The sequence below is a fragment of the Bradyrhizobium sp. 521_C7_N1_3 genome (genome assembly GCF_052075975.1).
GTDB classification, from domain to species: domain Bacteria; phylum Pseudomonadota; class Alphaproteobacteria; order Rhizobiales; family Xanthobacteraceae; genus Bradyrhizobium; species Bradyrhizobium japonicum.
This window is the reverse complement of record NZ_CP197232.1, coordinates 4,741,013-4,798,683: the sequence shown is the minus strand read 5'-3', so window position 1 is coordinate 4,798,683 and position 57,671 is coordinate 4,741,013. Positions and strand designations below refer to the sequence as shown.

The following is a 57,671-nucleotide window of genomic DNA, read 5'->3' as shown; positions in this document are numbered from 1 at the left end:
TCTCGGCCGACGCACAGCGCGTCTCCGAGGAGGACTTCGCGGCCCTCGCGCCGCACGGCTTCAGCGACGACGACATCTGGGACATCGCCGCGATCTCCGCCTTCTTCGCGCTGTCCAACCGGCTGGCAAACTTCACCGGCATGAGGCCGAACGAGGAGTTCTACCTGATGGGGCGTTTGCCGAAGAAATGACGGAGCTCGACTGGCCCGAAATCCTTGCTCGTCTCGGTGCTGCGACCGTCGCCGCCGGCGCCATCGGCCTCGACCGCGACCTGCACGGCAAGCCGATCGGGCTGAAGACGCTCGGCATCGTCGGGCTCTCCACGGCGACCGTGGTTCTGCTCGCCCTGCAGCTCGCCGAGCCAACCAAGGTCGCCGATGCCGCGAGCCGCGTCATCCAGGGCATCCTCACCGGCATCGGCTTTCTCGGTGCCGGCGTCATCGTGCATCAGAGCATGGGATTTCGCGTCCGCGGGCTGACCAGCGCCGCCTGTACCTTTCTCGCGGCCTGCATCGGCATCGTCTGCGGCGCCGGACAGTGGAAGATCGTCGCCGTCGCGCTGGCGCTCGCCTTCGTGCTGCTGACGGTGGGCCGCCACATCGAGCGACGGTTGCACCGCGTGCTCGGCGGGAAGGAAGTTGCACACACCGCGGAGACGTCTCCGGACGCGCCGCCGCGGACCTAGCCGGCTGCGCCAGCACTCTCACATCCGTCACGTTTTCCGTCGCTGGCTCCAGAAGCTTCCGACACCGACGATGGCGGTGACGAGCATGATCGTGAAATTCAGGGCATCGCGCGCGACGAACAGCGCGGTGATGGCACCGGCAACGATGAAGAGAATGCGAAAGATTACGCTCACGGTGATGCCTCCGGGTCAGCATGACTCGGAGCCGCCTGCGCCCTCGACATTCAGGCAACACCGGTTCGGCAATCATGCCGACGAACCATAGCGCCCTGCACCGATACGAATTTGCGGTAGGTCAAGGCGCCTGCGCGCCTCAAAGTGTTGGCGACTGATGCAGGTAACGGCCGTCGAAATCGGCAAGTTCCAAGAATTTCCGCTCGTCCAGCACCGTGACGCGGCCGCGGTGCAGCTCGACGATGCCCTCCTGACGCAACTGCTTGATCACGCGGTTGGCGTGCACCGCCGTGATGCCCAAGGCTTCGCCGATCTGCTCCTGGGTCAGCGGCATCTCGAAGCCGTTGCCGTCCAGACGCCCGATGACCCGGAGGCGTTCGCGCAGCTCGATCATGACATGGGCAAGCCTTGCGGGTGCGGGACGCTGGCCGACATTGACGATCCATTCACGGAACATAGCGGAGTCGATCAGCGTGTCTCGCCAGAACAGCTCGGCAACGCTTGGACTGCGCTGGTGCAATTTTCGCAGCGTTTCGTGCCTGATGAATCCAAGAGTGCACGGCGTCAGCGTCGACAGGTCATGGTCCATCACGTGCAGGAACAGGCTCATCAGGTCGGGGATCTCACCGGGGATGTGGATGGAGAGGATCTGACGCTTGCCGCTCGGAATCGTCTTGGAACGCGCGCAGAAACCGTCTGCGATCAGGCAGCAATCGGTTGCGCGCTCGCCATCGCGGACCACGGGCGTCTCCGCCGGGTATTGACGAACGGCGATCGGGAGCTGCTCGATCTCCTTCACGTCGTCGTCCGAGATGCCCGAAGATGTACGCAAACGCCTGACAAGCGCAGCACGGATCGTATCGCTAGGCACGCGAGCTAGCTCCGGTTGGTATGAAGTGGGACCTGTATTGCAATCCCTGGCGCCGAAGCGCCGCTGCAATGGAAAACCCGCGATCCACGCTCCAGGTTCCAACAAAAGTTAAGGACGCCACTCGCGTCCCCATGGTGCGCTTCGCGCCGGAAAGGTTCAGCCATGACCAAGAAGCGCAACCGCACGCGACCGGCCCTGTCACTCCAGCAGCGCCTGAACAAGTTCACGCAGGACGCCCGCGCCGCCGCCAAGAACCTGCCGGCCGGCAGCGAACGCCACACGCTGTTGCAGAAGGCGCGCGACGGCGAGGCAGCCGCCGAGATGGAGCGCCTTCTCTCCTCACCCGGCCCGCAAGACCAGAAGTAATCGTCCGACCGTTGCGTATCTGCGACTGCGAGGCGCTACGTAGCTAGCGCTGCGTCATCAACTCGAGCGCCGGCGCAAAGCGCTCGGAGAATGTCAGCGTCTTGGCGTGGCGAACAGCAGCGAACGATGCCGAGATTCCTGCCGTGGCGACTGCGAGCAAGGCGATTACGAAAACCAGACGGCGCATGTTGGCCTCCTGTGTGAGCTCGACTACCCCGGAGACATGGGGTGGCTCTGTTTCAGGACGGTTTCATCGCTGCGGAAAATGACTTCGCTCAAGCGGCTGTGATCAGGTCCGGCTTCTCGGGCCGCGCGCCGTAACCATCTAAGAGTAACCGTAGTTGTCTTGCGGCGGTCGCGAGCGGTGCCGGGAATTTCGCGCCGGCGACAACGATCATGAATCGCAAGACCGCCGAGCTAAGCCGAATTCGCGGGAATGCGGAGTCATCGAGGATTACTCAAATGAACGTCGTCATCCGGAAGCTCGATGGTCTGTGGCACCTCATCGTCGGCTCGTGCAAGATCCGAACGCCCTTCCTGGAAACCCAGGACCGCGCACTGGTTGTGACTTACGCCCGGCGCGTTTACCCCGGCGCCAAGATCTTCCAACGCGATTGATATGAGCGCCCGCGCCTAATCGTCATCCGCCGGCCCGCACCAACCGGGCAGATAGATCGCATCCTTGCTCTTGGCTGCGGACAGGGCCTTCTCGAGCGCCTTGTCGAAATTGGCATCGACTGCCTTGCGCGACAGTTTCCGGCGCAGAAAGTCGGCCCACAGGAATTCCGAGAACGGGGTGGTGTCCTTCGCAAAGCCGCCCATGCGGCGGAGTTCGCCGGCAAGGCTTCGGAACGGATCGTCCTTGAGATCGGCAATCGATCTCGGCAGATCGCGGAACGGCCGCCGTTCACCCTTGGAATCGTAAGGGTAGACCCAGCGCTTGTTGTCCATCACGCCCCAGAACGCCTCGCGCTCGACCATTCTGAGGTCGCCGACCACGGTCACCAGCACCTCCTTGACGCCCTCGTCATGCAATGCGCGGCCGAGATGGTGATGGTCGATCACGTAGTAGCGCTGGTCCGGTCCGTAGACGACGGGGATCATGTGATTGCCGAGCAGGTCGGCCTGCTTCTTCTTGCCGTGCTCGCGCCAGCGCTTTCGCTTCTCCTTGACCTCGCGCATGCCGACCGTCATCTGCGTCGGCCGGAGCGACAGGATCGGCACCGGATGCACTCTCGGTTCGCGCGCGTTGGTGGTGGTCATGGTCGAAGGCCCCTCACATGGTTGCAACCTGTGGTCCAGTTCCCTTGATTATGCCATGGGCCCCGCGGCGGCAAAATGCGTTCGATCCGGCCGCGGAGATCACAAGCAGATGTTCACGAGAGCCGGCGATGCGCACTTCGGGGTTGTTGTTGCAATGCAACCTCCGCTTCCTGTCACCGACCTGACAGAGGGCGCCGCGTTCGCTCGCGAGCCGTTCCGGAAATATGCCATGCAAGATAGTGCGAAAGCGCAATGCACGTGCGCGTTGAGAAGATTTTCTGCAAGGCATTCACGACGTATGCTATCTAAAAACCGCTGCTTCGGAGTGATCCCCACACCATGAAAACACAGCGGCCCATCAGCTCGGATGATGAGCACCGGGTGCTCCAGTTCAGGCCGCGCAACGCGTCTCCCCCGCCGGTCCAACGGGGCAGCGGTACCGTGCAGCCGCTGCGCGTCGCGCCCGAGCCGCTCGACCTGTCGCGGTACGAGAAGCCCCGCCCGGAACCGGACAATTTCCGCCACCGCATGCTCGCCAATATCGCGGCGCTCGCCTTCACCATCGCGCTGACCGCAATCGGGATCTGGCTCGCGGTGAGCATTGCCGACCTGCGCCGCACCCAGGACTGCGTGCTGATGGGCCGCCGCGACTGCGCCAAGATCACGACGCCCCATATCTAGGTACGCCCCCCCCGACCGAAGGGCCGGCCGGCGGCATCCCCAGCCCTGTCGCCGGGGCCGCCCGGCTCCATTGAACTCAGGGCGGCGCTCCGATATACGGGCTTTCGACCCGGCCAGAGGGGGGTTTGAGGGCGTCATCGGGGCGCGATGCCCAGCCACCGTTCCACTCTGGAACTTCAGACAAATATCAGCAATATATCAAAGGCTTAGTGATGTCCTCCACATTCGATCAGGTCGCTACGATCATCGCTGAAACCTGCGACATCCCGCGCGACACGATCACGCCGGATAGCCACGCCATCGATGACCTCGGCATCGACAGCCTCGATTTCCTGGACATCGCGTTCGCGATCGACAAGCAGTTCGGCATCAAGCTGCCGCTGGAAAAGTGGACCCAGGAGGTCAACGACGGCAAGGCGACCACCGAGCAGTATTTCGTGCTGAAAAATCTGTGCGCCCGCATCGACGAACTGGTTGCGGCCAAGGGCGCGAGCGCCTAAGCGCGCGGTCATGCAACTCGAATACTTCCACATGATCGATCGCGTCGTCGACCTCAACGTCGACGCGAAGACGATTGTCGTCGAAGCCCTGGTCCCCAAGGAGAGCACGATCTTCGAGGGGCACTTCCCGGGCTATCCCCTGATGCCCGGCGTGCTCCTGATCGAATCGATGGCCCAGGCCTCGGGCTGGCTTCAGCTCGGCGTGCTCAAGTTCGAGCGCATGCCGATCCTGGCCGCCGTCAAGGAGGCCAAGGTCCGCGGCTCGGTCTTCCCCGGCGATCTCATGACCATCGAGGCGACCCTGTCGCATCAGGGCTCGGGCTATGCGGTGACCGACGCCAAGATCAGGGTCGGCGGCAAGCTGCGCGCGAATTCGACGCTCACCTTCACGCAGATCCCCTTCCCCAATGCGGATATGCGCAGCTTCATGGACGCGGTCGCCAAACGCGTCGGCTTCCCGCAACAGGTCGGATCGCCATGACTGACACTGCTTCGAAGCCCGGCCAGACGGAAGTCTGGATCACCGGCATTGGCCTCGCCACCTCGCTCGGCGAAGGCCTGGACGCCAATTGGGCCGCGCTTCAGGACAAGCGCATCAATGTCGACGAGAAGGGCTTTGCGCCCTGCATCGTGCATCCCCTGATGCCTGTGACCTTCGACAGCCAGATCCCGAAGAAGGGCGACCAGCGCCAGATGGAAGCCTGGCAGCGCATCGGCACCTATGCCGCGGGCCTTGCGCTCGATTCCGCCGGGATCAAGGGCAACAAGGACATCCTGTCGAAGATCGACATGGTGGTGGCCGCCGGCGGCGGCGAGCGCGACCTCAATGTCGACTCCGGCGTGCTCACGGCCGAGGTCAAGGGCGCCAATGCGCCCGGCTTCCTCAACGAACGGCTGATGAGCGATCTCAGGCCGACCCTGTTCCTGGCCCAGCTCTCGAACCTGCTCGCCGGCAACATCGCCATCGTGCACGGTCTCGGCGGCACCTCGCGCACTTTCATGGGCGAAGAGGTCGCGGGTGCCGATGCGGCGCGCATTGCGCTCGCGCGCATCGCCTCGGGCGAGAGCGACATCGCGCTGATCGGCGGCTCCCACAATGGCGAGCGCAAGGACCTGATGGTCCTCTACGAATTCGGCGACTTCAATCTGAAGGACAAGTTTGCCCCGGTGTGGGCGCGCAAGGATCACGCCGGTTTCGCGCTGGGATCTGCCGGCGCCTTCCTGGTGCTGGAATCGAAGGCGCACGCGGAAGCGCGCGGCGCAAAGCCGTTCGCAAAGCTGTCGAGCGTCGTTGCCGACCTCGCCCGGCGCAAACAACCCGGCGACATGGCCGCGACGCTGGAGAAGCTTTGGGAAAAGCTGCCCAGGCGCGAGGGCAAGGGCGCGATCATATCGGGCGCGACCGGCGCGGAGCCCGCGACGTCAGAGGAGCGCGACTTCCTGAAGGGCCATCCCGACTTCCCGGTGCGTTCGACCGGCACGATGTTCGGCCACACCATGGAAACGCAATTCCCGCTCGGCATCGCACTCGCGGCGCTGTCGATCTCGCGCGGTGCGCTGTTCCCGCCGAACGATTCCACCGGGACCGAGATTGAAATGCAGGGCGCGCCCACCCAGATTGTGGTGGTGGGGGCCGGACACTGGCGCGGCGAGGGCATGGCTCTGGTCGAGGCCGTAAGCTGAAGCGCGTCGCGCTTTGGCGGATGCTCTAGCTCAATCGGGGGATCGACATGACTGCACCACGCGACAAACTCGGGCGTCCCGTCGTCGTCGTCACCGGCATGGGCATCATGACCTCGCTCGGCAACGGCAAGGCCGACAATTGGGCGAAGCTCGTGGCCGGCGAATCCGGCATCCGCACCATCACGCGCTTTCCGGTCGACGGCCTGAGGACGACGATGGCCGGCACGGTCGATTTCGTCAGCGTCGATCCGTTCTCCTCCACCGCCCTGTCCGAGCGGATGGCTGAGCTCGTCACGCAGGAAGCGCTCTCGCAGGCCGGCATCGGCACCAAGGCCGATTTCCCCGGTCCGCTCTTCCTTGCGGTTGCACCGGTCGAGGTCGAGTGGCCGCAGCGCCGTGAGCTCGGCCGCGCCGTCGGCGCGCAGGACATCACCTATGACGATCTGCTGCGCATCTCCGGCGGCGGCAAGTACAGCGCCTATCACCACCGCTTCATGTTCGGCTCGGTCGCCGCATACCTCGCCGAAACCTTCGGCACCAAGGGTTCGCCGATCTCGCTGTCGACGGCCTGCGCCTCGGGCGCGACCTCGATCCAGCTCGGCGTCGAGGCGATCCGCCGCGGCGAGACCGATGCCGCGCTGTGCGTGGCCACCGACGGCACCGTGAACCCCGAAGCTCTCGTGCGGTTCTCGCTGCTCTCGGCGCTGTCGACCCAGAACGATCCGCCGCAGGCGGCCTCCCGCCCCTTCTCCAAGAACCGCGACGGTTTCGTCATGGCTGAGGGCGCCGGCGCGCTCGTCCTGGAGAGCTACGAGGCCGCCACCGCGCGCGGCGCAAAAATCCTCGGCGTGATCGCCGGTTGCGGCGAGCTCACCGATTCCTTCCATCGCACCCGCTCCTCGCCCGATGGCAAGCCGATCATCGGCTGCATGAACAAGACGCTGGCCGATGCCGGCATGACGCCGGACCAGATCGACCACATCAACGCGCACGGCACCGCGACGCCCGAGAACGACAAGATGGAGTTCAACACGACGTCGGCCGTGTTCGGCGATCTCGCGCAGAAGATTCCGGTCACCTCCAACAAGTCGATGGTCGGCCACACCATCTCGGCCGCAGGCGCCGTCGAGGCGATCTTCTCGCTGCTCACCCTCGAGCATCAGCGCATTCCGCCGACGATCAACTACGAGACTCCTGATCCCACGATCCTGTTCGACGTCGTCGGCAACAAGGCCCGCGATGCCCGCGTCACCGCGGTGATGTCGAACTCGTTCGGCTTCGGCGGCCAGAACGCCTCGCTGATCCTGACCCGCGAACCGGCCTGACCGGACGCATGGCGCTACTTCCTGCGAGCACGAAGGCCCGCGCGCGGGAGGCTGCCAAATCGCTCGGCGGCAGCCTGATCGGCGCCGCCACCGTCGGTATGCTGCGCACCACGCGCTATTTCGATCCGGCCAAGACCTCGGACTTCTTCTCCAGCGTCGTGAAGACGATCGGCCCGCGCCTGCGCGAGCACCGCATCGGCCGCGCCAACCTCACCGCGGCATTTCCGGAGAAGTCGCCGGAAGAAATCGAAACCATCCTGATGGGCGTGTGGGACAATCTCGGCCGCGTCGGTGCCGAATTCGCCCATATGGACCAGGTCTGGGATTACGACCGCGATAATCCGGAAAAGAGCCGGATCGAAATACCGCCGCGCAGCATCGAGCTGTTCGATCAGATCCGCGACGACGGCAAGCCGGCGCTGATCTTCGCCTCGCATCTCGCCAATTGGGAACTGCCGGCGCTCGCCGCCGTCGAGCATGGGCTTGATGCCGCGATCCTCTATCGCCGGCCGAACATTGCGTCTGCCGACCGCATCATCCAGGAGATGCGCCAGGTCAACATGGGCACGCTGATCCCGGCGGGGCGCGATGCGCCGCTGCGGCTCGCGCAGGCGCTGAAGGACGGCAAGCACGTCGCCATGCTGATCGACCAGTACCTGACCGGCGGCGTCGAGGTCACCTTCTTCGGCCGCAAGACCCGCGCCAATCCGATGCTGGCCCGCCTGCTCCGCCAGGTCGAATGCCCGATCCACGGCGTCCGCATCATCCGCCTGCCCGGCGGCCGCTTCCGCGGCGAGCTGACGGAAGAAGTCCAGCCGGTGCGCGACGCCGACGGAAGGATCGACATCCAGGGCACGACGCAGGCGATTACGAGCGTGGTCGAAGGCTGGGTGCGCGAGCATCCCGAGCAGTGGCTGTGGCTGCATCGCAGGTGGCGGTAGACGGCACCGCTTTCTCCGTTATGGCCGGGCTTGTCCCGGCCATCCACGCGCCTCCAAACGCGAGATCAAAGACGTGGATGCCCGGGACAAGCCCGGGCATGACGACCGACCACGCGGCCCGCGCGCCGCCCTACTGCTCCGGCAGCCCCGCGTCGACCTCGGCCTGAACGACGCGTTCCCAAGCTGCGACACAAACCGGACTTGCGTTCTTCATCGGCGGCCAGACGCTGAGCCTGGTCGTGCCGGGCCGCAACCTCAACCCTTCCTGCATCGCCACCCTCGCCTCCTCGAACTGGCCCGTTCTCTGATAGGCGGCGGCGAGCAGAAAGTGCGAGCGGCCGGTCCCGGGCGTGATCGCGATCGAGCGTTGCAGCCACGGCAACGCCTCCTCGTAGCGTCCCATCAGGGCATACGTCATGCCCGCGCCGAGCAGCCAGGTCCAGCGAGAGGCCGGCGGCGTGTCGTAACGATCGGCCTGCTGGAACGTCGCGAGCGCATCGTCAAAGCGACCGAGATAGATCTGACCCAGTCCGATCAGATAGAGCGCAGACCCGTTCCACGGATCGAAGTTCAACGCCTTGGCGCAGGTGACGAGACTTTCCACGAAATGATTGGTGGCACTGAGGAAGCGGCAAGTGGCCTCGAGCACCGCAATCGAGTTCGGCTTCGACCGCAGCGCCTGCTCCAGCGTCGCATTGGCCCTCGCTTCGACCGCGGCGGCCTCCTCCGGGCTGAACCAGACCATCTGGATGCCGCGCATCTGCAGCGAGGCAAGCGCGACGGCGAGATCGACATTGTCGGGGTCGTCCGCGAGCGCCTTTTGCAGCATGGCTTGTGCCGCGCCAAAACGCTCGCGCGTGGTCTGGTTGATCGAAGCGAGCGCCTGCTCGACGGCGACCTTGTCGCCGCCGGCCGATGATGTGCGGCGCGCGGAGGACGATGTGCTCGGCTCCAGGATTTCGTTCAGGTGGCGCGCAAGCACATGGCCGGCGCCTGCGGCGAGCCGGGCCTGCGCGAGCTGCGCGTCCGCCTCGTCAGCACTGATCGACACCGCCGCAACCGATTGAACCTCGCCGGTGCCCGCCTTGATGATCCGCGCCCGCAGCGTCCAGGATTGATCGGCGAGCTGTAGCTCGCCGCGCAGTTCGTAGTCCGATGACACGGCCGGCGCGGCCGCGCTCTCGCCGCCCGCGACCGCCGCCAATCGCGGCGCAACTACGCTGATGTTCTGGATCTTCGCAAAACCATCCGTGAGGCGGCCGGTCACTTCCGCAGCCATCGTCGCGCCCCGGGGATCGTTGCTGGCATCAACGATCTTCATCACGGCGATCCGCGGCGGCGTGCGCTTGAACAGGAGATCTGGCTTGAGCACCGGCGCCGCCACAGCGAGCCCGACAACGATCACACAGAGGCCGGCGACCGCGGCGACCATGGCCTGCCGGCTCAAACCGAACATGGTGCGCAATGACCTCACGGGCACCGCGGCGACCGCGGCCGGCAGCTCGGTCGCGACCTCACCGGTCGGAGCCGGCCGGGATGCCTCGGCCTGCAGCGTCACCTCCGGCGCAGCCACCACCTCCGCCGCCAGCAGATAGCCGCCGCCCGAGGCGAGCTTGATCAGCTGCCGCCGCTCGTCGCCGAGCGCGGTACGAAGCTCGCGGATGCACTGGAACAGGCTGTCCTCGCCGACATGGACGTTCGGCCAGACCGCCTCCATCAGCTCCTGCTTGCTCAGCACCCGGCCGCCGCTGGTGGCAAACAACCGCAGCATCTCGAAGGTCTTGGGCCGGAGCTTGATTGCAACGCCTTCGGCCGAACGCAGCTCCGCGCGCTGCTGGTCCAGCTCGAAGCCGGCGAAACGAAGCAATTGATCCCCCACGAAGTTTCTCTGGCCGGCTCATATAGAGGAAGTCTGGCGAAAATGCCCGAAAATCGAGCCTGAAACGCAAATATCAGAAACTTTCAGAAGCTGACCAACCCCTTATCAGGACACCGCTCCCACCCAATGCGATGAATCCAGCCGAGGACTCGCGAATGCGCGCTGGGGGACGTGGTGAGGACGGGGAAAGATTGTTTCAAGACGGCCCGCCGCCTGCGGGCTGCACTGCTGACGTCGTCGGCGCTGGCGCTGGCCTGGGCGCTGCCGGCCGTGCCATCGCGCGCCGCGTCGAATGGCACTTGGCTCGCCTCCCCCGGCAGCAACGATTATGGCACCGGCACCAACTGGGACGGCGGCTTCGTGCCGGTGGGCACGGCCTCCTTCGGCACCTCTAATATCACCAGCCTGGCGATTACGAGCGCCAGCGTCGGCGGCTGGACCTTCAATGCCGGCGCCTCGAACTACGTTTTTGACGTCAGCGGCCAGTTGAACTTCACGGGCGCCGGAATCAGCGTCAACGGCGGCAGCGTCACGATCAACTACAACTACTTCGCCACGACGTCCACGTTCACCGGCTCAAGCACCGCCGGCAATGCCACCCTCAACGTCAACGGTGCCGACCTGGCGTTCTACGGCAACAGCACGCCCGGCAACGCCACCATCAACAACAACGGCCAAATCGAGTTTTTCACGACCGCCCCCCTCACGGCCGGCTCGATCGCGGGCAGCGGGGTATTCGACCTTGGCGGCAACCAACTGACGGTCGGCTCCAACAATCTGTCGACCGTCGTGACTGGCAATATTGTCAACGGCTCGCTGGTCAAGATCGGCACCGGCACGCTGACCCTGTCGGGCGCCAATACCTATTCCGGCGGCACCACGATCAACGGCGGCACGTTGCAGCTCGGCAGCACCGGCGGCGTCGGCACCATTGTGGGGACCGTCAACGTTGGCGCCAGCGGCACGTTCAGCGTCTTCAACGCCGACACCAGCGGCATCACTGGCATCTCCAACGACGGTACCACGACCTTCCAGAACGCAAGCAGCGCCAGCTCCGCCACCATCACCAACAGTGGCACCCTGAAGTTCAACGACACGAGCACCGCAGGATCCGCCACCATCACCAACAGCGGCGCCGGCAACGTCTACTTCAACAATTCGAGTTCGGCGGGCAGCGCGACGATCACCAGCGACAACAACTACCTGTATTTCAACGATACCAGCACTGCGGGCAGCGCAAACATCACCAACAGCGCCAACAGCAGAGCCATTTTCCAGGGAAACGCCACGGCCGGCACCGCAACCATCACCAACGGCGCCTACCTGTATTTCTACGGCGGCAGCACGGCCGGCAACGCCGCTATCACCAACAACAATTGGCTGTCTTTCAACAGCACCAGCACGGCAGGCAGCGCCACTCTCACCAACAATCGCTGGCTATATTTCTACAACACCAGCACGGCTGGCAACGCGACCATCACCAACTCCGATTTGGTCGTGTTCCGCGACAATTCCACGGCCGGCAACGCCTCCATCACCAACAGCAATACCATCAATTTTGTCGTCAGCAGCACCGCCGGCAGCGCCGTGGTCACCAACAATAGCGGCGGCACGACCGCTTTCCAGGACAATGCGACCGCCGGCAATGCGCAGCTGATCAACAACGCGGCCAATGCCGTCTTCGATTTCTCCGGCAGCACCGGCCTGAACGGCGACAACAAGCTCAGCGCCGGCTCGATCGCCGGCAACGGCTCCTTCTCACTCGGCGCCAGCGAACTCACGGTCGGCAGCAACAATCTGTCGACCACCGTCAGCGGCGTGATTGCCGACGGCGGCGCGAGCGGCGGCACCGGCGGTTCGCTGGTCAAGACCGGCACCGGCACGCTGACGCTGACAGGCGCCAACACCTATACCGGCGGCACCACCTTCGCCGGCGGAACGGTCAGCGTCTCCGCGGACGCCAATCTGGGCGATGCGGCGGGCAGCCTGACCTTCAACGGCGGCACTCTGCAGGTCACCGGCACCGCTTTCAACACCACCGCGCGCACCATCACCCTGGGTGCCGGCGCCGGCACATTCGACATTGCGGACGCTGCCAACAATTTCGTCATCAGCCAGAGTCTCAACGGCAGCACGCTGACCAAGTCCGGCGCCGGCAGGCTGACCTTGACCGGCGCGGCAGGATTTTCCGGCGCGACGGTGTCTGCCGGCACGCTGGCATTCCTCAATAGCTCGGCCGGTAGCGCAGATATCACCAACAACGCGCAATTGGCGTTCAACGGCTACTCTACAGCCGGCAGCGCGACCATCCACAACACCGGCAACGTGCTGTTTGACGGCAACTCGACGGCCGGCAACGCGCAGCTCGTCAACACCACCTCCAGCGCCGTCATCGACTTCAACACCCCCGGCCCGGGCAGCGACGGCAAGATCAGCGCCGGCTCGATCGCCGGCGGCGGCCACTTCAACCTCAACGGCGAAGAGCTGACGGTTGGCGGCAACAATCTGTCGACCACTGTCACCGGCGTGCTCACCGGCAACGGAAGCATGACCGGAACGTCGCTGGTCAAGACCGGCACCGGCACGATGATCCTGTCGGGCATCAACACCTACACCGGCGCCACGATTGTGGACGGCGGCACGCTGGCGGTGAACGGCTCGATCGCATCGTCGAACAGCCTCACCGTCAACAGCGGCGGCACGCTCGGCGGCACCGGCACGATCGGCAATACGACAATCGCGAGCGGCGGCACGCTGGCGCCGGGCAATTCCGTGGGCACCCTCACCGTCAGTGGCAACCTCGCCTTCAATGCCGGCAGCTTCTACCGGGTCGAGGTCTCCACGGCCGCCGCCGACCGGACCAACGTCTCGGGCACCGCGACGCTCACCGGCGCCACCGTGCAGGCGGTGGCGATCCCGGGCAGCTTCCGCAGCCAGACCTACACCATTCTCAATGCAACCGGTGGCTTCGGTGGAACGCAGTTCGCCGGGCTGAGCGTCAGCGGCAGCTTCAGCCCCACGCGCAATCCGCATCTCACCTATGATCTGAACAACGTCTATCTCGTGCTCGATCCCGGCACGATCGTGCTGCCGGCAGGCACTGGCGCCAACCAGAGCAATGTGGCCGGCGCCATCAACGGAGCCGTCGCGAGCGGCGGGACGCCGCCGGCCGGGTTCGATGCGCTGCTCAACATGGGCCAGCCGCAGCTCAACGGTGCGCTCGGCCAGGTCTCCGGCCAGCCCGGCGCCGCCGGCACGCAAGCCTCGTTCAACGCGATGCAGCAATTCGTCGGCATGCTCGATCTCTTCGGCGGTGGCGGCACGGATGGCGAGCGCGGCGCGACCGCCGGCGATGGCGGAGCAATGGGCTATGCCTCCACCGACCCGCGCGACGCCAAAGTGCGCGAAGCTTACGCAGCGGTCACACCACGCGACGCCAGCGGCGATCTCATCGATCGGCGCTGGGGCGTGTGGGCTTCCGGCTATGGCGGCGCCAGCACTTTGAACGGCAACACCGCCACAGGATCAAGCACCACCACCAGCCGCATCTACGGCACTGTGGTCGGTGCCGACTATCGCGTCTCGCCGAACACGCTGCTCGGCTTTGCGCTGGGTGGCGCCGGCTATAATTTCTCGCTGTCGGACAGCCTCGGCGGCGGTCGCGCCGATCTGTTCCAGGCCGGCCTCTACGGCCGCCACACATTCGGGCCGGCGTATATCTCCGCCGCCCTCGCCTATGGCTGGCAGGACGTCACGACAGACCGCACCGTGACGGTGTCGGGCACCGACAGGCTGACCGCGAACTTCAAGGCCAGCACCTTCTCAGGCCGCCTGGAAGGCGGTTGGCGCTTTGCACCGATCCCCGGCTCCACTTTCGGCGTCACGCCCTACGCGGCCGCACAGGTCACGACATTCCACCTGCCAGGCTACGGCGAGACCGCGCTCGTCGGCAGCAACCAGTTCGCGCTGTCCTACACCGCGCAGGACACCACCAATGTCCGCACCGAGCTCGGCGCGCGCACCGACCAGCGCTTCCTCGTCAGCGATGGCGTACTGACCCTGCGCGGCCGGCTCGCCTGGGCGCACGACACCAACACCAGCCGCCTCGTCAGCGCCGCCTTCCAGACGCTGCCGGGCGCTGCCTTCACCGTCAACGGCGCGCAACCGGCGGCCGACTCCGCGCTGGTCGGTGGTCGCGCGGAGATGAAATGGCGGAACGGCCTCTCGCTCGCGGGCACCGTCGAAGGCGAGTTCTCGCGCAGCACGCAGACGTACACCGGCAAGGGCACGGTGCGGTATGAGTGGTGAGCGGAAAGATCGCCTCGCGGCGACCCGCCGCCTGCGGGCCGCGCTGCTGACGTCGTCGGCGCTGGCCTTGGCCTGGGCGCTGCCGGTCGCGCCCGCTTGTGCGCAGGATGCGACATGGCGCACCTCTCCCACCACTGCTGCGTATGAAGATGGGATCAACTGGAGCACCGGGAACGTGCCTTCCGGCACGGCCTACTTTGGCACGTCTAACTTCTTATACTTGACTGTTGGCAGCAGCACCTCGGTGGGCGGCTGGACCTTCAATGCGGGCGCCTCGAACCTCCAGATCCAGAACAACAGTTCAGGGCTCACCTTCACGGGCGCCGGCATCACCATCAATGGCGGCAGCCTCTACCTCATCACCGGCACCGGCGCGACAACCACCTTCCAGAATTCGAGCTCTCTCGGCACCGCCAAAAGCAACAATCAGGGCCTGATGGTGTTCGCGAACAGCAGCACCGCCGGCAACGCCACGCTCGGTAATGGAAATATCCTGATCTTCCAGGACACCAGCACCGCAGGCAACGCCGCCATCAGCAACAACAACTCCATGAGCTTCGCCGGCTCGAGCACGGCCGGCAGCGCAGCCATCACGAACTACGCAATACTCAATTTCAACGGCACCAGTACCGCCGGCAACGCGAACCTCACCACCGAGAGCGGCGGATACACCAATTTCAACGATAACAGCACGGCCGGCAATGCAACGCTCACCGTCAACAGCGGAGGACTACTCCGCTTCTACGGCAACAGCACAACCGGCAATGCGACCATCATCAACAATGCCGGGGGCAACATCTATTTTTCGGGGACAGGCCCCGCCGGTGACCGCAAGCTCTCGGTCCAATCGCTCACAGGCGCCGGCACCTCCTACCTCGACTTCATCGAGCTGACGCTCGGCTCCAACAATCAATCAAGCGAGGTGATAGGCACCATCACCGGCACTGGCTCGCTGGTCAAGGCCGGCACGGGCACACTGACGCTTTCGGGCGGGGACAGCTATGTCGGCGGCACGACGATCACTGGCGGAACTCTTCAGCTCGGTACACTTGCCAATACCGGCTCCATCGCGGGCGTGGTCAACGTTCGGGCCGGAACCACGCTCAGCGTCATCAACAGCAATGGCAACGCCATGGCGGTCAACGCAGATGCCGGCGGCACGGTGGATTTCTCGAACTCTGCGGGTCCCGCCGGCGACTACAAGCAGGTCGTCGGCTCGATTGAAGGGGCCGGCAGCTATCTTCTCGGCGCCAACGAACTCACTGTCGGCTCCAAGAATATATCGACCGAGGTGAGCGGCGTCATTTCCGGCACCGGCGGTTCGCTGGTCAAGATCGGCGCAGGAACGCTGACGCTGACCGCGACCAACACGTACACCGGCAGCACCACGATCGCCGAGGGCGAGCTCCAGCTCGGCACCCTCACCAGAACCGGCTCGGTCGCCGGCGCGATCAGCGTCGGCGACCAAGGCACGCTCAGCATCGTGAATGCCGGCGCGATTACCTCCATCACGAACGTCGGGCTCACGTCCTACAGCAATGGAATGTCGGCCGGCAGCACCGCGATCACCAACAGCGGCACACTCGAATTCGTCGACACGACCACGGCCGGCAGCGCCCAGATCACCTCCACCGGCACCGTCAATTTCCGAAACACCAGTTCAGTCGGCAATGCGACGCTGACCATCAACAGCGGCACCGCCAATTTCTACGACACGAGCAACGCCGGCAGCGCGACCATCGCCAATAGCGGCACGCTCAACTTCCGCAACGGCAGCACCGCCGCAAGTGCCACCATCAACAACAGTGGCACACTTAACTTCGGCGCCTTCGCTTCAAGTGACACCAGCACCGCCGCGAATGCCATCATCAACAACAGTGGCTCGCTCAACTTCTTGAGCTACAGCTCTGCCGGAAGCGCCACCATCAACAACAGCGGCACCTTGGGTTTCGGTTTCGCCAGCACGGCCGACAATGCCACCATCACCAACACCAGCGCGACTGCGCTCACTGCGTTTGGCACGGTCGGCCCTGCTGGCGATTCCATCTCCAGCGTCGGGGCGATCGCCGGTGCAGGCACCTTCGCGCTACGCTTTGGGACGCTCAAGGTCGGCGGCAATAATACGTCGACCGTTGTAAGCGGAACTCTCTCCATCGATGGCACCCTGGAAAAGGTCGGCACTGGCACTTTGACCCTGACGGGCACGAACACCTATAACGGCTACACGATCGTCTCCGGCGGCCGGCTGCAGTTCGGTGACGGCGGCGCGGGCGGCAGCAACAATCTGGGCGGCAGCATCGACGTCACGGGCGGCACGCTGGCGATCGAGACGCCGGCGACCCTGAACGTCGCGCAGACCGTGACCTTCGGCAACAACACCACTGTGTCGATCGCGGCGGGCACGAACAGCCCCGCTTTGTCCGCCGACAGCATCTCGATCGGCAGCGGCGTTGCCTTCAATCTCAGTGGCATCAGCAATGCGAGCCAGCTCGACAAGGTGCTGATCGACACCCAGTCAGGCATCAGCGGCGACTTCGCTTCCGTCACCGTCGGCGGCTTCACCGGCACGGTGGACTACCTCACGGTGTTCACCCGCAAATCGACAGACGGCCTGCAATACCTCGCCAGCTACGGCTTGAGCTGGACGGCGGGCAACTCGCTCGCCCACGGCACTTTCACGCTGACCAACGCGACCGACACCTTCACGCTCGGCGTGGCGCTGACCGATCAGGCGGCGAACCCCGCCACCGGCTGGGACGGCAAATCGCTCACCAAGGCCGGCGACGGCACGCTCATCCTGACCGGACAGAATACCTATAGCGGCGGCACGACGATCTCGGGCGGCACGCTCCAGCTCGGCAATAGCGGTCTGGCCGGCTCCGTCCTGGGAACGGTCACCGTCGGCACCGGCGGCACATTCGAAATCGTCAACGCCGACATGAGCGGCATCACCGGCATCGCAAACAGCGGCGCGACGAACTTCCGCAACGCGAACAGCGCTGGCAGCGTCAATATCTCGAACAGCGGCACCCTCGGGTTTTACGACACCAGCACGGCCGGAACGTCCACCATCACCAACAACAACCGAATCAATTTTCGGGACACCAGCACGGCTGGCGCCGCATCGGTCACCAATACCACCGCCAGCAATATCTATTTCTTTGACAATTCGTCGGCCGGCAGCGCCACCATCACCAACAATGGCGGCGGCCTGGTCTTCAACAATTCGAGCACGGCCGGCAGCGCCAACATCGCCAACAACGACTGGTCCGCCATCCTCTTCAACGACACCAGTTCGGCTGGCAGCGCCACGATCAGCAATGCAAGCAGGTCATCGGTGAGCTTCCTGAACAGCAGCACTGCTGGCAGCGCCACCATCACCAACAACGGCGATATGAGCTTCTCGAATGCGAGCACGGCGGGCAGCGCGACCATCAACAACACCAGCGACTACATGCATGCGCAGTACGCTTTTTTGAATTTCTACGGATCGAGCACCGCCGGCAGCGCCACCATCAACAACGCGATATCCTCCACCATCAACTTCCACGACGCCAGCTCGGCCGGCAGCGCCACGATCACGAATGTCAGCCCTGGATTTCTGAACTTCCTGAACAGCAGCACGGCCGGCAACGCCACCATCACCAATTCCGGCTCCATCGATTTCTGGAATTCGAGCTCGGCCGGCAGCGCGGCCATCGACAATTCGGGTTCGATCGCCTTCTTCGATTCCGCGAGCGCGGGAAGCGCCCACATCACCGGCGGCGGAATCGGGTTCCTCAATACGAGCACGGCCGGCAACGCGACCATCATCAACAGCAGCGGTGGACTCTCGTTCGTCAACAGCAGCACCGCCGGCAATGCGACGATCGTCAACTACCTGTACCAGTCCGTCGGATTTCATGACAGCTCGACCGCCGGCAGCGCGTCCATCACCAACAATGGCTCGGTATCGTTCTGGAACCAGGCCACGGGCGGTCATGCGACCATCACCAACGCCAACACCCTCTGGTTCGCCGACACCAGCACCGCAGACAATGCGACAATCGTCAACAACAACTCGACAAGCTTCCACGACACCTCCTCGGCAGGAAGCGCGACCATTACCAACAATCGCTCGCTGACCTTCACGAACCAGGCCACGGCCGGCAGTGCCGCCATCACGAACAGCAGCAATGTGCTGTTCTCTGGCACCTCCAACGCGGGCAACGCGCAGCTGATCAACAGCACCTCCGGCGCCGTCTTCGACTTCTCTTCGACATCAAGCACGAACGGCGACCACAAGATCACCGCCGGCTCGCTTGCCGGGAGCGGAACGTTCTCGCTCGGCGGCAACGAGTTGACGGTCGGCAGCAACGATCTGTCCACTGATGTCACCGGCGTGATCGCCGATGGCGGAACTGCCGGCGGCACCGGCGCCTCGCTGGTGAAGGTCGGCACCGGACGCCTGACACTGTCGGGCGTCAACACCTACACCGGCGCCACCACGGTCGACGGCGGCGCACTCGCGGTGAACGGCGACATCACGGCGTCGAGCGGCATCACCGTGAACAGCGGCGGCATTCTCGGCGGCACCGGCATCGTCGGCGACACGACGATCGCGAGCGGCGGCGCGCTGGCGCCCGGCAATTCCATCGGCACACTCACCGTCAGTGGCAATCTCACCTTCAGTGCCGGCAGCTTCTACACGGTCGAGGTCTCCACCACCGCCGCCGACCGGACCAACGTCTCGGGCACCGCGACGCTCACCGGTGCCACCGTGCAGGCGGTGGCGATCCCCGGCCGGTTCCGAAGCGAGACCTACACCATTCTCACCGCGACCGGCGGCCTGAGCGGCACATTTGCAGGCATCACCGGCAGCACCTTCGCGCCCGGCGCACGCAATCCGCATCTCACCTACGACCTCAACAACGTCTACCTGGTGCTCGATGCCGGTACGATCGACCTGCCGTCAGGCAGCAGCGGCAACCAGATCGGTGTCGCCGGCGGCATCAACAAGGCGGTCGAAGGCGGCGCGACGCCGCCGGCAGGCTTCGATGTGCTGCTCAACATGACCGACGCGCAGCTCGCCCGGGCGCTCAACCAGGTCTCCGGCCAGCCGGGCGCTGCCAGCACACAGGTCGCGTTCAATGCCATGCAGCAGTTCGTGAACGCGCTCGATCCGCTCGGTGCCGGTACGGATGGCGAGCGCGGCATGAGCGGAGGCACTGCGGACGGCGGCACGTTGGGCTATGCCGCCACTTCACAGGGCGACGCCAGAGTGCGTGAGGCGTTTGCCGCGGTGACGCCGCGCGATGCCGGCGGCGAGGCCATCGACCGCCGCTGGGGCGTATGGGCCTCCGGCTATGGCGGCGGCAGCTCGTTGAGCGGCAACGCGGCAGCGGGTTCAAGCTCAACCACCAGCCGCATCTACGGCACCGTGGTCGGCGCCGACTATTGCGTCTCGCCGGACACGCTGGTTGGTTTTGCACTCGGCGGCGCGGGCTTCAACTTCTCGGTCGCGGACGCGCTCGGCGGCGGCCGCGCCGATGTCTTCCAGGCCGGCCTCTATGCCCGCCACAATTTCGGGCCCGCCTATCTCTCAGCGGCGCTGGCCTATGGTTGGCAGGACGTCACCACCGACCGCACCGTAACGGTCTCAGGCACCGACCGGCTGACCGCCAACTTCAAGGCCAGCACTTTTGCAGGCCGCCTCGAAACCGGCTGGCGCTTCGCACCCATCCCCGCCTTCAGCTTCGGCGTCACGCCCTACGCGGCCGTGCAGGCCACGACCTTCCACCTCCCCGGCTACGGCGAGACCGCGCTCGTCGGCACCAACCAGTTCGCACTATCCTACAATGCGCAGGACACGACCAATGTCCGCACCGAGCTCGGCGCCCGCACCGACCAGCGCTTCCTCGTCGAGAACGGTGTGCTCACCTTGCGCAGCCGCCTCGCCTGGGCCCACGACACCAACACCAATCGCCTCGTGAACGCAGCCTTCCAGATGCTCCCCGGCGCCGCCTTCACGGTCAGCGGGGCACGGCCGGCCGCGGATTCCGCACTCGTCGGCGGTCGCGCGGAAATGAAATGGCGGAACGGCCTCTCGCTCGCGGGCACGATCGATGGCGAGTTCTCCCGGAGCACGCAGACTTACACCGGCAAGGGCACGGTGCGGTTTGAGTGGTGAACGACGCTGCGCGTGGTGTTGCGCCCGCGCCTCGATTGGGCCAGCCCGGATCGTGACTTAGGCGCCGTCACCGACGGCCACCCGCAGATGGCGTTTCTACTGTGCATGGGGTTGTTTTGCGGAATTTGGTGTCGGGTCGGTTCGCGAACGCCTACCGCCCCGTCTTCACCCTCGTCCACAACCGGTTGATGACCCGCTGCGTCGCCGGCTCGCGCGCCGTGATGACGAACAGCTTTGAGAGCGTCGCCTCGTCCGGATAGATGTTCTTGTCGTTCAGTATCTTTGGATCGACCAGCTTCTGGCTGGCGAGGTTGCCGTTGGCGTAGGACAGGAAGTCCGAGTTCTTGGCCGCGACATCCGGGCGATAGAGATAGTTGATCAGCTCGTAGGCTTCCTTGACGTTCTTGGCATCGGCGGGGATCGCGAGATTGTCGAAGAACATCTGCGCGCCCTCCTTCGGGATGGTGTAGCCGATCTCGATGCCGCTCTTGGCCTCCGCCGCGCGGGCGCGCGCCTGCATGATGTCGCCGGACCAGCCGACCACGAAGCAGATCTCGCCGGTCGCGAGCGCGCTGAGATATTCGGACGAGTGAAACTTGCGTACGGACGGACGGACCTTGGCGACGACGTCGGCGGCCTTCTCGAGATCCGCCTGCTTGGTCGAATTCGGATCGAGCCCGAGATAGTTCAGCGCCGCGGGGAAGATGTCGTCGGCGGAGTCGAGCATGTGGACGCCGCAGTCTTTGAATTTTGCCAAATTCTCCGGCTTGAAGACGATGTCCCAGCTGTCGATCTTCGCGTCGGCTCCCAGGATCTGCTTCAGCTTGGCGACGTTGTAGCCGATGCCCGTCGTGCCCCACATGTAGTTGGCGGCGTAGACATTGCCGGGATCGTAAATGCCGAGGCGCTCGGTCACCACGCCCCACGCATTGGAGAGGTTCGGCAGCTTCGACTTGTCGAGCTTCTGGAAGATATTGGCCTTGATCTGGCGCTGGAGGAAATAGGCCGTGGGCACCACGACGTCGTAGCCGGACTTGCCGGCCATCAGGCGCGTCTCCAGCGTCTCGTTGGCATCGAACGTGTCGTAGACCACCTTGATGCCGGTCTCCTTGGTGAAGGCCTCAAGGACGTCAGGCGCCATGTAGTTCGACCAGTTGTAGAAGTTGACGACCCGCTCCTCGGCTCGTGCCGGGGCGGAAAGCAACGTCAGCGCCGCGGCGATTGCAAAACCAAGGCAAAGCCAGGAAAAGCAAAGCCTCACGCGGCCGACGTTCGTCATCTTTCCTACCTCTTGCGTCCGCGCACCGCGTCCGACAACCGCTCCAGCGCGGTGTCGAGGGTCTCGTCCTTCTTGGCAAAGCAGAAGCGCACCACGGAGGTCACCGCGTCTTGCTCGTAGAAGGCCGACACCGGGATCGCCGCGACCTTGTAGTCCTTCACGATCCGCCAGCAGAACTCGGTATCGCTCTCGTTGAGCCCGAGCGGCGACAGGTCGACGGTGAGGAAGTAGGTGCCCTGCGACTTCAGCACGGGGAAGCCGAGGCTCTCCAGCCCCCTGGTCAGGCGGTCCCTACTCCGCGTCAGGTCCTTGCGCATCGACAGGAAGTAGTCGTCGGACTTGCCGAGCCCATAGGCGACGGCGGCTTGCAAGTTCGGGGCGGTGGTGAAGGTCAGGAACTGGTGCACCTTGGCGGCCACCCGCAGCAGCGGCGGCGCGGCGCAGACGAAGCCGATCTTCCAGCCGGTCAGCGAGAAGATCTTGCCCGCCGAGCCGACCTTGATGGTGCGCTCCCGCATGCCGGGGATGGTGATCAGCGGGATGTGCTTGTGCTCGTCGAAGGTGACATGCTCCCAGACCTCGTCGCAGATCGCGATGACGTCGAACTCCTGGCAATAGCGCGCCAGCAGCTCGAGATCCTCGCGCGGATAGACCACCGCGGAGGGATTCAGGGGATTGTTGAAGAGCACCGCCTTGGTCTTTGAATTGAAGACGCTTTTCAGCATGTCCTCATTCAGCCGCCAGTGCGGCGGCTCGAGGCGGACGAGCCGCGGAATGCCGCCGGCCTGGCGGATGATCGGCAGGTAGGAATCATAGACCGGCTGGAAGCAGACCACCTCGTCGCCGGGCTGGACCACCGCGAGGATCGCCGAGGTCAGCGCCTCGGTGCCGCCGGAGGTCACCATCACCTCGCTCATCGGGTCGAGCTTGAGGCCGTGCCAGTGACCGTAATGGGTCGCGATCGCCTGGCGCAGTTCCGGCAGGCCCATCATCGATGGGTACTGGTTGTAGCCGTTCAGCGAGGCATCGGCCGCGGCGCGGCGGATGTCCTCAGGCCCGGGATCATCAGGAAAGCCCTGGCCGAGATTGATGGCGTTGTTGTCGCGCGCGGCCTGCGACATCGCTTCAAAGATGGTGACGGGAAGGTCGGCAAAGACCTTGTTCAGCGAGGAGCTCTTGGTCGTCATCGCGAGGTCAGCCACCGACCTTGCTGGGAAGACCCGCCGCCTTCCAGCCCAGCATGCCGCCGGCCAGATGCTTGTCATAAGGCAGACCCGCCGCCTGCGCCGCGAGCGAGGCCGTCACCGAGCGCTTTCCGGAGCGGCAGGCGAACACGACCTCCTTTCCTTGCGGATCGGGGATCGCCTTGGGATCGAAGGTCGAGAGCGGAACCACGACGCCGTAGGGATAGGCCTCGGCTTCGACCTCGTTCGGCTCGCGCACGTCGACGAGCAGATAGCGCCCTTCCGCGACACCCTGGGAGACCTCGTCCGGGGTCAGATCCTGTACCTGGTTTGCCACATCATCCTCCAACGTCCGGGCCTGCGCCGGGGCGATCCCGGCGGGCGGCAACCTCGCCTCTCGGCAGGCGAAAATCAAGCGCTACAAAGGCTTGAGCTGCATGCCGCAAGTTAAAGCTAAATCGCAGCGACTTGAAGTGCGGCTTTCAGGATGCCTGAAACTCCTGCTTAGCATCCCACCACGCGCTCGGTGTCATTCCCCGCGGAAGCGGGGAATCCAGTACGCCGCGGCCTATCGATTCAACCACAATTGTCTCGGAGCACCGGATCGCCCGGTCAAGCCGGGCGATGACAGCGGTGGAGACGGACAGAGCACGCCTCGGCTCTAGATCGTCACCTGGGTACCGACCTCGACCACGCGGCCGGAGGGGATCTGGAAATAGTCGGTGGCGTCGTTGGCGGAGCGGCTGAGCGAGATGAACAGCCGGTCCTGCCAGCGCGGCATGCCGGAATGGACGGCGGGCTTCAGCGCCCTCCGCGACAGGAAGAACGAGGTCGACATGATGTCGAACTGCCAGCCGAGCTTGCGGGCGATCGCCAGCGCCTTCGGCACGTTGGGCGATTCCATGAAGCCGAACTTCAGCGTCACCTTGGAGAAGGTCGGCGAGATCTGCTCCAGCCTCACCCGCTCGGCCGGATCGATCCGCGGGGTCTGCGCGGTCTCGATAGTGAGAATGACGTTCTTCTCATGCAGCACTTTGTAGTGCTTCAGACTATGCATCAGCGCGGTCGGGGCGCTGAGCGGGTCCGAGGTCAGGAACACCGCGGTGCCGGGCACGCGCTGCGGCGGCCGCTTCTCCAGCATCGCCACGAGGTCGGCGAGCGGGAATTCGAGCTTGCGCGACTTCTCGAACAGCAGCCGGCTGCCGCGCCGCCACGTGTACATCAGGATGATCATGAGTGCGCCGAGCGCCAGCGGCACCCAGCCGCCCTCGAACACCTTGAGCAGGTTCGCGGTCAGGAAGGTCAGGTCGAGGCACAGGAATGGGGCGATCAGCGCCGCGGCGGCGAGCGGCTTCCACCGCCAGCCCTTCCAGATCACCACAAAGCCCATCATCGCCGTGACCACCATCGTGCCGGTGACGGAGATGCCGTAAGCCGAGGCCAACGCGCTGGAGGAACGGAACAGGAGCACGAGCAGCACCACCGCGACCAGCAGAAGCTGGTTGATGCGCGGGATGAAGATCTGGCCCGAATGGGCTTCAGAGGTATGGCGAATCTCGAAGCGCGGCAGCAACCCGAGTTGAATCGCCTGGCGCGTCAGCGAATAGGCACCGGTGATGACGGCCTGGCTCGCGATCACCGTGGCGGCGGTGGCGAGAACGACCATGCAGCCGCGGAAAAAGCCTTGTGGGAACAGCTGGAAGAACGGGCTCACGATCGCGCCGGGATCGCCGAGGACGAGAGCGCCCTGCCCCAGATAGTTCAGCGCCAGCGACGGCAGCACGATAAAAAGCCAGGCGGTCTGGATCGGCCGCTTGCCGAAATGGCCGAGGTCGGCATAGAGCGCCTCGGCACCGGTGACCGCCAGGAACACGGCGCCCAGCGTCACGAAACCGATGATGCCGTGGTGGAACATGAAGGACACGGCGTAGAGCGGGTTCAGCGCGAACAGCACCTGCGGCTGCTCGATGATCGGGTGGATGGCCGCGGCCGCAATCACCGCGAACCAGACGCACATCACGGGACCAAAGAACGCGGCGACGCGGGCGGTGCCGCGCGACTGCACGGCGAACAGGCCGACCAGGATGATCACGGTCAACGGAACGATGTAGGGCTCGAAGTGCAGCGTGATGTCCTTCATGCCTTCGATGGCCGACAGCACCGAAAGCGCCGGCGTGATCACGGCGTCGCCGTAGAACAGGGCGCCGGAAATGATGCCGAGCAGGACAATGGTCGCCCCGCCGGTGCCGACCGCGCGCTGGGCCAGCGCCATCAACGCCAGCGTGCCGCCCTCGCCATTATTGTCGGCACGGAGCAGGATCACGACGTATTTGAGCGTCACCACGACGATGAGCGCCCACAGGATCAGCGAGAGCACGCCGAGCACGGCCGCCGGCGTCGGCACCCCCTCCACGCCCGAGGCCGCCATCACCGCCTCGCGGAACGCGTAGAGCGGGCTGGTGCCGATATCGCCGTAGACGACGCCGATGCTGCCGAGCGTCAGCGCTCCGAAACGGGCGGTGGTGTGGGCTTCGCCATGCCCATTGGCCGCCGCCGTTTCCGGGGCGGAAATCGCTACGTCACTTGTCATGGGAGAGCCCAGTGGCCTCTAGAATGCTTCACTGCACAACGGCGGAAGAGCGCGCGGCTTATAGTCCTGCGCTGCCGGCATAGCCTAGCCCGATTTTGGGCCTTTGCCATGCGAAATTTGCATGGGTTGGCCGATTGCGTTCAGATGGTGACTTGCGTGCCGACTTCAACCACCCGCCCGGTCGGAATCTGGAAATAGTCGGTGGCGTCGTTGGCGGACCGGCTCAGCGCGATGAAGATGTGATCCTGCCACAGCGGCATGCCCGACTGCGCCGAGGCCTTGAGCGACCTTCGCGACACGAAGAACGAGGTCGACATGATGTCGAACTGCCAGCCCTGCTTGCGGGCGATCGCAAGCGCCTTCGGCACGTTCGGCTGCTCCATGTAGCCGAAGCGCAGCCTGACCTTGGAGAACTTGTCGCTGATCTTCTCCATGCGGAACCGCTCGGACAGGTCGACCCGCGGCGTGTGCGCGGTCTCGATGGTCAGGACCACGTTGTGCTCGTGCAGCACCTTGTTGTGCTTGAGATTGTGCAGCAGCGCGGTCGGCACGAAGGCGGGATCGCTGGTCAGGAACACCGCGGTGCCCTTGACGATGTGCGGCGGTCGCTTTTCGAGGCTGCGGATCAGGTCGTCGAGCGGCACCTCGATCCGGCGCGTCTTCTGGAGCAGGATGCCGGTCCCCTTGCGCCAGGTCCAGATCGTTCCCGCCATGGCGACGCCGAACAGCAGCGGCACCCAGGCGCCCTCGAGCAGCTTGAGCAGATTGGCGCTGAAGAAGCTGATGTCGACGACGACGAAGGGCACGATCACCGCCGCAGCCGTCGCGGCGCGCCAGTTCCACAGTTTCCAGATCACGACGAAGCCCATGACGCCGTCGGCGACCATGGTAGTGGAGACCGCGATGCCGTAGGCCGAAGCCAGATTGCTGGGGGTGTGGAACAATAGCACCAGCAGCATCACGCCGATCAGCAGCAGCCGGTTGACACGCGGCAGATAGATCTGGCCGGCATGGGTCTCGGAGGTGTAGCGCACCTCGAAGCGCGGCAGGAGACCAAGCTGCACCGCCTGATAGACCAGCGAGTAGGCGCCGGTGATCACGGCCTGGCTCGCGATCACGGTCGCCGCGGTCGCAAGTCCAACCAGCGGCAGCACCAGACTCTCGGGCACCATGCGATAGAACGAGTGCTCGATCGCGCTGGGATCGGACAGCACCAGCGCACCCTGCCCGAAATAGTTGATCAGGAGCGCGGGCAGCACGAAGAACATCCAGGCCGACTGGATCGGCTTGCGGCCGAAATGGCCGAGATCGGCGTAGAGCGCCTCGCCGCCCGTCACCGCCAGGAACACGGCGCCGAGCGTCACCAGGCCGATCGTGCCGTGCGACAGCAGGAATTGCAGCGCGTAATAGGGGTTGATTGCCGCCAGCACCGACGGATCGTCGGCGATGTGCACGGCGCCCATCAGCGCAAGAACGGCGAACCAGACCACCATCACCGGCCCGAAGGCCGAGGCCACCAGCGCCGTCCCCTTGCTCTGGACCGCGAACAGCAGCACCAGGATGATGACGGTGAGCGGCACGACATAGTGTTCGAAGGCGGGGGTCACGAGCTTCAGACCCTCGACCGCCGAGAGCACCGAGATGGCCGGCGTGATCATGGAATCGCCGATGAACATGGAGGCGCCGACCACGCCGAGCGCGAGCAGGAACCAGCTTCGCCGCCCGAGCGCGCGCTGGCCGAGCGCCATCAGCGAGAGCGTGCCGCCCTCCCCGTTATTGTCGGCGCGCAGCAGGAGCAGGACGTATTTGGCGGTGACGACGATAAAGAGCGCCCAAAGAATCAGCGAGAGCACGCCGAGCACCATGACCCGCGAGACCGGCTCGCCATGGGCCGCGGCCTTGACCGCCTCGTGGAATGCGTACAGCGGCGAGGTGCCGATATCGCCGAAGACAACACCGATGCTTCCGAGCGTCAGGCCCCAGAAACCCGAGGTGACCGGCCCGTCCTGAGCGTCGGTCGATGTGATGCTCGCCGTCATGTGAGATGAGAAACGCTTCTTCCCGAGAATTGATCCGGCGCCTTTTGACCGTTCCGGCGCGCCTGTCAATCGGCCCACCACCATAGCAGCCGCCGGGGCGGTTGCTGTGACGGCGCGGCAACGATTGTCGCCAGCGCGACGACATGCCTCAGGTAAGATGGTAGCGCAAGTGCCTAGAGCCTTCCGCTCCGCGGGAAGCGCTCTACGGCTTCAAATTCGGCGGCAGCGGCGGATCCTCGCGCATCAGCGTGATCGTCACCCGCCGGTTGGCCGCAAGCGAAGGATCGTCCGGAAACAGCGGCTGGGTGTCCGCCTTGCCGGCGACGGCGAAGATGTGGGACGGCGGCAGGCCCTCGCGTTCGAGGATCTGACGCACGGCATTGGCGCGATCGGCCGACAGGTCGAAGGCGCCATAGTCGCTGCGGGTCGGCACGAATCCGGCGGCGGTGTGGCCGGCGATGGAGACACGGAGCGGCGTTGCCTTCAGCGGGATCGCGAGCTTCTCGATCAGGCGGCGGGTGCGGTCATACGGCACCTTGGAGCCGTCGGCGAACATCGAGCGGCCATCCTGATCGACGATCTCCAGGTTGAGGCCCTGCTTGGTCTCCTCGAACATGATGTGCTTGGACATCTCGGTCAGTTCCGGCATGTCCTGCAGCGCCTGGCGCAGCGAGGCGGCGGCGAGCGCGAATTTGCGGTCGACCTTGATCTTCGCGCCCGACGTGCGGTCGCGGTCCTCCTGATCCGGCGTCGGCGTGTTGGAGGCGTCCTCGGGCTGGATGTGGTCGACGTTCTTCAGCCGCGGGCGGGTCGGCAGGCCGTCGGACTCGACGATACCGGCGTAGCGCGCCTCGCTCTGCACGCCGAATGCGTCGCGCATGGAGCCGGCGACGATCTTCAGCTTGTTGGCGTCCTGCGTCGAGAACGCGACGAGCATCACGAAGAAGCTCATCATCAGGCCCATCAGGTCGGCGAAGGTCACGAACCAGCCGTGACCGCCACCGTGAGCATCGCCGCGCTTCTTCTTGGCCATCTCTCGAGATCCCGGGCGGCGGCTTTACGCCGGCACCGGCTCGCCCTCGGCATGACGATGCTTCTCCGGCAAATAGGCCAGCAGCATTTCGCGTACGAGCGTCGGGCTCTTGGAGTCGCGGATCATCAGAATGCCGTCGATGATCAGCGTGCGGTTGGTTTCCTCGTCGAGCAGCTTGCCGTGCAGCTTGTCGGCGATCGGCAGACAGAACAGGTTCGCGACCAGCGCACCGTACAGGGTTGCGAGCAGCGCGGTCGCCATGAACGGGCCGAGCTTGGAGGGATCGGTCATGTTGGCGAACATCTGCACCATGCCGATCAGGGTGCCGATCATGCCGAAGGCCGGGGCGCAGTCGCCGATGGCGCGGTAGATCTTGCTGCCTTCGTCGAGGTGCATGAGGAAGTTGTCGCGGTCGCGCTCGAGATTGTCGCGGATGAAGTCGAGGTCGTAGCCGTCGGCGACGTAGCGGATGCCCTTGGCCAGGAACGGCTCGTCGGTCTCGACCTTTTCGAGGCCGACCGGGCCCTGCTTGCGGGCGATCTCGGCGATGCGGGCGAGCTCGTCGACGAGGTCGTGCGCCGACAGGCGGCTCATGGTGAAGGCGAACTTGGCGCCGAGCGGAAGGCCGTGCAGGAGCGCGCTGAGCGGAAAGCGGATCATGGTGGCCGAGATCGAGCCGCCGAAGATGATGATCATGGCATGTTCGGAGATGAACATGTGGAGGTCGCCGCCCATGAAGATCATCGCCGTAATGACGATGATGCCCGCAATGAGCCCGACGCTCGTCATGATATCCATGGGACACTCCAACGCGAACGCAACAACGGCCGTCCTGGCCGCTGGCGCGGCCCAACCCCGAACCGCATCGGAAACCCTAGAGCGCCGCCCTTAAAGCCGCGTAAAGGTTAAGTTGAGCCGGGGTGCCAGACCGGCGCAGCGCGCTGACAGGACGCCGGCCTTGCCCGCGACCGGCCGGAATCTCAACACTTCGCTAACCATGATTGCGGCGCGCCAGGACGGCAGCTCAGGACGAAAGCCCGGTCAACTCGAGGCTGAGCGCGCGCAGGCGCCTGCGCGCGCCGGCATCGTAGGCCTGCGGATTGGCGCGCATCTCGTTCATGCCGTTGAAGAACAGTCCGCTCTTGCCGGCGACATCGTCGCCTTCGACGAGGTGCAGGATCGCCGCACCGCCCTGCTCCACCGTCGAGATCGGCGTGATGCCGCCGGCACGCACCATCGTGGTGTTCATGTAGGTCGCCGGATGCAGCGCGTTGACGGTGATGCCCATGCGCTTCAATTCCTCCGCGAAATCGATGGTGAACATGATCTGTGCGAGCTTGCTCTGGGCGTAGGCGCGCGAGCCGCTGTAGCCGTTGCTGATCATGACGTCGTCGAAATCGATCGGATGCTGACCGAGCGAGGCAACATTGACGACGCGCGAAGGTGCCGCGGACTTCAACAGCGGCAGCAGCAGGTGCGCAAGCAGGAAGCCCGAGAGGTAATTCACGGCAAAGCGCAGTTCATAGCCGTCCGGACTCTCCTGCCGTTGCGGTCCGTCGTTCTGCGAGCCGATGCCGGCGTTGCTGACGAACACATCGAGACGCCGGTGATCGCGGATAACGGCTGCGGCGAGCTCTCGCGTACCTGACATCGACGACAAGTCGGCCTCGTAGAATGTCGGCGCAGTGTGGCCGGCCTGCACGATCTGGTCGATCAGCGCTTTCGCGCGCGCGGCATCGCGGCCGTGGATCAGGACCCTCGCACCTGCTTCGGCCAAGCGGCGCGCGACGTAGCGGCCGACGCCGTCCGTCGAACCGGTGATCAGGATTGTTTTGCCAGTCATCTTCATTGTGCGTCCTCCGACTGCGGCCCTGCGCCACATCCGCGACCAGAGATCATGCAGTATTCTATCGCCGGGCGGCATGCTCCATCGCAGGAGCCGTTTTGCCATGTTGACGCTGTTCGGTCTTCTCACCGCGCTGCCCGCGGTGCTGGCGCTCCACCTGCTCGAGCCAGGGCTCGTCCTGCCGGTGTTCAGCGTCTTGCTGTTTGTCGAGGCGGGCTTTGCCGTGATCGCAGCGCGCTTGATTCACGCCCCTGATAATGCCGACAACGTCACCCTCTGGGATCTCGCCGGCGGCTTCACCCTGATCGGATGCGCCGCCGTAGTCTTCGGCGAGCCGGATCAGGCCGCCCTGTTTCTGACGGAACAGGGCGGCCCCCGGCCGGCAACGCGGCCCTAAGTCGTTCGGTCGCCCGTTAGTGAATCTCCGCCGAGCGCTTCAGTGCGGCCTTCAGCTTCTCCAGCGAGAAGTCGGGGCTGCGCGCGATCTCCAGGATGGGCGTCTCGCGGCGGCCGCAGAGCTCGGCGGCCTCGGGCAGCTTTGCGGCGATGTCGAGCGGGATCACGATGGCGCCGTGCTGGTCGGCATGGATCAGATCGTCGGATTTCACGGTCATGCCGGCAACGCGCACCTCGCCGCCGAAGCTTTCCGCATGCACCCAGGCATGCGACGGGCCGATCGAGCCGGCCAGCGCCTGGAAGCCCGGGGCCCATTGCGGGATGTCGCGGATCGAGCCGTCGGTGATGACGCCGAGGCAGCCGAGCGCCTTGTGCACGTTGCTCTGCACCTCGCCCCAGAACGCGCCGTAGCCGACGTCGGGACCGTCGATGTCCTGGATCACCGAGATGCGCGGACCGTGGCCGGTGCCGACATATTCGTAATATTCGATGCGGCGCTTGGACTGCTCTTCGGCCGGCAGCGAGGACTTCAGCACCGAGCGGATCGCAACCGTGCGGGCATAGCCGACGATCGGCGGCAGGTCCGGAAACGGGCAGACCAGTTGCTTGGTGGTGTAGCCGATCAACCGGCGCTCCGGCGCCACGATCTCCATGGCATTGCAGATCGTCGGGGTGTCGTAGCGGCCCAGCGCTTCGAGGACGGCAGCGGGCAGCGGCCCGGTCGCGGTATCAGTCACGGCGTTCTCTCCCAGATTGGCGGCCGCTGTTGGCGCGGTGCCGCCGGCACAGGGCGATATAGCCGAGATCAGGCTTCAACCCAACTCGGCCGCCTTCATGGCAGATATCCGCGAAAACCGCTCAGTGCAGCCGCCCCGGCCGGTCGTCGTCGTGCGGCGGCTCCGACAAATTGGCCAGCGTCGGCGCCGAAGGCGGCGACGGGACCTCGCCTTCCGACGGCGCGGTGGCCGCCATCGCACGCGCCTGGTCGCGGTAGGATTTGTAGCCGAGCGGCAAACCGAGCAGATACAGCACCGTGCCGATCGACAGCACGTGCCAGGGATAGGCGATCAGGATAGCGATGAAGACGATCACCGCGACGAACGCCGGCAGCACCAGCTCGGGCGGCACGCGCATGCGCTTGGTCTTGCCGGAGAATACCGGCAGACGCGACACCATCAGGAAGGCGATCAGCAGCGTATAGGCCGCCGTCACCGCCGCGGGCAGCCGGCCGAGATCGAGAAACGCGACATAGATCGGCAGCAGCACCGTGATCGCGCCGGCCGGCGCCGGCACACCGGTGAAGAAATTGGCGGCGAAGGCCGGCTTGTTCGGATCGTCCATGGTGGCGTTGAAGCGCGCGAGCCTCAACCCCCCGGAGATCGCGAACACCATGGCGGCGATCCAGCCGGCATTGCCGAGCTCGTGCAGCTGCCAGAAGTACAGCATCAGGCCGGGAGCCACGCCGAAATTGACGAAGTCGGCGAGGCTGTCGAGCTCGGCGCCGAACTTGGACTGCCCCTTGATCATGCGTGCGACGCGACCATCGATGCCGTCGAGCGCGGCCGCGAACACGATGGCGTAGACCGCGAGCGTCATCCGCCCCTCGATCGACAGCCGGATCGAGGTCAGGCCGGCGCAGATCGCCAGCAGCGTGATGACGTTGGGCACCAGCATCCGCACCGGGATCGGGCGGAACCGCCGGCGGCGCACGTCAGGATCTTTGAAATCGTAGGGGGTCATGGCTTACCTCAAGGCGAGATATAGCAAGCCGCGTCCCCCTCCGCCATTGCGGCGGAAGGCCCTGATGCACCGACCAATGGTTAATTGGCGCGGTAGGCGCGGCTTGGGTCGTCCCCGGCAAGATCGGCCAAAATCGTCTCTCCGGCGATCGCGGTCTGGCCTTCCGACACCAGCGCCTTGGTACCCAGCGGCAGGTAGACGTCGAGGCGCGAGCCGAAGCGGATCAGGCCAAACCGCTCGCCCGCCCCGATCGCCTGCCCTTCCCTGACGAAGCAGACGATGCGCTTGGCGACGAGCCCTGCGATCTGGATCACGCCGATCTTGGCCGTCGGCGTCGTGATCACGAGCGAGTTGCGCTCATTGTCCTCGCTCGCCTTGTCGAGCTCGGCGTTGATGAACAGGCCCGGCCGGTAGGCGATGCGGTCCACCCTGCCCGCGATCGGGCTGCGGTTCACGTGGCAGTTGAACACGCTCATGAACACCGAGATGCGCGGCAGCGGCCGGTCGCCGAGCCCGAGCTCGGCCGGCGGCAGCGCCATGGTGATCATCGAGACGCGGCCGTCGGCCGGCGACACCACGAGTCCCTCGCGCACCGGCGTCACGCGCACGGGGTCGCGGAAGAACAGCGCGCACCACACGGTCAGGATCGTGCCGATCCACCCGAGCGGCGACCACAGCCAGAACAGGATCAGGCTTGCCAGCGCAAAGCCGCCAATGAAGGGATAGCCCTCCTTGTGGATCGGCGGGATCTGACGCTGGATCGAATCGAGGATGGACATCGCTATCTGCCGCCTGGAAGTTGATGGCGCCGGGTCGCCCCCGCGCGGTGGAGTTGTTTAGGCCAGAGTTGGGACCCGAGACAAGGTCACTCCGCGGCCGCTGACGTCGCGAGGGCGTCGTCGACCGGCGGCGGCTCCCGGTTGGGCGCCTCGCTGGAATCCGCCATCTGGGCCAGTTTCTCGCGTGCCGCTTCGGCCTCGCGCTGCCTGTTCCACATGCTGGCATAGAGGCCGCCCTGCGCGAGCAGCTTGGCGTGGGTGCCCCGCTCGGCGATCCGGCCCTGGTCCAGCACGATGATCTCGTCGGCGCCGACGATGGTGGAAAGCCGGTGCGCGATCACCAGCGAGGTGCGGTTCTTCGCCACGCGGTCGAGCGCGCCCTGGATCTCGTGCTCGGTGTGGGTGTCGAGCGCCGAGGTCGCCTCGTCCAGCACCAGGATCGGCGGCGCCTTGAGCACGGTGCGCGCGATGGCGACGCGCTGCTTCTCGCCGCCGGACAGCTTCAAGCCGCGCTCGCCGACCTGGGTCTCGTAACCCATCGGCGCCATGCGGATGAAATGGTCGATCTGCGCCAGCCGCGCCGCTTCTTCGACCTCGGCATCATCGGCATCCCAGCGGCCGTAGCGGATGTTGTAGCGGATGGTATCGTTGAACAGCACCGTATCCTGCGGCACCATGCCGATCGAGGTGCGCAAGCTGGCCTGCGTGACCTCGCGAATGTCCTGGCCGTCGATCAGGATCTTGCCGCCGGAGACATCGTAGAGGCGGAACAACAGACGCGAGATGGTCGACTTGCCCGCCCCCGACGGGCCCACGATCGCGACCGTCTTGCCGGCCGGCACCTCGAAGCTGATGCCCTTGAGGATCGGCCGCGTCGGCTCATAGGCGAAGCGCACGTCCTCGAAACGCAGATTGCCGGCCGAGACCACCAGCGGCTGCGCATCGGGCATGTCCTTGATCTCGGCCTCGCGTCCGAGCACGTTGAACATCTTCTCGATGTCGATGATGGCCTGCTTGATCTCGCGATAGACCATGCCCATGAAATTCAGCGGCTGGTAGAGCTGGATCATCATGGCATTGACCAGCACGAAATCGCCGACCGTGTTGGTGCCGTTGCGCACGCCGATCGCGCACATCAGCATGGTCGCGGTCAGCCCGAGCGTGAAGATCACGGCCTGGCCGGTGTTGAGCACCGCGAGCGAGGTATAGGCCTGAACGCTCGACTCCTCGTAGCGCGCGACCGACTTGTCGTAACGCTGCGCCTCGCGCGTCTCCGCGCTGAAATATTTCACGGTCTCGTAGTTGAGCAGCGAGTCGATCGCCTTGGTGTTCGCCTCGGTGTCGGAATCGTTCATCTTGCGGCGGATGCCGATCCGCCACTCGGTCGCGATGTAGGTGTAGTACATGTAGACCGCGACCGTGATCAGCGTCGCCACCACGTAGCGCCAGTCGAACTGCCACAGCAGCACCGCCAGCAGCAGCGTGACCTCGACGATGGTCGGGATCAGCTGCAGGATCACCATGCGCACGATGACCTCGATGCCCTCGCGGCCGCGCTCGAGCACGCGCGTCAGGCCGCCGGTCTTGCGCTCGAGGTGAAAGCGCAGCGACAGCTCGTGCATGTGGATGAAGGTGATGGTGGCGAGCTTGCGCACCGCATGCATGGCGACGCGAGCGAAGATGCCGTCGCGCCATTGCGTCAGCACAGCCATCAGGATGCGCGTCACGCCATAGCTTGCGGTCAGCAGCAATGGCGAAGCGATCACCCAGAGGTGCCAGTTGTCGGGCTGCACCGGCGCGGTGTTGGCGCCGGTCAGCGCATCCGTCGCCCATTTGAAGCTGAACGGCACGGTCAGCGTGATCAGCTTGGCGGCGAGCAGCAGCACCATCGACCAGACCACCCGCATCTTCAGGTCGAAACGGTCGCCCGGCCAGATATAGGGCCACAGATGCGCCAGCGTGCCCATCAGCGTGGCCCGCTCCAGCGGTCCGCCTGCGGGAGGATCGGGAACGTCTGCGCCGTCGAACGATTGAGGTTGGTCCATCAAGAAGCCTGAAAGCCCGCCGGGTGCGGGCAGCGTTACGAATTGCGATTTTCGCCCGTCATATAAAGCCTTCCGGATGGCAGCGCACCCCGCCAGATGGCGAATCTTTGATTGTTTGTCGCCATTTACCGGTAGATTTCCGGGGGATCCGAATCACCGATTGGGCTTGACGCCCCTTCGCTGCAATGCATCATGGCACCAATGAGCACGATCAAAACTGTCTGTGTCTATTGCGGCTCCGGCCCAGGAACCAATCCCAGCTTCACCGAAGGCGCCAAGGCGTTCGGCAAGGCCCTCGCCGAGAGCAACATCCGCCTGGTCTATGGCGGCGGCTCGCTCGGCCTGATGGGCTCGGTCGCGACCTCCGTGCTCGATCACGGCGGCACCGTCACCGGCATCATTCCCGAATTCCTCCGCAAGCGCGAGAACGCGCTGACGCGCGTGCAGGAGATGATCGTCACCCCCGACATGCACGAGCGCAAGCGGCTGATGTTCGAGCGCTCCGACGCCTTTGTGGCACTGCCGGGCGGCGTCGGCACGCTCGAAGAGCTGGTGGAGCAGTTGACCTGGAAACAGCTCGGCCGTCACGCCAAGCCGGTGCTGCTCGCCAACTTCGACAATTTCTGGGAGCCGCTGTTCTCGCTGCTGTCACACATGCGCCAGACCGAGTTCATCCGCGCCGGCCTTTCGGTCGACATCCTCAAGGCCGATCGCGTCGAGGATATTCTGCCGAAGCTGAAGGCGGCAGCGGCACAGATCGCCGAATCTGAAACGCAGCTCGCCCCGGAAGTGGCGCGCAAGCTCTAGCGCCTTACTCCGCCGGAAACGTCACCGCCTCGATCCGGTTGCCATCGGGATCGGTCACGAAGGCCGCGTAGTAGCGCACGCGGTCATGCGGACGGATGCCCGGCGCGCCGTCGGACGCACCGCCGGCGGACAACGCCGCGGCGTGAAACGCATCGACCTCGGCCGTCGTCTTCGCCCGCAGGCAGATGTGCACCCCGCTCTCCGGTGCCACGCGCGGCATTCCCTCGCGTAGATTGATCCAGAACTCGGGATAGGCCTTGCCGAAGCCGATTGTCCGCGGCCGCGTGACGAGGCGCGTGAGGCCGAGCGCGGCGAGCGTGGTCTCGTAGAATTTTGCGGAGCGTTCGAGGTTGCTCACACCGACGGAGATGTGGTCGATCATGGCCTGCTCTCTCCCTACCCCAACTGTCATCGCCCGGCTTGACCGGGCGATCCAGTACTCCGTGACGCCGGTGATTGAACCGAGACGCTGCGGCGTACTGGATACCCCGCCTTCGCGGGGTATGACAGTTGTACCAGGAACTACGCCGGCGCCCCCGACTTCACCAGCTTGTAGATCACCGAATCCATCAGCGCCTGGAACGAGGCGTCGATGATGTTCGGAGACACGCCAACCGTGGTCCAGCGATCGCCGTTCTCGTCCTCGCTCTCGATCAGCACGCGCGTGACCGCGCCGGTGCCGCCGTTGAGGATACGGACGCGGTAGTCGATCAGCGTCAGGCCCTCGATGTACTTCTGGTACTTGCCGAGGTCCTTGCGCAGCGCGACGTCGAGCGCGTTGACGGGGCCGTTGCCTTCGGCGGCCGAGATCAAGCGCTCGCCGGCGACGTCGACCTTGACCACCGCAAGCGCGACGGTGACGCGCTCGCCGTGCGAATTGTAGCGCTGCTCGACGTTGACGTCGAACTGCTCGACCTCGAAATAATGCGGCACCTTGCCGAGCGTTCGCCGCGCCAGCAGATCGAACGAGGCGTTGGCGGATTCATAGGCGTAGCCGGCAGCCTCACGCTCTTTCAATTCCTCGACCAGCCGCGTCAGCTTGGGATCGCTCTTCTCGTAGGCGATGCCGGCCCGGTCCAGCTCCGCGATGACGTTGGAGCGTCCGGCCTGGTCGGACACCAGCACCTTGCGGTGATTGCCCACCAACTCGGGCAGCACGTGCTCATACGTCTGCGGGTCCTTCAGCACGGCGGAAGCATGAATGCCGGTCTTGGTGACGAAGGCACTCTCGCCGACATAGGCCGCATGCCGGTTCGGCACGCGGTTGAGCATGTCGTCGAGCGTGCGCGAAACCTTGACGAGAGTAGCGAGCTTTTCGGGCGTGACGCTGATCTCGAAGGCGTCGGAAAACTCCTTCTTGAGCTTCAGCGTCGGGATCAGCGAGCACAGATTGGCGTTGCCGCAGCGCTCGCCAAGGCCGTTCAAGGTGCCCTGGATCTGCCGCGCGCCGGCGCGCACCGCGGCGAGCGAATTGGCCACGGCCTGCTCGGTGTCGTTATGGGCATGGATGCCGACATGGTCGCCCGGGATGTGCTTCGTCACTTCGGTGACGATGGCCTCGATCTCGTTCGGCATGGTGCCGCCGTTGGTGTCGCACAGCACCACCCAGCGCGCGCCGGCCTCATAGGCGGCCTTGGCGCAGGCGAGCGCGAAGGTTGAATCCTCCTTGTAGCCGTCGAAGAAGTGCTCGCAGTCGAGCATGACCTCGCGGCCCGCGGCCTTCGCCGCCGTGACGCTGTCGCGGATCGACGCCAGATTTTCTTCCTTCGTCGTCTCCAGCGCGACGCGCACCTGATAGGCGGATGACTTCGCCACGAAGCAGATCGCATCGGCCTTCGCTTCGAGGAGCCCGGCCACGCCGGGATCGTTGGAGACCGAGCGCCCTGCCCGGCGCGTCATGCCGAAGGCCGTGAAGCGCGCATGCTTGAGCTTGGGCTTGGTGCCGAAGAACTCGGTGTCGGTCGGATTGGCGCCGGGATAGCCGCCCTCGACATAGTCGATGCCGAGATCGTCGAGCATCGCCGCGATGACCTGCTTGTCCGTCAGGGTGAAATCGACGCCGTTGGTCTGCGCCCCGTCGCGCAGCGTGGTGTCGAACAGATAGAGACGCTCCTTGCTCATTGCGCGGCTCCGAGCGTCTTCTTCATCGTGGTGTTGGCGAGCCACTCATCGTTGATGGTGATGCTGTTACGCTGCATGGCGACATAGCCGCGCTTGGCGAAGAAGTTCTGCGCGGTGTCGCTGGCATCGACCGACAGGCTGGTTGCGCCGCGGCCGCCGGCGAGCTTCTCCAGCGCGTCCACCAGCATGGTCGCGATGCCCTGACCGGTCACGGCGGGATGCACATAGAGCATGCGGATGTGATCGGCCCCGCGCAGCGAGGCGAAGCCGACGGGCGAGCCCTCCAGCGTCGCGACCAGCGTCAGGTCCGCAGCGAGCCGCTTGCCGAACTCCTCGGTTTCCGCCGCCTCCATCCAGGCCTGCTGCTGCGCCTCGTTGTAGTCTTCGCCGGTCAGTTCCTCGATGCTTGCCGCGAAGATCGCGGCGAGGACCGGCACGTCATCAGGCAGGAACGGCCGCAGGCCGGGTTTTGGCAAAGTCTGTCCCATCGTCTTCACCACATCCCATAGAGTTTCAGCGCCAACGCCACGGCGGCCGCGAGCAGCAGGATCTTCAGCGCGATGTAATAGAGCCAGTGCCCTGGAAAAGGCGTGTCGGGCCGCTTCATCGCGCGACCTCCCAGGTCGTACCGTCCTTGGAGTCCTTGATCGCAACGCCCATCGCGGCAAGCAGATCGCGAATGCGGTCGGATTCTTTGAAGTCCTTGCGGCCACGGGCGGCCGTCCGCTCCGAGATCAGGCGTTCGACTTCCTTGGCATCGACCCCGCTGGCCTGCTGCTTGCGCCCTTCCCACTGCGCAGCGCTTTCGGAGAGGAAGCCGAGCAGGCGCAACGAGCCCGCCAGCGCGCTCACATCGCTGCCACGCAGGCCATGCAGCGCCGCGATCGCCAGCGGCGTGTTGAGGTCGTCGAGCATCGGTTCGACGACGGATGCAGCCGGCTGGCCGGGTTCGACGTCGGCCGCGACGCGATACCAGTCGTCGAGCGTCCTGGCGCTCTCCTCCAGCGACTTCAGGGTCCAGTCGATCGGCGAGCGGTAATGCGTCTTCAGCATGTTCAGGCGCAGCGCCTCGCCCGGCCAGTCCGCGAGCAACTCGTGGATGGTGACGAAGTTGCCGAGCGACTTCGACATCTTCTCACTTTCGACCTGGAGGAAGCCGTTGTGCATCCAGTAGTTCGCCATGCGCTGCTGGTGGAAGGCGCAGCAGGTCTGCGCGACCTCGTTCTCGTGATGCGGAAACACGAGGTCGATACCGCCGCCGTGGATGTCGAAATATTCGCCGAGATGCTTCCAGGCCATGGCCGAGCACTCGATGTGCCAGCCCGGGCGTCCCTGCGCGGTGATCCCGGCCGGCGACGGCCATGACGGCTCGCCAGGCTTGGACGGCTTCCACAGCACGAAGTCGGTATTGTCCTTCTTGTAGGGCGCGACGTCGACGCGGGCGCCGGCGACCATCTCGTCCAGCGAGCGATTGGACAGCGCGCCATAGCGCGGCAGGCCGGAATTGGCCGCGTTCATCGCCTGCGGCGAGAACAGCACATGGTCCTCGGCAGCATAGGCAAAGCCGCCCTTGATGAGCCTTTCGATGATCTCGCGCATCTCGCCGATATGCTCGGTCGCGCGCGGCTCGACGCTCGGCCGAAGCGCGCCGAGCGCGTCGACGTCGGCGTGAAACTGCTTGCCGGTCTGCTCGGTGACCTTGCGGATCGCCTCGTTGAGCGGGAGCCCTGGAAAGTCGCGCGCGGCGCGGTCGTTGATCTTGTCGTCGACGTCGGTGATGTTGCGGACATACGTCACGTGCGCCTCGCCATAGAGATGGCGCAGCAGCCGAAACAGCACGTCGAACACGATCACGGGCCGCGCATTGCCGATATGGGCGAAGTCGTAGACGGTCGGTCCGCAGACATACATGCGGACGTTCTTTGCATCGAGCGGCACGAAGGTGCGCTTGTCCCGGCTCAGCGTATCGTAAAGGCGCAATTCCATATGGATACCCGTCGGCTGTTGGCCGGGCGTCCAGTGCTCTCAATGCTTTTGAGAAAAGACGGCTCCAGCCAGCGAATCGCTAGCTCGTAATCTCGCGGCAAATGCCACAAATGGCGAGGAGACCGTACATGCGGTCACATATGGGCTATCAGGCGCCCCCGCGTCAAGAGAGCCGCGAAAACGCCGTTTTATCTCCGCAAAGCGCGGCCGCCCCGCCTTGATGGTTCATCATCCTTAACCTTTTGAGTCTACTTGGAACCCGGCGGTTCCCTAAAGCCCCGGTGCACCCATGCGATCCCTGCTCGCGCTCGTCTCTTGTGCCTCCATCATCGCGGCATCCAGCGCGCTCGCCGAGACCCGCGTCTTCATCATCGCCAACCAGGCGGACGGCTACGGTGTCGACCAGTGCCTCGCCAAGGGCGAGAAATGCGGCGCACAGGTCGCGCGCACCTATTGCCAGTCACGCGATTTTGCCCAGGCCTCGGCCTATCGCCGGGTCGATCCCGACGAAATTACCGGCTCTGTCCCCAAAACCGGCGCAAACTGCTCCCATGGCCACTGCGACGAATATGTCGCAATCACCTGCCAGCGCTGAATTCCCTCGGAGCTGGCGGACCTTAGGACCAGTTTTCGGCCCCTGAAACGACGTGACGATGCCGCAGGAAGCGGCTATTGGAGGGCGCGCGTCGGCCCCCAAAATCGCATTGGAAGTCACTTGGGGCCGTGACCTCGCTAGAATGGCGGATATGCCTGAATTTTTGTCTCTCTCCCGTGCTCGCTCCATCCTTGCCTGCACCGTGCTTCTGAGCACGGTCGTGCTCGCCAACGGCGCTTTCGCGCAAGCCGGCCCGCCCGGCCCGCCGCCTCAGCCCGGCCAGAACGGGCTTGGACCAAATCCGATGTGCGTGCGGCTGGAAGGCCAGCTCGCCGCGCTCGATCGTGGCGGCGGTGGTGGCGACCCCGCGCGCGAAGACCAGATCCGCCGCTATCAGGATTCCCAGGCCAAGCAGCAGGCCGAGCTCGACCGCGTCACCATGCAGGCCAAGCGCATGGGCTGCGATTCCTCCGGCTTCTTCTCGTTGTTCAACGGCCAGTCGGCGCAATGCGGCCCGGTCAACACCCAGATCCAGCAGATGCGCGCCAATCTGGACCAGATCACCGGCAATCTCGAACGCCTGCGCGGCGGCGGTCCCGGCGGCTTCAGCCCGGAGCGCGACAACCAGCGCCGCTCGGTGCTGGCGGCGCTGGCGCAGAACAATTGCGGCCCGCAATATGCCAACGCCGCGCAATCGCAAGGCGGCGGCAACTTCCTGAACAATCTGTTCGGTGGCAACAACCCCAACAACCCCAACAATCCGCAAGGCGTGCCGCCCGCCGATCTCGGGCCGCAATCCGGCACCTACCGCACCGTGTGCGTGCGCACCTGCGACGGCGCCTATTTCCCGGTCTCGTTTGCCACCGTGCCGGCGCGCTTCCCCGACGACGAGAAGACCTGCAAGGCGCTGTGCCCGGCCGCGGAAGCCGTGCTCTACACCCATCGCAATCCCGGCGAGGACATGAACTCCGCGGTCTCCATCAGCGGCCAGCCCTACACGGCGCTGCCGACCGCGTTCAAATTCCGCAGCGAGTTCAACCCGTCCTGCTCCTGCAAGGCCGCGGGCCAGACCTGGGCCGACGCGCTGAAATCCGCCGACGACAAGGCGGCGGCCGAGCAGCAGGGTGACATCATCGTCACCGAGGAGAGCGCCAAGAAGATGCAGCAGCAGCGGCTCAACAAGGGCACGCCTGCCAATGCCAAGAAGGGCGCGGCCCCCGCGCCTACGACGGCCAGCGCACCGGCTGCGGCCGCGCCTGCGGAGACCGGCACGGCCGCCAATTCGTCGGAGAACAAGCCGATCCGCTCGGTCGGCCCGACGTTCCTGCCGCAGCAGCAGAAATAGGCCCTAACCCGTCATGCGAAGGCGGCCGCCAGGTGCGGCCGTTTCGCGGTTAATGCTCACCCTCGCGGCTCCACGGGAAGAGATTGGCCGGAAAGTCCGCTGCGTAGCGCTTTCCCTTCGGGGGCGGCGGCGGCTCGTCCGGTGGATTCGGATTCGGCTCGACCACCCGCCGATAGAGGTGCCAGGTGGCGTGACCGAGCACCGGCAGGACGACGGCGAGACCGACGAAGAACGGCAACGAGCCGATCACGAGCAGTGCCGCGACGATGACGCCCCATCCGGCCATCGCAACCGGATTCGCCGCCACCGCGCGGAGCGACGTGCGGATCGCGTCGATCGCGGTCGCATGCCGGTCGAGCATCAACGGAAACGATACGACGCTGACGCACAAGGCCACGACCGCAAACAGGAAGCCGACACCGCAGCCGACGATGATGAGCGACCAGCCTTCCGGTGTCGTCAGCACGCGCGTTGCGAAGTCGGGAATGCTTGCGGCCGCCGCGTGACCGAAGATCGTGACATAGATCGCGTTCGCGACACCGATCCAGGCCCCGAACAGGACCAGCAGGAGCACGCCGAGTTCGACCATCGCGCCGAACGACGGTGCGCGCAGCACCTTGATCGCATCCCATGCATCGACCTCCTCGCCGCGCTCGCGACGCCGGCTGAGTTCATAGAGACCGATCGCGGCAAAAGGGCCGATCAAGGCAAAACCGGCAGCCAGCGGAAACAGCAACGGCAGCACCGAATAGCCGAGAACCATCCTGAACAGGACGAGACCGAGAACGGGATAGATCACGCACACGACGATCGCGTGGCTCGGCATCGCCTGGAAATCCTCCCAGCCCAGGCGCAGCGCCTCGGTCAGGTCGGACCAGCCGATCTTGCGAATGGGATAGGAGGCCGCCTCGCCGAACAGGTGCCGCTTTACGATGTTGTCGGAATAAAGAGTGGCCATGGACACACCCTCCTCTGCTGAAAGTCGCGGCGGCAAACGGCGCGCTTTCCGGCTGCGCGTATCCGCCCTTATGTGCGGGAGACGCGATCGAGCCGAGTACGGCAGTTCCAGGCTCAACGAGGAAGGAGCTTAGCCGGACGAAACCCGTCGCGACCTGCGCCCTGAGCTTAGCGCGCGCGATCTGGAATGACCAGCGCTCCCGGCTGGGTGAATTGTGCGTCGCATATTTTGTGCGATGCATCACATCGAGCGACCGAGGCTCGCCAGCTTGCGCGGCAACATCGATCGCCCACGCCGCGTAAGCGTGTTGACATGCTATTGACGCCGCGTGCGCGGGGGATCATTTTAAATGCCTGGACGCCCCCAGCGGTCGCGGTCTTCCTCTTGAATATCGCGACCGGTTGAATGGGCGAGGCAACAGGCCGGCGATGGCATAGATGTCAGCCAAGAAAGGCCAGCCATCGCGACAGACATGAGCTCCGCCCTGGATTCGTATCCGTAGCCTTCGATGGCAAGGATGGATCAGGATGGTTGTCGCACTGATACTGCTTCTGGTCGCGATCGGCTCGGTGCTGTTTCACCTCTACAGCCCGTGGTGGTGGACGCCGATCGCCACGAACTGGGCCTATATCGACCACACCATCAACATCACGTTCTGGATCACGGGCTTCGTTTTCGTCGCGGTCATCGCCTTCATGGCCTATTGCGTCTTCCGCTTCCACCACAAGGAGGGAAGACGGGCCGACTACAATCCGGAAAACAAAAGGCTCGAATGGTGGCTGAGCGTCGGGACTGGCGTCGGCGTGGCGGCCATGCTGGCGCCTGGTCTCGTGGTCTGGCACCAGTTCGTGACGGTGCCTGCGGATGCCACCGAGGTCGAGGTCATGGGCCAGCAATGGCAATGGAGCTTCCGCCTTCCGGGCAAGGATGGGCGGCTGGGCACATCCGATGTCCGCAACATCGCTTCCGACAATCCGATGGGACTCAATCGTGACGACCCACACGCCCAGGACGACGTCGTGATCGAGAACGGCGACCTGCACCTTCAGATGGGCAAGCCGGTCAAGGTTCTCCTCCGCTCGGTTGATGTCCTGCACGATTTCTACGTGCCCGAATTCCGCGCGAAGATGGACATGGTCCCTGGCATGGTGACCTATTTCTGGATAACGCCGATCCGAACCGGAACGTTCGATGTTCTATGTGCGGAGCTCTGTGGCGCTGCTCATTATCAGATGCGGGCCAAGGTCATCGTCGACGAAGAGCGTGAATATCACGCCTGGCTGGAGCAACAAAAGACGTTTGCCGAATTGTCGCCGGCAAGAGCTGTCGTGAGGGCGACGTACCAATCCGGCGGCAGGTAGCAGGCTGCCGCTGCGAAGATGGATCGGGTGCACGAGGCCAACGCCTCACCCCCGATGGAAACGACCGAGGAGGTTTCTATGGTCGATATTCCATATGAAGGGATCGCAGGCATCCCGCCTGCCGAAGTGCCTGATGTCGAGCTCTATCATCCAAGGAGCTGGTGGACACGGTATGTCTTCTCGCAGGACGCCAAGGTGATCGCCATTCAGTATTCGCTGACGGCCTCGGCCATCGGGCTGGTGGCCCTGGTGCTGTCGTGGCTGATGCGACTGCAACTGGGATTCCCCGGCACCTTCTCTTTCATCGATGCCAACCAGTACCTCCAGTTCATCACCATGCACGGCATGATCATGGTGATCTATCTGCTCACCGCATTGTTCCTCGGCGGCTTCGGCAACTACCTGATCCCGCTGATGGTCGGCGCCCGGGACATGGTCTTTCCCTATGTGAACATGCTGAGCTACTGGGTCTACCTGCTCGCAGTCCTGGTGCTGGCCTCGACATTCTTCGTGCCCGGCGGCCCCACCGGCGCCGGCTGGACGCTCTACCCGCCGCAAGCGATCCTCTCCGGAACGCCGGGGCAGGATTGGGGCATCATTCTCATGATGTCGTCCCTGATCCTGTTCATCATCGGCTTCACCATGGGCGGCTTGAATTACGTGGTCACGGTGCTGCAAGCGCGCACCCGCGGCATGACGTTGATGCGCCTGCCCCTGACGGTGTGGGGCATTTTCACGGCGACCGTCATGGCGTTGCTGGCATTCCCCGCACTCTTCGTTGCCTCGGTCATGCTGCTGCTCGACCGTCTCCTGGGAACCAGCTTCTTCATGCCCTCCCTCGTCGAGATGGGACAGCTGTCGAAATATGGCGGCGGCAGCCCGCTGCTCTTCCAGCACCTGTTCTGGTTCTTCGGCCACCCCGAGGTCTACATCGTCGCCCTGCCCGCCTTCGGCATCGTCTCCGATCTGATCAGCACGCATGCGCGCAAGAACATCTTCGGTTATCGCATGATGGTCTGGGCGATCGTTGGGATTGGTGCGCTCAGCTTCGTCGTGTGGGCGCACCACATGTATGTGAGCGGCATGTTCCCGCAATTCGGGTACTTCTTCGCGACCACGACGCTCATCATCGCAATCCCCACCGCGATCAAGGTCTACAACTGGGTGCTGACGCTGTGGCGCGGCGACATTCATCTCAGGGTGCCGATGCTGTTCGCCCTCGGCTTCATCATCACCTTCGTGAATGGCGGCCTCACCGGCCTCTTCCTCGGCAACGTCGTGGTGGACGTGCCCCTCTCGGACACCATGTTCGTGGTCGCGCATTTCCACATGGTGATGGGCGTGGCACCGATCATGGTCGTGCTGGGCGCGATCTATCATTGGTACCCCAAGGTCACGGGACGGATGCTGAACGACGTCCTCGGCAAGTTTCACTTCTGGGTCACCTTCCTCGGCGCCTACCTGATCTTCTTCCCCATGCACTATCTTGGACTGCTCGGGGTCCCGCGCCGGTATTTCGAACTCGGCGACACGTCGTTCATCCCGTCCTCGGCCCATTCACTGAATGCCTTCATCTCCGTGGTGGCCTTGGCCGTCGGCTTCAGCCAGATGGTGTTCCTGTTCAATCTTGCCTGGAGCCTGTTCAAGGGTGAGGCCTCAGGCGGCAATCCGTGGCGAGCGACGACGCTGGAGTGGCAGACGCCGGAGACGCCCCCGGGGCACGGCAACTGGGGCAAGGAGCTCCCGGTCGTGTACCGCTGGGCCTATGACTACAGTGTGCCCGGCGCTGCCGAGGACTTCATTCCGCAGAACCAGCCGCCACGCGCGACGCAGCTCGTTCAGGGAGCTGCTTCGTGAGCGCCATCATCCTGTTCCTGGCTGCGCTTGCGGTGATCGCCGGATGGTGGCTGTCGCAGCAGCGGCTGACGGCCAAGCCCTGGCTGGAGGAAGGCTCGGTCGGTGACTTCCCCGGCGGCGATAGCGTGACCTGGCCGGCAGCGAAGGTCGGACTTGGCGTGTTTCTCGCCGTCGCGAGCGCATTATTCGTCCTCTTCATCAGCGCCTACTCGATGCGCATGAGCGTGGTGGACTGGCGCCCGCTCCCCGTCCCGCGGCTGCTGTGGGTCAACACAGGCGTCCTGGTACTGAGCAGTGTCGCGCTGCAATGGTCGTACGTGGCTGCCGGGCGACACGATACCGAGAGCGTCAAGATCGGTCTGCTCGCCGGCGGAGCATCTGCCGTGATCTTCCTCGCCGGACAGCTCCTGGCCTGGCAGCGGCTCGGGGCTGCCGGATATTTCGTGGCGTCCAATCCGGCGAATTCCTTCTTCTACCTGTTGACCGCGGTGCACGGGCTGCATCTGACGGGTGGCCTGGTCGCCCTCGGGCGAACCTCGGCCAAGGTGTGGCGCGGCGCCGAGATCGCCGACATGCGCTTGAGCGTGGAGCTGTGCACCATCTACTGGCACTTCCTGCTGCTGGTCTGGCTTGTCCTGCTCGGTCTTCTCACGGGCTGGACCGACGATTTCGTCAACATCTGCCGTCAATTGCTGAGCTAGGGAGGCGAGACCAGATGGCTGAGACCGTGCTGACACATTCGGGTCAATCGCCTGCGCGGCTTGAAGGCTGGCGCGGCATCGCCGCCGACTGGGCGTCCGATCAGCGCGCCTTCAAGAACGTGTCCTGGGGCAAGGCCATGATGTGGATCTTCCTCCTCAGCGACACCTTCATCTTCAGTTGCTTCCTGCTCTCCTACATGACGGCGCGCATGTCCACGACCGTGCCGTGGCCGAATCCCAGCGAGGTCTTCGCGCTCAATATCGGGGGCAACCACATCCCCCTGATCCTGATCGCCATCATGACCTTTATCCTGATCAGCAGCAGCGGCACGATGGCGATGGCCGTCAATTTCGGCTACCGGCGCGATCGCGCCAGAACCGCGGCCTTGATGCTGGTCACGGCGGCCTTCGGCGCAACCTTCGTCGGAATGCAGGCCTTCGAATGGACCAAGCTGATCATGGAGGGCGTCCGGCCCTGGGGCAATCCATGGGGTGCGCCGCAGTTTGGTGCAAGCTTCTTCATGATCACCGGCTTCCACGGCACCCACGTGACGATCGGCGTGATCTTCCTGATCGCCATTGCGCGGAAGGTCTTGCGCGGCGACTTCGACGTCGAGAGGCGCGGCTTCTTCACGAGCCGCAAGGGCTATTACGAGATCGTCGAGATCATGGGCCTGTACTGGCACTTCGTCGATCTCGTGTGGGTGTTCATCTTTGCATTGTTCTATCTTTGGTGAGGTCGGCGCATGACAAACGCGACGGTACACATGGAAGGCCAGCTCCACGCTCCGGCGCACGGCGCAGTCGCAACAGCAGCCGTGCATGCCAAGGGGCAACAGCACCCGATCAAGCTCTACCTCGTGGTCTGGGGCTGGCTGTTCGTCCTCAGCACGTGCTCCTACCTCGTCGACTACTTTGGCCTGCACGGCTATCTGAGGTGGTCGCTGATCCTGGTGTTCATGGTGTTGAAGGCCGGCCTGATCGTCGCCGTCTTCATGCACATGGCCTGGGAGCGGCTCGCCCTCGCCTATGCCATCCTGCTGCCGCCGATCGCGGTCATGGTGTTTGTAACCATCATGGTGCTCGAATCCGAATACACGCACTTGCTTCGGGTAATGTTCTTCGCAGTGCCGTCGTAGCAGCAAGCTGAGTTCGCGCTATCATGCCCCGCGAAGGCGGGGCATCCAGCAACCTTTGTCAGCAGTCGGTTCCTACAATGCCCGCCACGGAGTACTGGATCATCCGCCTTCGCGGATGATGACAGCGGTGGGGCGCCGTCGCCTGCCCCGCCGCGCGGTTCGCATCAGCCCTCGAACGCGTCGATCGACGCCGTGCTGCCGCGCGAGACCAGCGTCTCGTCCGCCGCGGGCAACGGCTCGCCCTTGTCGCGAAAGCGGTTGGTGATGGGATAGCGGCGGTCGCGGCCGAAATTCCTGGCCGTCACCTTCACGCCCGGCGCGGCCTGGCGGCGCTTGTACTCGGCGACGTTGAGCAGATGATCGATGCGGGTGACCGTCTCGCGGTCGAAGCCGGCGGCGATGATCTTGTCGAGCGGCTCCTCGCGCTCGATCAGACGCTCCAGGATGGCGTCGAGCACGTCATAAGGCGGCAGCGAGTCCTGGTCGGTCTGGTTCTCGCGCAGCTCCGCCGTCGGCGGGCGCGTGATGATATCGGGCGGAATCACCTCGCCCGCAGGTCCGAGCGCGCCGTCGGGCTTCCAGTGGTTGCGCAGCGCGGCCAGCCGAAACACCTGCGTCTTGTAGATGTCCTTGATCGGATTGAAGCCGCCGTTCATGTCGCCATAGAGCGTTGCGTAGCCGACCGACATTTCCGACTTGTTGCCGGTCGTCACCACCATCAGCCCGGTCTTGTTGGAGATCGCCATCAGCAGCGTGCCGCGGGTGCGGGCCTGCAGGTTTTCCTCGGTGATATCGGGCGGCAGATTCTTGAAGATGCCGGACAGGATGGTCTCGAAGCCGGTCACGGCTTCAGCGATCGGCAGCACCTCGTAGCGGATTCCGAGATGCCCGGCGAGCTCGCCCGCGTCCGCGATCGAGCTCGCCGCGGTGTAGCGATAAGGCAGCATCACGCCATGCACCTGGTCGGCACCGAGCGCATCGACCGCGATCGCCGCGCAGAGAGCGGAGTCGATGCCGCCGGAAATGCCGAGCAGCACGCCGGGAAATCCGTTCTTGGCGACATAGTCGCGCAAGCCCAGCACGCAGGCCGCGTAGTCGGCGTGGTCGCCCTCGGGCTGCGCGGCAAGCGGCCCCGCGCAGCGCCAGTCGTCGCCGTTCCTGGTGAAGCGCAATGTGGTGACGCTCTCCTCGAACGCCGGCAATTGCGCCGCGAGCGAGAGATCGCCGTTGAGCGCAAAGGACGCGCCGTCGAACACCAGCTCGTCCTGGCCGCAAACCTGGTTGAGATAGACCAGCGGCAGCCCGCTCTCGGTGACACGCGCCACGGCGACCGACAGGCGCACGTCGCTCTTGTCGCGGGCGTAGGGCGAGCCGTTCGGCACCAGGATGATCTCGGCGCCGGTCTCGGCCAGCGTCTCGACCACGTTCTCGTAATCCTCGGACTCCTCCAGCCAGATGTCCTCGCAGATCGGCACGCCGATGCGCACGCCGCGCACGGTCACGGGACCTGCGGCAGGGCCGCGCGAAAACAGCCGCTTTTCGTCGAACACGCCGTAATTCGGCAGGTTGCACTTGAAGCGCAAGGCGGCGATTTTTCCGCCATCGAGCAGCGCGCAGGCATTATGGAGCCTGCCGTCCTCGACCCAGGGTGTGCCGACCAGCAGCGCCGGGCCGCCATCGGCGGTCTCGCGCGCGAGCGCCTCGATCGCGGCGCGGCAGGCGTCCTGGAACGCCGGCTTCTGCACCAGATCTTCCGGCGGGTAGCCGGCGATGAACAATTCCGGAAACAGCACGAGATCGGCGCCATCGGACCTGGCTTGCGCGCGCGCGGCACGAACCTTCGCGGCATTGCCCTCGATGTCGCCCATGGTCGGGTTGAGCTGGGCGAGCGTGACCGCGAATACGTTGAGACGTTCGGTCATGGCCGCCGCACTCCGCTTCAGAGGAACCCCAGTCGCTCGACGATGGCGATGATCCAGAACGCGCCGGCCATCAGCAGCGCAACGCCGACCGCGGCCGAGCCCATGTCCTTGACCCGGCCGATCTGCTTGTCGTGATCCATGGTCAGCCGGTCGGCAAGCTTCTCGATCGCGGTGTTGAGCAGCTCGACCGTCAGCACGAACGCAACCGAACAGACCAGCTCGACCGCCCGCAGCGCCGTCGCGGCGACGAACCACGCCAGCGGCACCGACAGAATGAGCGCAAAGATCTCCTCGCGAACGGCCTGCTCCGACCGGAACGCGAAGGCCAGACCGTTGCGTGAGTTGATCGTCGCCTTCCAGATCCGCAGCAAGGTGTCAGAGCCCCGCGGCGACCGGCATCGGCCTGGCCTTGCCCGCGCGTTCCTGCTTGAGGAGCTCCGCGATCAGGAAAGCCATGTCGATCGATTGCTCGGCATTGAGGCGGGGATCGCAGACCGTGTGGTAGCGGTCGTTGAGATCCTCGTCGGTGATCGCGCGGGCGCCGCCGATGCACTCGGTGACGTCCTGGCCGGTCATCTCCAGATGCACGCCGCCGGCGTGGGTGCCTTCCGCCGCGTGGATGGTGAAGAACGACTTCACCTCCGACAGGACGCGGTCGAACGGGCGCGTCTTGTAGCCCGACGTCGAGGTGATGGTGTTGCCGTGCATGGGATCGCACGACCAGACCACAACCCTGCCCTCGCGCTTCACGGCGCGGATCAGTCCCGGCAGATGGTCGGCGACCTTGTCGGAGCCGAAGCGGTTGATGAGCGTCAGCCGGCCCGGCTCGTTGTCGGGGTTGAGCACGTCGATCAGCTTCAAGAGCTCGTCGGGCTTGAGCGACGGGCCGCACTTCAGGCCGATCGGGTTCTTGATGCCGCGGAAATATTCGACATGGCCGTGATCGAGCTGGCGGGTGCGGTCGCCGATCCAGATCATGTGGCCCGAGGTCGCGTACCAGTCGCCGGTGGTGGAATCGACGCGGGTCATGGCCTGCTCGTAGCCGAGCAGCAGTGCCTCGTGGCTGGTGTAGAAATCGGTGGAGCGCAGCTCGGGATGGGCCTCGAGATCGAGGCCACAGGCGCGCATGAAATTGAGCGCGTCCGAGATGCGGTCGGCCAGCTCCTTATAGCGGCGGGACTGCGGGCTATCCTTGAGGAAGCCGAGCATCCACTCATGCACGCTGCCGAGATTGGCGTAACCACCGGTCGCGAACGCACGGAGCAGGTTCAGCGTCGCGGCCGACTGGCGATAGGCCATCAGCTGGCGCTGCGGATCCGGCACGCGCGCTTCCTTGGTGAAGGCGATGTCGTTGACGATGTCGCCGCGATAGCTCGGCAGCTCGACGCCGTTCATCTTCTCGGTTGGCGACGACCGCGGTTTTGCGAACTGGCCGGCGATGCGGCCAACCTTCACCACCGGCACCGCGCCGGCATAGGTCAGCACGACCGCCATCTGGAGCAGCACGCGGAAGAAATCGCGGATGTTGTTGGCGCCGTGCTCGGCAAAGCTCTCGGCGCAATCGCCGCCCTGGAGCAGGAAGGCCTCGCCGGCCGCAACGCGGGCCAGCGACTTCTTCAGATTGCGCGCCTCGCCCGCGAACACCAGCGGCGGAAAGGTCGCAAGCTGCGCCTCGACGTCGGCCAAGGCCTTGGCGTCGGGATAATCGGGCACCTGTAGCACCGGCTTGCTGCGCCAGGACTCGGGCGTCCACCGCTCGGACATCACAATCTCTCCGTGAAGTAAAAAAGCACAACCTGATCTGTGGGTTGCGAGGGCCGCCTTATACACAGCCCGGTCCCCCGCCGCCAGTTGTAAATCCATTTCGCACTGCAAACCCTTGCGGCGAAAGCCGAATTCGCATTTGCTGAGGGTCGGCAAGGAAACCGGCAGGACATTGGCTGCCCATGGACACGGCGCGCGACGACGTTTTCATCGACGAGATCACCTTCCCGGCGACGGACGGGTATCCGCTGGCCGGCACCCTGTTCCTGCCGCGCGGCACCAAGCGCCATGCCGTGCTGATCAACTCCGCCACCGCCGTCCCGCGAAAGATCTATCGCGGCTTTGCCTCCTACCTCGCCCATCGCGGCTGCGCGGTCCTGACCTACGATTATCGCGGCATCGGCGATTCCCGGCAGCCGGCGATGGTCGGCTACAACCAGCGGAAATCGCTGGTCGGATTCAGGGCCTCGATGTCGGACTGGGCCGCGCAGGACGTCACCGCCGCGGTGCGCTGGATGCGCGAGCGCTACACCACCCTGCCGCTCGCCTATGTCGGCCACTCCTTCGGCGGCCAGGCGCTGGGACTGATCGAAAACAACGGCGACATTTCACGCGCCGCGTTCGTGGCCTCGCAGGCCGCGACCTGGCGGCTGATGGCGTCGCCGGAAAAATATCGCGTCTACGCCTTCATGAATTTCGTCGGTGTGCCGCTCGTCCACGCGCTCGGCTACGCGCCGGCCTGGGCCGGCATCGGCGAGGATCTGCCCAAGGGCGTCTTCCTGCAATGGGCCGACTGGGTCTCCAGCCCGCGCTATCTGTTCGACTCCAAATTGCCGGCGCTGGAGAACTTCGCAAAGTTCAAGGGCGAGCTGCGCGCGCTCTGCTTCTCCGACGATCCCTGGGCGACGCGGCCCGCGGTCGAGCTGCTCGCGAGCGGCTTCTCCGCGATCAAGCCGGAGGTGCTGAGGGTCAAGCCGTCCGACGTCGGCGCCAAGGCGATCGGCCATTTCGGCTTCTTCCGCCCCGAGCACCGCGACACGCTGTGGCGCGGCGTGGCGGAATGGATCCAGGGGGAGTGACATTACGCGGCCGCCGCGGGCAGCTTGATGACGATCCGCAATCCGCGTCGTTCGCCCTCCGTTATGTTCGCGGCGTCGATCGTTCCCCCAAGTCGATCGACAATCCGCTTGACGATCGAGAGGCCCAGACCGACGCCCTCGCCTTCCGGCCGCTGCCCACGGAAGAACGGCTCGAATATCCGGCCGATCTCGTCGGGGGACACGCCCGGTCCATTGTCCTCGACCCGAAGCACGGCCATGGCGCCGTCCCGGTAAATCGCCACATCGATCCTGCCGCCCGCCGGCGTGAAACGGAGCGCGTTATCGAGGAGATTGCGGATCATGGCTGCGAGCATGACCGGCTCGCCGCGCACCGGAACAGACTCGGCCCGTTCGAAACCAAGATCGACGCCGCGGCTGATCGCCTCCCGCAAGAGATCGGCGATGACGCTCTTCGCCGCGTGATCGAGCTCCACGACCTCCCATTGCCCGCAATCGGTGGACGCAGCGTCGTGTTGCGCCAGCGCAAGCAACTGCTCCAGAAGATGCTTGCTGCGACTCATGCCCTGCCGAAGCGCTGCAAGGCGCTCGAGCGCGGCCGGTGGCAGTTCGACGTGATCGAGATTCTCAGCCTGTACGCTCAACGCCGTGAGCGGCGTGCGTAGTTCGTGCGCGGCGTCCGCGATAAACCTTCGCTGCTGCCCTATCATCTCGTGCATGCGCTGCAACAGGCCGTTGATGGAAGACACGAACGGATTCAGTTCGCTTGGGAGGTCGCGAAGCGGCAGGGCCGTCATGTCATCTGCACGCCGTGCGTTGAGTTCGTCCGCCAGCCGGACCATGGGCCGAAGCGATCCGGCAATGACAAAGGCGATCACCAGCATCAGGCAAGGGATCAGCACTGCGATCGGAAGCACGGTGCGGAGCGCCATGTCACTTGCGATCTCATCCCTGACCCCCGTGCTTTGGGCCACGGCAAACCGGCTGCCGTCGGATCGCGTCCTCAGCACCACCCGAACCGGCTTTCCCTGTCGCGTTGCATCGCGCATCCCATCCTGAAGCCGCCACAACTGGCGCTCCTCGGATGTGCCTTGCGGCGCCCTGCCCAGCTCCATCAGCCAGACTTCGGAGTTTTCATCGACCCCATGGAGGTCCTGAGCTCCGGTGAAGCCACCGCTCTGAGCGAGGCCCGCGATCTGGATCAGCACGGAGTCCTGCGTCTCGATCGCCTCATCGAATGCCCACCGGTGTGCGAAGACGCCTCCGATGAGGCCGGTCACCAGCACGATCGTCGTCAAGCTGATGAACAGCCGGCCGCGCAGCGAGTTGATCATGGTGCGCGATCCACCATCCATCCCATCCCGCGCACGTTACGGATCGCCTCCGTACCGAGCTTCTTTCGGATGGTGTGGATCAGGAATTCGACCGCGTTGCTTTCGATCTCCTCGTTCCAACCGTAAAGCTGCCGCTCGAGTTCGCTCCGCGACAGGATGGTGCCGGGGCGCGTCAACAAGGCCTGGAGCAGCGCGAACTCGCGCGCGGTCAGGAGGGCCGTTTGGCCGCACAGCGAAGCCTCGCGGGTCGCGGGATCGAGACTGAGCTTGCCGTTGCCAAGCATAGCGGGCGCACCGCTGCCTTCGCGGCGAAGCACCGCCCGCATCCGCGCCAGCAATTCACGTATCTCGAACGGCTTGACCAGATAATCGTCGGCGCCGAGATCGAGGCCTTCGATCCTGTGATCGACGCCATCCCGCGCGGTGACGATAATGACCGGGCACCTGCAGCCATTCGCGCGCAACTGCCGCAGGATATCCCGACCGTCCGCGTTCGGCAGGCCGAGATCGAGCAGCAGCACCTCGTAAGACTCGGCCGAGGCGGCAAGCAGCGCGGACTCGCCGTCTCTCACCCAGTCGACGGCGTAAGCGGCATCCTTCAGCGCCTGCTCGACGGCGGCACCGACCATCCTGTCGTCTTCGATCAGCAAAACCCGCAAAGCTCGATCCTCGAAACCGCCGGGCCATCCGGCCGTCAAAATCATGACCATTCCGACTTAGCGCAGAGTTAGGGAGCGCCAGCAGGCCCAAAATGCGGCGAAGGCCGCCCCGCATTGAAAATTCCGGTCCCTAAGCCCGGCCTAAGTCGCCTGCGCGACGGTCTCGCATCGCTTCGGCTTTGGGAGATTTGGGCGTGTCGCAATATTCAGGTTTTGGCGCAAGACGGATGCTGAACAAGGTTCCGGAGGTCACGGCGATCTTCTGGGCCATCAAGATTCTCTCGACCACGGTTGGCGAGACCGGCGCCGACTATCTCGCGGTGCATGTCGGCCTCGGCGCGAGCCTGACCGCGATCTGCATGAGCGGCCTGCTGGTCGCAGCCCTGCTGCTGCAACTGAACCGCCGCGTCTACGTGCCCTGGATCTACTGGCTGACCGTCGTTCTCGTCAGTATCGTCGGCACGCAGCTCACGGATCTCCTGACCGACAAGCTCGAGATCAGCCTCTACATTAGCACAACGGCGTTCGCTTGCGCGCTCGCCGCGACCTTTGCGGTCTGGTACGGCGTCGAGCGCACGCTGTCGATCCACAGCATCGTGACGACGCGGCGCGAGCTATTTTACTGGACGGCAATCCTGTTCACCTTCGCGCTCGGCACGGCCGCAGGCGATCTTGCCACCGAAGCACTTGGTCTCGGTTTCCAGCTCGGCGTCGCCGCCTTCGGCGTGCTGATCGCGGCGGTGATGATGGCCTATTACTTCGGCGCCAATCCCGTCCTCGCCTTCTGGCTTGCCTACATCCTGACCCGTCCGCTCGGCGCCTCGCTCGGCGATCTGCTCTCGCAATCGCGCGAGTACGGCGGCATCGGCCTCGGCACGATCCAGACCAGCATCGCCTTCCTGACCGTGATCGTCGGCCTCGTCGCCTGGGTGACCTTCGAGGGCGACGGCAGGCGCCGTGCCGATCCGGCGCAATAGCTTCAACCGCGAAATCCCGCTCCCTGCATGAAGCAGGAGCTCCACCAGGAGAAACCACATGATGAAACTGATTTCCGCCGTCGCCGTCTGCCTGCTGACGACCTTCACGGGCGAACCGCACATGCACGCGAGCCAGCACTTCACCTTCGTGCCGCTCGCAGAAGCCGCGACCGTAAAGCTAGGCGATCTCACGCCATTCCGGAGCATCGTGGTCGACGTCGCCGCGCTGATCGACAAGGGCGACCTCCCCGCCGCCAAGACAAGGATCAAGGACCTCGAGACCCAATGGGACGAGGCCGAAGCCGGATTGAAGCCGCGCGCTGCAGCCGATTGGCACACCGTCGACAAGGCGATCGACCGCGCGCTGGAGGCGCTGCGCGCGCGCGCGCCGGATGCGGCGAAGTGCAAACAGGCGGTCGCTGATCTGCTCGCGGCCATGGATACCGCGGCGAAGTCCTGACGCCTCTGCGCGCCATCAACCCGTCAGCCGCGGATCCCGGTCCGCGGCTGACGTATCAACGAGGACACCATGGAAGACCAGACCAAAAGCAACATCATCAGCGAAAGCAAGGTCCCCGAGGTCACGCTCGGTTTCTGGATCATCAAGATCGCCGCCACCACGCTCGGCGAGACCGGCGGCGACACCGTCACCATGACGTTGAACTGGGGCTATCTTGCCGGGACCTGCCTGTTCCTCGCGGCCATGATCGTCCTGGTCGCGGCGCAGGTCCGCGCGCGCAAATTCCATCCGGCACTGTATTGGGCCACCATCGTCGCATCGACCACCTTCGGCACCACGATGGCTGACTTCGCCGACCGCTCGCTCGGCATCGGCTATACCGGCGGCTCGACGCTGCTGCTCACTTGCCTCGTGCTGGTGCTCGGGCTCTGGTATCGCGCCGAGGGAACGATCTCGGTCAACAGCGTCAGCACGCCGCGCGTTGAGGCGTTCTATTGGGGCGCGATCACCTTTTCGCAAACACTGGGTACTGCGCTCGGCGACTGGATCGCGGATACCGGCGATATGGGCTATCGCGGCGGCGCATTGATCTTCGCGGCCGGGCTCGCCGTTATCGCAGCACTTTACTTCTGGACTCGCGTCTCACGCGTCACGCTGTTCTGGGCCGCCTTCATCCTGACGCGTCCGCTGGGTGCGACCGTCGGCGACTTTCTCGACAAGCCGCTCGACCACGGCGGCCTGGCGCTGAGCCGGCCGCTGGCCTCGGTCGTGATCGCAGCCTTTATGCTGGTGTGCCTGCTGCTGATTCCGCAACGCGCGGGGCAGCATCCCGGCGACACTCCGGCGCCGAA

At 64.8% G+C, this 57,671-nt stretch carries 51 protein-coding genes and 1 pseudogene (2 of these 52 running past the window's edge); 25 read left to right on the top strand and 27 right to left on the bottom strand.

Annotated elements, in window-relative coordinates; translation table 11 throughout:
- Together AB7008_RS22035 and AB7008_RS22030 are read left to right on the top strand one after the other, a co-directional pair.
- Positions 1–191: the final stretch of a peroxidase-related enzyme gene (locus AB7008_RS22035; protein WP_038932049.1), read on the top strand. It extends 391 nt beyond the left edge of the window; 191 of the gene's 582 nt are visible here — the last part of the coding sequence; its start codon lies beyond the left edge, outside the window; it ends in the stop codon at positions 189–191.
- On the top strand, positions 188–685 hold the full coding sequence (locus AB7008_RS22030; protein WP_041957624.1) for an MgtC/SapB family protein: 498 nt from the start codon (positions 188–190) through the stop codon (positions 683–685). The genes AB7008_RS22035 and AB7008_RS22030 overlap by 4 nt, the downstream gene beginning before the upstream one ends.
- A gap of 27 nt (positions 686–712) precedes the next feature.
- On the opposite strand, the gene AB7008_RS22025 is transcribed toward AB7008_RS22030, so the two are convergent.
- On the bottom strand, positions 713–859 hold the full coding sequence (locus AB7008_RS22025) for a hypothetical protein (RefSeq protein WP_441259529.1): 147 nt from the start codon (positions 857–859) through the stop codon (positions 713–715).
- A 139-nt stretch (positions 860–998) separates the two neighbouring features.
- Positions 999–1,730, bottom strand: coding sequence for a Crp/Fnr family transcriptional regulator (locus tag AB7008_RS22020; RefSeq protein WP_248883398.1), 732 nt, complete (start codon positions 1,728–1,730; stop codon positions 999–1,001).
- A gap of 162 nt (positions 1,731–1,892) precedes the next feature.
- Between AB7008_RS22020 and AB7008_RS22015 the strand changes: the two genes are divergently transcribed.
- Positions 1,893–2,096 carry a hypothetical protein gene (locus AB7008_RS22015; RefSeq protein WP_248882712.1) on the top strand — a complete coding sequence of 68 codons (204 nt, stop codon included), beginning with the start codon at positions 1,893–1,895 and terminating at the stop codon, positions 2,094–2,096.
- A gap of 43 nt (positions 2,097–2,139) precedes the next feature.
- On the opposite strand, the gene AB7008_RS22010 is transcribed toward AB7008_RS22015, so the two are convergent.
- Positions 2,140–2,283, bottom strand: coding sequence for a hypothetical protein (locus AB7008_RS22010; protein WP_248882711.1), 144 nt, complete (start codon positions 2,281–2,283; stop codon positions 2,140–2,142).
- Positions 2,284–2,558: 275 nt separating this feature from the next.
- On the opposite strand from AB7008_RS22010, the gene AB7008_RS22005 reads away from it, so the two are divergent.
- Positions 2,559–2,714 carry a hypothetical protein gene (locus tag AB7008_RS22005; RefSeq protein ID WP_014496114.1) on the top strand — a complete coding sequence of 52 codons (156 nt, stop codon included), beginning with the start codon at positions 2,559–2,561 and terminating at the stop codon, positions 2,712–2,714.
- Between the two features lie 15 nt (positions 2,715–2,729).
- Here AB7008_RS22005 and AB7008_RS22000 read toward each other — a convergent pair whose 3' ends face one another.
- A complete protein-coding gene (locus AB7008_RS22000; RefSeq protein ID WP_028159329.1) occupies positions 2,730–3,359 on the bottom strand; it encodes a ParB-like protein in 630 nt (209 codons plus the stop codon).
- A gap of 339 nt (positions 3,360–3,698) precedes the next feature.
- Here AB7008_RS22000 and AB7008_RS21995 point away from each other — a divergent pair, with 339 nt between their 5' ends.
- The 6 genes from AB7008_RS21995 to AB7008_RS21970 all read left to right on the top strand — a co-directional run bounded on the left by AB7008_RS21995 (position 3,699) and on the right by AB7008_RS21970 (position 8,489).
- Complete coding sequence (locus AB7008_RS21995; RefSeq protein WP_063983965.1) at positions 3,699–4,040, top strand: hypothetical protein; 342 nt, start codon at positions 3,699–3,701, stop codon at positions 4,038–4,040.
- 212 nt (positions 4,041–4,252) lie between these two features.
- Complete coding sequence (locus AB7008_RS21990) at positions 4,253–4,540, top strand: acyl carrier protein (RefSeq protein WP_007592476.1); 288 nt, start codon at positions 4,253–4,255, stop codon at positions 4,538–4,540.
- Between the two features lie 10 nt (positions 4,541–4,550).
- Entirely contained in the window at positions 4,551–5,021 is a 471-nt protein-coding gene (locus AB7008_RS21985) for a 3-hydroxyacyl-ACP dehydratase FabZ family protein (RefSeq protein WP_028159331.1), read from the top strand.
- Positions 5,018–6,223 (top strand): beta-ketoacyl-ACP synthase, encoded by a 1,206-nt coding sequence (locus tag AB7008_RS21980; RefSeq protein WP_028159332.1) that lies wholly within the window; start codon positions 5,018–5,020, stop codon positions 6,221–6,223. The genes AB7008_RS21985 and AB7008_RS21980 overlap by 4 nt, the downstream gene beginning before the upstream one ends.
- Before the next feature lie 47 nt (positions 6,224–6,270).
- On the top strand, positions 6,271–7,548 hold the full coding sequence (locus AB7008_RS21975) for a beta-ketoacyl-ACP synthase (RefSeq protein WP_304493835.1): 1,278 nt from the start codon (positions 6,271–6,273) through the stop codon (positions 7,546–7,548).
- A gap of 8 nt (positions 7,549–7,556) precedes the next feature.
- Positions 7,557–8,489 (top strand): lipid A biosynthesis lauroyl acyltransferase, encoded by a 933-nt coding sequence (locus AB7008_RS21970; RefSeq protein ID WP_441259528.1) that lies wholly within the window; start codon positions 7,557–7,559, stop codon positions 8,487–8,489.
- A 130-nt stretch (positions 8,490–8,619) separates the two neighbouring features.
- Here the strand turns inward: AB7008_RS21970 and AB7008_RS21965 are convergent, their stop codons facing one another.
- Complete coding sequence (locus tag AB7008_RS21965) at positions 8,620–10,356, bottom strand: tetratricopeptide repeat protein (RefSeq protein ID WP_441259527.1); 1,737 nt, start codon at positions 10,354–10,356, stop codon at positions 8,620–8,622.
- 186 nt (positions 10,357–10,542) lie between these two features.
- On the opposite strand from AB7008_RS21965, the gene AB7008_RS21960 reads away from it, so the two are divergent.
- A complete protein-coding gene (locus AB7008_RS21960; RefSeq protein WP_441259526.1) occupies positions 10,543–14,676 on the top strand; it encodes an autotransporter outer membrane beta-barrel domain-containing protein in 4,134 nt (1,377 codons plus the stop codon).
- Positions 14,666–20,845: an autotransporter-associated beta strand repeat-containing protein gene (locus AB7008_RS21955; protein ID WP_441259525.1), complete on the top strand. Its 6,180-nt coding sequence runs from the start codon at positions 14,666–14,668 to the stop codon at positions 20,843–20,845. The genes AB7008_RS21960 and AB7008_RS21955 overlap by 11 nt, the downstream gene beginning before the upstream one ends.
- Before the next feature lie 151 nt (positions 20,846–20,996).
- On the opposite strand, the gene AB7008_RS21950 is transcribed toward AB7008_RS21955, so the two are convergent.
- From AB7008_RS21950 to AB7008_RS21915, 8 genes are all read right to left on the bottom strand, one after another.
- Complete coding sequence (locus AB7008_RS21950) at positions 20,997–22,124, bottom strand: polyamine ABC transporter substrate-binding protein (RefSeq protein ID WP_441259524.1); 1,128 nt, start codon at positions 22,122–22,124, stop codon at positions 20,997–20,999.
- A 5-nt stretch (positions 22,125–22,129) separates the two neighbouring features.
- A complete protein-coding gene (locus AB7008_RS21945) occupies positions 22,130–23,311 on the bottom strand; it encodes an aminotransferase (RefSeq protein WP_304493829.1) in 1,182 nt (393 codons plus the stop codon).
- 7 nt (positions 23,312–23,318) lie between these two features.
- On the bottom strand, positions 23,319–23,645 hold the full coding sequence (locus AB7008_RS21940; RefSeq protein WP_028159339.1) for a rhodanese-like domain-containing protein: 327 nt from the start codon (positions 23,643–23,645) through the stop codon (positions 23,319–23,321).
- A gap of 324 nt (positions 23,646–23,969) precedes the next feature.
- Positions 23,970–25,898, bottom strand: a complete 1,929-nt coding sequence (locus AB7008_RS21935; protein WP_441259523.1) for a potassium transporter Kup — start codon at positions 25,896–25,898, stop codon at positions 23,970–23,972.
- 140 nt (positions 25,899–26,038) lie between these two features.
- Positions 26,039–27,937 (bottom strand): potassium transporter Kup, encoded by a 1,899-nt coding sequence (locus AB7008_RS21930; RefSeq protein ID WP_248882698.1) that lies wholly within the window; start codon positions 27,935–27,937, stop codon positions 26,039–26,041.
- A 202-nt stretch (positions 27,938–28,139) separates the two neighbouring features.
- Positions 28,140–28,970 (bottom strand): flagellar motor protein MotB, encoded by an 831-nt coding sequence (locus tag AB7008_RS21925; protein ID WP_441259522.1) that lies wholly within the window; start codon positions 28,968–28,970, stop codon positions 28,140–28,142.
- Positions 28,971–28,994: 24 nt separating this feature from the next.
- Positions 28,995–29,768 (bottom strand): motility protein A, encoded by a 774-nt coding sequence (locus tag AB7008_RS21920; protein WP_014496127.1) that lies wholly within the window; start codon positions 29,766–29,768, stop codon positions 28,995–28,997.
- Positions 29,769–29,994: 226 nt separating this feature from the next.
- Positions 29,995–30,819, bottom strand: coding sequence for an SDR family NAD(P)-dependent oxidoreductase (locus AB7008_RS21915; protein ID WP_304493827.1), 825 nt, complete (start codon positions 30,817–30,819; stop codon positions 29,995–29,997).
- 100 nt (positions 30,820–30,919) lie between these two features.
- On the opposite strand from AB7008_RS21915, the gene AB7008_RS21910 reads away from it, so the two are divergent.
- Complete coding sequence (locus AB7008_RS21910) at positions 30,920–31,213, top strand: hypothetical protein (RefSeq protein WP_441259521.1); 294 nt, start codon at positions 30,920–30,922, stop codon at positions 31,211–31,213.
- Positions 31,214–31,229: 16 nt separating this feature from the next.
- Here AB7008_RS21910 and AB7008_RS21905 read toward each other — a convergent pair whose 3' ends face one another.
- The 4 genes and pseudogenes from AB7008_RS21905 to AB7008_RS21890 all read right to left on the bottom strand — a co-directional run bounded on the left by AB7008_RS21905 (position 31,230) and on the right by AB7008_RS21890 (position 35,776).
- Entirely contained in the window at positions 31,230–31,949 is a 720-nt protein-coding gene (locus AB7008_RS21905) for an RraA family protein (RefSeq protein ID WP_028146688.1), read from the bottom strand.
- Between the two features lie 121 nt (positions 31,950–32,070).
- Positions 32,071–32,952 carry a CDP-alcohol phosphatidyltransferase family protein gene (locus AB7008_RS21900; RefSeq protein WP_028159345.1) on the bottom strand — a complete coding sequence of 294 codons (882 nt, stop codon included), beginning with the start codon at positions 32,950–32,952 and terminating at the stop codon, positions 32,071–32,073.
- Positions 32,953–33,032: 80 nt separating this feature from the next.
- Positions 33,033–33,740 (bottom strand): annotated as a pseudogene (locus AB7008_RS21895) (phosphatidylserine decarboxylase); the annotation flags it as partial.
- A 77-nt stretch (positions 33,741–33,817) separates the two neighbouring features.
- Positions 33,818–35,776 (bottom strand): ABCB family ABC transporter ATP-binding protein/permease, encoded by a 1,959-nt coding sequence (locus tag AB7008_RS21890; protein WP_441259520.1) that lies wholly within the window; start codon positions 35,774–35,776, stop codon positions 33,818–33,820.
- 201 nt (positions 35,777–35,977) lie between these two features.
- On the opposite strand from AB7008_RS21890, the gene AB7008_RS21885 reads away from it, so the two are divergent.
- Positions 35,978–36,583, top strand: coding sequence for a TIGR00730 family Rossman fold protein (locus AB7008_RS21885; RefSeq protein ID WP_248882691.1), 606 nt, complete (start codon positions 35,978–35,980; stop codon positions 36,581–36,583).
- 4 nt (positions 36,584–36,587) lie between these two features.
- On the opposite strand, the gene AB7008_RS21880 is transcribed toward AB7008_RS21885, so the two are convergent.
- From AB7008_RS21880 to cysS, 4 genes are all read right to left on the bottom strand, one after another.
- A complete protein-coding gene (locus AB7008_RS21880; RefSeq protein ID WP_441259519.1) occupies positions 36,588–36,965 on the bottom strand; it encodes a VOC family protein in 378 nt (125 codons plus the stop codon).
- Positions 36,966–37,105: 140 nt separating this feature from the next.
- Positions 37,106–38,704: a citramalate synthase gene (cimA, locus tag AB7008_RS21875; RefSeq protein WP_441259518.1), complete on the bottom strand. Its 1,599-nt coding sequence runs from the start codon at positions 38,702–38,704 to the stop codon at positions 37,106–37,108.
- Positions 38,701–39,192 (bottom strand): GNAT family N-acetyltransferase, encoded by a 492-nt coding sequence (locus AB7008_RS21870; protein WP_248882689.1) that lies wholly within the window; start codon positions 39,190–39,192, stop codon positions 38,701–38,703. The genes cimA and AB7008_RS21870 overlap by 4 nt, the downstream gene beginning before the upstream one ends.
- Positions 39,193–39,307: 115 nt before the next feature.
- Entirely contained in the window at positions 39,308–40,690 is a 1,383-nt protein-coding gene (gene cysS, locus AB7008_RS21865) for a cysteine--tRNA ligase (RefSeq protein WP_441259517.1), read from the bottom strand.
- Positions 40,691–40,979: 289 nt separating this feature from the next.
- On the opposite strand from cysS, the gene AB7008_RS21860 reads away from it, so the two are divergent.
- Together AB7008_RS21860 and AB7008_RS21855 are read left to right on the top strand one after the other, a co-directional pair.
- Entirely contained in the window at positions 40,980–41,285 is a 306-nt protein-coding gene (locus AB7008_RS21860; RefSeq protein ID WP_063983982.1) for a hypothetical protein, read from the top strand.
- 142 nt (positions 41,286–41,427) lie between these two features.
- On the top strand, positions 41,428–42,630 hold the full coding sequence (locus AB7008_RS21855; protein ID WP_441259516.1) for a DUF2865 domain-containing protein: 1,203 nt from the start codon (positions 41,428–41,430) through the stop codon (positions 42,628–42,630).
- Between the two features lie 49 nt (positions 42,631–42,679).
- On the opposite strand, the gene AB7008_RS21850 is transcribed toward AB7008_RS21855, so the two are convergent.
- Positions 42,680–43,588 (bottom strand): DUF2189 domain-containing protein, encoded by a 909-nt coding sequence (locus AB7008_RS21850; RefSeq protein ID WP_028159354.1) that lies wholly within the window; start codon positions 43,586–43,588, stop codon positions 42,680–42,682.
- A 527-nt stretch (positions 43,589–44,115) separates the two neighbouring features.
- On the opposite strand from AB7008_RS21850, the gene AB7008_RS21845 reads away from it, so the two are divergent.
- From AB7008_RS21845 to AB7008_RS21825, 5 genes are all read left to right on the top strand, one after another.
- Positions 44,116–44,949: a cytochrome c oxidase subunit II gene (locus tag AB7008_RS21845; RefSeq protein ID WP_014496143.1), complete on the top strand. Its 834-nt coding sequence runs from the start codon at positions 44,116–44,118 to the stop codon at positions 44,947–44,949.
- Positions 44,950–45,027: 78 nt separating this feature from the next.
- Complete coding sequence (locus AB7008_RS21840; RefSeq protein ID WP_038955044.1) at positions 45,028–46,806, top strand: cbb3-type cytochrome c oxidase subunit I; 1,779 nt, start codon at positions 45,028–45,030, stop codon at positions 46,804–46,806.
- Positions 46,803–47,507, top strand: a complete 705-nt coding sequence (locus AB7008_RS21835; protein ID WP_304493820.1) for a cytochrome c oxidase subunit 3 — start codon at positions 46,803–46,805, stop codon at positions 47,505–47,507. The genes AB7008_RS21840 and AB7008_RS21835 overlap by 4 nt, the downstream gene beginning before the upstream one ends.
- Positions 47,508–47,521: 14 nt before the next feature.
- Entirely contained in the window at positions 47,522–48,244 is a 723-nt protein-coding gene (locus AB7008_RS21830; RefSeq protein ID WP_014496146.1) for a heme-copper oxidase subunit III family protein, read from the top strand.
- 9 nt (positions 48,245–48,253) lie between these two features.
- Positions 48,254–48,646: a cytochrome C oxidase subunit IV family protein gene (locus AB7008_RS21825; protein ID WP_212453334.1), complete on the top strand. Its 393-nt coding sequence runs from the start codon at positions 48,254–48,256 to the stop codon at positions 48,644–48,646.
- Positions 48,647–48,810: 164 nt separating this feature from the next.
- On the opposite strand, the gene AB7008_RS21820 is transcribed toward AB7008_RS21825, so the two are convergent.
- Genes AB7008_RS21820 through AB7008_RS21810 form a run of 3 tightly spaced genes read right to left on the bottom strand, consistent with a single transcriptional unit; the run spans position 48,811 to position 52,332 of the window.
- Positions 48,811–50,568: an NAD+ synthase gene (locus tag AB7008_RS21820; protein ID WP_304493819.1), complete on the bottom strand. Its 1,758-nt coding sequence runs from the start codon at positions 50,566–50,568 to the stop codon at positions 48,811–48,813.
- 17 nt (positions 50,569–50,585) lie between these two features.
- Positions 50,586–50,939, bottom strand: coding sequence for a diacylglycerol kinase (locus tag AB7008_RS21815; protein ID WP_014496149.1), 354 nt, complete (start codon positions 50,937–50,939; stop codon positions 50,586–50,588).
- Between the two features lie 4 nt (positions 50,940–50,943).
- Positions 50,944–52,332 carry a class II 3-deoxy-7-phosphoheptulonate synthase gene (locus AB7008_RS21810; RefSeq protein WP_028159362.1) on the bottom strand — a complete coding sequence of 463 codons (1,389 nt, stop codon included), beginning with the start codon at positions 52,330–52,332 and terminating at the stop codon, positions 50,944–50,946.
- A 182-nt stretch (positions 52,333–52,514) separates the two neighbouring features.
- Between AB7008_RS21810 and AB7008_RS21805 the strand changes: the two genes are divergently transcribed.
- Positions 52,515–53,411, top strand: coding sequence for an alpha/beta hydrolase family protein (locus AB7008_RS21805; protein ID WP_304493818.1), 897 nt, complete (start codon positions 52,515–52,517; stop codon positions 53,409–53,411).
- A 2-nt stretch (positions 53,412–53,413) separates the two neighbouring features.
- Here the strand turns inward: AB7008_RS21805 and AB7008_RS21800 are convergent, their stop codons facing one another.
- Both AB7008_RS21800 and AB7008_RS21795 read right to left on the bottom strand, forming a co-directional pair.
- Positions 53,414–54,724: an ATP-binding protein gene (locus AB7008_RS21800; RefSeq protein WP_441259515.1), complete on the bottom strand. Its 1,311-nt coding sequence runs from the start codon at positions 54,722–54,724 to the stop codon at positions 53,414–53,416.
- Positions 54,721–55,383 carry a response regulator transcription factor gene (locus AB7008_RS21795; RefSeq protein ID WP_441261229.1) on the bottom strand — a complete coding sequence of 221 codons (663 nt, stop codon included), beginning with the start codon at positions 55,381–55,383 and terminating at the stop codon, positions 54,721–54,723. Before AB7008_RS21795 ends, AB7008_RS21800 begins: the two co-directional genes overlap by 4 nt.
- 227 nt (positions 55,384–55,610) lie before the next feature.
- Between AB7008_RS21795 and AB7008_RS21790 the strand changes: the two genes are divergently transcribed.
- From AB7008_RS21790 to AB7008_RS21780, 3 genes are all read left to right on the top strand, one after another.
- The gene (locus AB7008_RS21790; RefSeq protein ID WP_028159366.1) at positions 55,611–56,360 is read left to right on the top strand and encodes a COG4705 family protein; all 750 of its coding nucleotides are present in this window, start codon (positions 55,611–55,613) and stop codon (positions 56,358–56,360) included.
- Positions 56,361–56,481: 121 nt separating this feature from the next.
- On the top strand, positions 56,482–56,820 hold the full coding sequence (locus tag AB7008_RS21785) for a hypothetical protein (RefSeq protein ID WP_304494172.1): 339 nt from the start codon (positions 56,482–56,484) through the stop codon (positions 56,818–56,820).
- A gap of 69 nt (positions 56,821–56,889) precedes the next feature.
- Positions 56,890–57,671: the 5' portion of a COG4705 family protein gene (locus AB7008_RS21780; protein ID WP_304493815.1), read on the top strand. Its footprint extends 10 nt past the window's final position; the window shows 782 of its 792 coding nt (coding positions 1–782); its start codon is at positions 56,890–56,892; its stop codon lies off the right edge, out of view.

Bases quoted from the DNA above. Each gene is read 5' to 3' on its own strand.
- AB7008_RS22030 (WP_041957624.1), top strand. From the start codon at position 188: ATGACGGAGCTCGACTGGCCCGAAATCCTTGCTCGTCTCGGTGCTGCG.
- AB7008_RS22015 (WP_248882712.1), top strand. From the start codon at position 1,893: ATGACCAAGAAGCGCAACCGCACGCGACCGGCCCTGTCACTCCAGCAG.
- AB7008_RS22010 (WP_248882711.1), bottom strand. From the start codon at position 2,283: ATGCGCCGTCTGGTTTTCGTAATCGCCTTGCTCGCAGTCGCCACGGCA.
- AB7008_RS22005 (WP_014496114.1), top strand. From the start codon at position 2,559: ATGAACGTCGTCATCCGGAAGCTCGATGGTCTGTGGCACCTCATCGTC.
- AB7008_RS22000 (WP_028159329.1), bottom strand. From the start codon at position 3,359: ATGACCACCACCAACGCGCGCGAACCGAGAGTGCATCCGGTGCCGATC.
- AB7008_RS21995 (WP_063983965.1), top strand. From the start codon at position 3,699: ATGAAAACACAGCGGCCCATCAGCTCGGATGATGAGCACCGGGTGCTC.
- AB7008_RS21990 (WP_007592476.1), top strand. From the start codon at position 4,253: ATGTCCTCCACATTCGATCAGGTCGCTACGATCATCGCTGAAACCTGC.
- AB7008_RS21985 (WP_028159331.1), top strand. From the start codon at position 4,551: ATGCAACTCGAATACTTCCACATGATCGATCGCGTCGTCGACCTCAAC.
- AB7008_RS21980 (WP_028159332.1), top strand. From the start codon at position 5,018: ATGACTGACACTGCTTCGAAGCCCGGCCAGACGGAAGTCTGGATCACC.
- AB7008_RS21975 (WP_304493835.1), top strand. From the start codon at position 6,271: ATGACTGCACCACGCGACAAACTCGGGCGTCCCGTCGTCGTCGTCACC.
- AB7008_RS21970 (WP_441259528.1), top strand. From the start codon at position 7,557: ATGGCGCTACTTCCTGCGAGCACGAAGGCCCGCGCGCGGGAGGCTGCC.
- AB7008_RS21955 (WP_441259525.1), top strand. From the start codon at position 14,666: ATGAGTGGTGAGCGGAAAGATCGCCTCGCGGCGACCCGCCGCCTGCGG.
- AB7008_RS21950 (WP_441259524.1), bottom strand. From the start codon at position 22,124: ATGACGAACGTCGGCCGCGTGAGGCTTTGCTTTTCCTGGCTTTGCCTT.
- AB7008_RS21945 (WP_304493829.1), bottom strand. From the start codon at position 23,311: ATGACGACCAAGAGCTCCTCGCTGAACAAGGTCTTTGCCGACCTTCCC.
- AB7008_RS21935 (WP_441259523.1), bottom strand. From the start codon at position 25,898: ATGACAAGTGACGTAGCGATTTCCGCCCCGGAAACGGCGGCGGCCAAT.
- AB7008_RS21930 (WP_248882698.1), bottom strand. From the start codon at position 27,937: ATGACGGCGAGCATCACATCGACCGACGCTCAGGACGGGCCGGTCACC.
- AB7008_RS21925 (WP_441259522.1), bottom strand. From the start codon at position 28,970: ATGGCCAAGAAGAAGCGCGGCGATGCTCACGGTGGCGGTCACGGCTGG.
- AB7008_RS21920 (WP_014496127.1), bottom strand. From the start codon at position 29,768: ATGGATATCATGACGAGCGTCGGGCTCATTGCGGGCATCATCGTCATT.
- AB7008_RS21915 (WP_304493827.1), bottom strand. From the start codon at position 30,819: ATGAAGATGACTGGCAAAACAATCCTGATCACCGGTTCGACGGACGGC.
- AB7008_RS21910 (WP_441259521.1), top strand. From the start codon at position 30,920: ATGTTGACGCTGTTCGGTCTTCTCACCGCGCTGCCCGCGGTGCTGGCG.
- AB7008_RS21900 (WP_028159345.1), bottom strand. From the start codon at position 32,952: ATGACCCCCTACGATTTCAAAGATCCTGACGTGCGCCGCCGGCGGTTC.
- AB7008_RS21890 (WP_441259520.1), bottom strand. From the start codon at position 35,776: ATGGACCAACCTCAATCGTTCGACGGCGCAGACGTTCCCGATCCTCCC.
- AB7008_RS21885 (WP_248882691.1), top strand. From the start codon at position 35,978: ATGAGCACGATCAAAACTGTCTGTGTCTATTGCGGCTCCGGCCCAGGA.
- AB7008_RS21880 (WP_441259519.1), bottom strand. From the start codon at position 36,965: ATGATCGACCACATCTCCGTCGGTGTGAGCAACCTCGAACGCTCCGCA.
- cimA (WP_441259518.1), bottom strand. From the start codon at position 38,704: ATGAGCAAGGAGCGTCTCTATCTGTTCGACACCACGCTGCGCGACGGG.
- AB7008_RS21870 (WP_248882689.1), bottom strand. From the start codon at position 39,192: ATGGGACAGACTTTGCCAAAACCCGGCCTGCGGCCGTTCCTGCCTGAT.
- cysS (WP_441259517.1), bottom strand. From the start codon at position 40,690: ATGGAATTGCGCCTTTACGATACGCTGAGCCGGGACAAGCGCACCTTC.
- AB7008_RS21860 (WP_063983982.1), top strand. From the start codon at position 40,980: ATGCGATCCCTGCTCGCGCTCGTCTCTTGTGCCTCCATCATCGCGGCA.
- AB7008_RS21855 (WP_441259516.1), top strand. From the start codon at position 41,428: ATGGCGGATATGCCTGAATTTTTGTCTCTCTCCCGTGCTCGCTCCATC.
- AB7008_RS21850 (WP_028159354.1), bottom strand. From the start codon at position 43,588: ATGGCCACTCTTTATTCCGACAACATCGTAAAGCGGCACCTGTTCGGC.
- AB7008_RS21845 (WP_014496143.1), top strand. From the start codon at position 44,116: ATGGTTGTCGCACTGATACTGCTTCTGGTCGCGATCGGCTCGGTGCTG.
- AB7008_RS21840 (WP_038955044.1), top strand. From the start codon at position 45,028: ATGGTCGATATTCCATATGAAGGGATCGCAGGCATCCCGCCTGCCGAA.
- AB7008_RS21830 (WP_014496146.1), top strand. From the start codon at position 47,522: ATGGCTGAGACCGTGCTGACACATTCGGGTCAATCGCCTGCGCGGCTT.
- AB7008_RS21825 (WP_212453334.1), top strand. From the start codon at position 48,254: ATGACAAACGCGACGGTACACATGGAAGGCCAGCTCCACGCTCCGGCG.
- AB7008_RS21820 (WP_304493819.1), bottom strand. From the start codon at position 50,568: ATGACCGAACGTCTCAACGTATTCGCGGTCACGCTCGCCCAGCTCAAC.
- AB7008_RS21810 (WP_028159362.1), bottom strand. From the start codon at position 52,332: ATGTCCGAGCGGTGGACGCCCGAGTCCTGGCGCAGCAAGCCGGTGCTA.
- AB7008_RS21805 (WP_304493818.1), top strand. From the start codon at position 52,515: ATGGACACGGCGCGCGACGACGTTTTCATCGACGAGATCACCTTCCCG.
- AB7008_RS21800 (WP_441259515.1), bottom strand. From the start codon at position 54,724: ATGATCAACTCGCTGCGCGGCCGGCTGTTCATCAGCTTGACGACGATC.
- AB7008_RS21790 (WP_028159366.1), top strand. From the start codon at position 55,611: ATGCTGAACAAGGTTCCGGAGGTCACGGCGATCTTCTGGGCCATCAAG.
- AB7008_RS21785 (WP_304494172.1), top strand. From the start codon at position 56,482: ATGCACGCGAGCCAGCACTTCACCTTCGTGCCGCTCGCAGAAGCCGCG.